We start from the raw sequence: 57,671 nt of genomic DNA, 5'->3' as shown, positions 1-57,671 counted from the left end.
TCACGCAGCAGTGAAGCCAGCCCGTGACGCACTTTCTCGACATCCCCTACCAGCGACATGCTCAGCGCCTGCTGTACGCCATACTGTTCGGACGGTGACCACAGACTGTCCATATTCTGGACTGGGGCAGGCAGCGGGCCCGGCTTACCACGGCGCAGATTAATAAACTGCTGCTGCATGGAGGTAAACAGAAAACGGGCGTCACGTTCCGTGTCCGCTGCAACGATATTGATGCACACCGTGGCGTAGGGTTCTGCAAGGCGAGCTGACGGCGTAAAGTTCTCGCGATAGACATGCAGCGCCTGAAACAGCTGGTCCGGCGCAAAGTGCGAGGCAAACGCAAACGGCAGGCCCATTTTGGCCGAGAGCTGTGCGCTGTAAAGGCTGGAACCCAGCAGCCACACCGGAATTTTCAGGCCTAGACCGGGCACCGGCTGAACAGGTGGCTGTGCGTCGGCTTCTGCATCAAACCAGCTGATCAACTCAGCGACATCGTCCGGAAACGTATCAGCCTGAATGCCCGACAAATTGCGACGTAAGGCCAGCATGGTGCGCTGATCCGATCCTGGTGCACGCCCTAATCCCAGATCAATGCGATCAGGATAAAGCGAGGCCAGGGTGCCGAACTGCTCTGCAATCACCAGCGGCGCGTGATTCGGCAACATGATGCCGCCCGAACCCAGGCGCAGCGTTGTGGTGTTCGCGGCCAGATAGCCAATCAGCACAGACGTGGCGGCACTGGCAATGCCGGTCATATTGTGGTGTTCAGCCAGCCAGTAACGTTCGAATCCCAGGGCTTCAGCCTGACGCGCCAGCGCGAGTGAGTTGTGAAACGCATCTCGCGGCGTGGCGCCCTGAGGAACAGGGGCCAGATCGAGTACGGAGAGTCGAACGCTTTTTTTCTCAGACATGAGTACTCCAGAGTGTATAGCGCAGGTGTCATACCCTGCGCCATCAAGTATCGCGTAACATCCGCTATATTAAAACTTTTTACACTCGCCCTATGTTGCCTGTATGTGCCTTTCAGTCGCCAGCCTGCAAAACCATGCCCGGCAGTTTGCGCCAGTAGCCATTACAGTCACGATTTTTCGCCAGATCCAGGGGAGCCTGCCCCTCTTCATTTGCGCGGAAACGGTCAATCAGGCTTAAGGTTTCCTCATCCTGAGGTGACAACCGCACGATATCGACATAGTTGTGCATACCAACCAGATCGTTCCCCAGGTTATAGCAGTAACCGCTCAGGGTCTGGATACCGTTCAGGACAAAAACCTGTTGCGATTCCTGTGAGAGAACCCGGCGTCCATGAGGATAATGAATACAGCAGGTTTCGCAGGCATCTTTGGCGCGATTCTCCGAACGTGCTGTAAAGCAGCGGGCTGACAGGGCCAGCGGCAAATGACCATAACCCAGCACCTCCACCTCGAACTGCCGGCGGATGCCCCTTGTCTCACACTGCTGGAGCAGTTCCACTAGCCAGTCGCGCGGCATTTCAACGGGCAAGCACCAGCGCGTCATGCCCTCTTTGACTAAAAGCTGCAGCGCATCGGCGTTATAAACATTGAGCGTGGGCCCCGCAACGAAGGGCAGCCTGCGCTCTGCCGCCATATTCACGGTGCCCAGGTCGTTGGCCTCAATAATAAACTCGCCATTCTCTACATAGCGCTGTAGCTCTTTAAGCTCAGAAGGCGATTGCAGTAAAGCCAGCGTGCTTATGACCACCTGCTTCCCACGGGCTGACAGCATGCGTGCTAAATCCATCCAGGCGGCAAAAGGCGTGGCGCGACGCTTGCTGCAGACGGCTTCCCCAAGACAAACAATGTCAGCGCTACTGTCAGCAGTGAGGTGATAAAAATGTTCCAGCGTGGCGGTGGGCCAGTACCAGAGCACGGGGCCGAGAGAGTATTTCATGGTTTTTCCTCACTGCCAGTCACGATGATAGGCGCCTAAGGTGGTCTGCGTGCCTTCTGACAGCGCCCCTAGCGTCTTCATCCACTGCTGTGCCACTTCAAAGTCATCCGGTTGAGCTTGACAGCGATCGATAGCCTGACGCCAGACGCGGGCGACATCGGAAACGTAGGCAGGGCTGCGCTGACGGCCTTCGATTTTTACGGAGGCAATCCTTGCCCGCATCAGCTCTGGCAACAGTTCAAGCGTATTCAGACTGGTGGGCTCTTCCAGCACGTGATAGCGCTGGTCGTCAACCTGATAACGGCCTTTGCACAGCGTCGGGTAGCCGGCGCTTTCCTCTGCGCGATAGCGGTCAATCAACACCTCATTCAGCCGCACCTCCATCCCGATCGGCGTTTGCTGCCAGCGCACAAACTTCGCCGGCGAGCAGGCGCCTTTACTGTTTGGCGATTCACCGGTAAGCCAGGAGGAGAGATAGCAGCGGCCCTCGGCCATGATGCACAGGCTGCCAAAGGCAAAGACCTCCAGCGGAACAGGTGTACTGCGCGCCAGCTGTTTTACCTGATGAATCGACAGGACGCGCGGCAGCACCACGCGGTGCAAATCGAAATGGCGATGATAAAAACGAATGGCTTCAAGGTTGGTGGCGGAAGCCTGCACTGACAGATGACGTTCGATATGAGGATAGCGTGCGGTGGCATATTCCAGCGTCGCAATATCCGCCAGGATCAGCGCATCAGCACCGCTGTCTGCCGCCACATCAATGGCCCGCTGCCAGCGCGGCATGCCGTCGGGATGTGCAAAGGTATTGATCGCCACGTGCAGCTTACGGCGATGCTGATGAAGGTAGTACGCCGCTTCGCGCAGTTTCTTATCTGTAAAATTCAATCCAGCAAAGTGACGCGCGTTGGTGTCATCTTTCAGTCCGACATAAACCGCATCGGCACCATTTTCAACCGCACTTCGTATCGCAGGCAGGTTTCCGGCCGGACACAGCAGCTCCATACTCAATCCTCTCGTGATGCAGATGGAGCACGAGTCTAGTCATGGCGCTTTGGGCAAATGTTGATTTGGGGCAGTGAAACCGTCATTGATGAGAGAGTCTGGCTTTTTTTTAATCCGCTTACGATAGGTTTTATTGATCTCAAAGGAGGCGGGAATGGCACTCTGTGGCAATATAGCTAAAATTTTTTGTGACAGGAGTGCAAAACGTGTTCCAGCGGTTATCTGCCAGTTTAGTCAAAAACGGCCCCAGAATCCTTAGCTTACCTGCAACACTTGCTCCTTTCATATTGAAGAAGCAGGCCTTGCAACAACTCTTAAACTGGCAATTTCGTCATGCTTTAGCCGAAGGTGAGTTAGACTTTCTTCACGGGCGCTTTTTGGGTATTGAGATTAGCGATGTTAATCTCACGTGGATCACCACGCTTAAAAGTGGCCGACTGAGGGTGTTGCAGAATACCGAAGCAGATGTCTGGTTCCGGGGCAACGCCAATGATTTGTTGCTGGTAGCAGCACGCAAAGCGGATCCAGACATGCTTTTCTTTCAGCGCAGACTGCTGATTGAAGGGGATACGGAACTGGGACTGGAGGTTAAGAACGTAATGGATGCAATTGAACTCGACACCATGCCCAAGGGGTTACGTACTGCCATCCAGCAGATGGCTGCAATAGTGGAGACAACAATGCAACAGGACGCGAGAGCCGCACAGGCACGCGCGGGTGTCTCATGTTAATACGAACGGAAATTGGCGTAGACGCCGCCGGTATTGATGCATTGCTGCGACGCTGTTTTCCCACCTCAGCCGAAGCCGAGCTGACTCAGGCCCTACGCGAAGATGGCCTGTTGACCCTGGGCGTCGTCGCCACAGATGATGAAGGGCAGGTGCTGGGCTATGCTGCCTTTAGCCCTGTCACCATGCAGGGCGAAGATCGCAACTGGGTCGGACTGGCACCGCTGGCCGTGGATGAAAGCCTGCGCGGTCAAGGCATCGCTAAACAGCTGGTCTACGAAGGTCTGGATACGCTGAATGAGTTTGGCTACAGCGCAGTTGTGGTGCTGGGCGATCCTGCGCTGTATAACCATCTGGGCTTTGAGCCTGCAGCACGCCACGGTTTGCACTGCCGCTGGCCAGACAGCGAAGCCGCTTTCCAGGTTTACCCCCTGGCAGACAACGCCTTTGACGGCGCTGAAGGACGCATTGAGTATTCAGCCCCGTTTAATAAACTGAGCTAAGCCATGCTTCAAGGCTTACGGGTTGCTCGGCAACCAACTGTAGTTTTCGTTGACGGGTCAGTTGCTTAACCCGGTACTCCAGTGCGGAGGCCTGCGACCGGTCGCCCGCCGCGCAGGCATAGACCAGCGCCAATGGGCCCTTACCGCGCAGGGCCCGGGCCCCGCGCCCACAGGCATGTTGTCCAAGGCGGCGCACAACGTCGGTTGTGATGCCGGTATACAGCATGCCTGCGGCCGTTTGTATCAGGTAAAGTTGCCAGTGCTGACTCATAATGTGTTCCAGAAATGCCCGCCCGGCAGTGTAGCGCGCTTCTTTGCGCCGTGCTATCCGTCGCCCTTACCCGGAGTTGATTGTGTCTGACCTTGCCCATCTTGTTCGCTACCTGAAAAAGCAGCATGTGCTGTCCCTGTGCTGCTGTGCTGACGACGATCTGTGGTGTGCAAACTGCTACTACGTGTTTGATGAATCACGCATGGCCTTCTGGCTCATGACGGAGTCGGATACGCGCCATGGCCTGTTAGCAATGAAAAATAACCGCGTGGCGGGGACAATCAACGGACAGCCGAAGACGGTACTGCTGATTAAAGGCGTGCAGTATCGGGGTCATATCCGGCCGCTCAGCGAAGAAGACGCGTCTGAGGCGCGCACCGCGTACCAACGTCGCTTCCCGGTTTCGCGCAAGGTTTCCGCGCCCCTATGGGAAATTACGCTTGATGAGCTGAAAATGACCGACAATGCGTTGGGTTTCGGCAAAAAAATTCTCTGGCAACGCGAGGCGTAAATAAAGCGCCCCCTTCCTGGCGGAAAAGGGCGCGGACCGTTACAGTGCCTGCAGAATACGCAGGGACTCACGGTTAAAGGCAGGCAGATCCGCCGGCGTACGGCTGGTGACCAGCTTGTCAGCGTCAACCACCACTTCCTCATCACGGAAGTCGGCACCTGCATTGATCAGGTCGATCGCAATGGCCTTCACGCTGGTCATTTTACGACCGCGAACGCCGTTTGCGCTGATCAGCAGTTGTGGCCCGTGGCAGATGGCAAAGATGGGTTTGCCGCTGGCCACAAAGTCTTTGGTAAAGGCAACAAAGCGGTCGTCACCGCGCAGTGCATCCGGCGAGTGTCCACCTGGCAGCAGCAGTGCGTCAAATTCCGCCGGGCTAACGTCGTCGATGCTGCGATCGATGGTGACTTCAGCATCGCCCTGTTTGCCCTTGACGGTTTTACCCGCCTGCTCCTCAATGGTCACCACCTCATAGCCTGCACGCTTGTAGACTTCGGCTGGCGAGGTAAACTCAGAGTCTTCAAATTCATCGGTGATCAGAACCGCAATCTTGGTGCTCATCTATACTCTCCTTTAGGTATGTCAGGCGCATACTGCGCTATCCTGATGACCTGTTAAGCTTGGTCGTCGATTCTGAGAACGCAAGCCAGGCGGCTCACATTGGCCAGATTTTGCACGGCTGGCAGCGAAACAGGGAATATTCTGAGATGAATCGTGTATTACTGACGGGCGCAACCGGCCTGGTAGGATCCTGTCTGCTGCGTTTACTGATCGACGATCCGCGCGTGGATGAAATTATTGCGCCCAGTCGTCATGCGCTTCCTGCAATGAACAAGGTCGTCAACCCTGTTGAAGCCGATCTTACGGATGTTCTGCGCCCGCTGGAGGCACCGCTGACGACGGTATTTTGCTGTCTGGGCACCACGCGTAAGCAGGCGGGCAGTAAAGAGGCCTTTATTCACGTGGATTACACGCTGGTGGTGGATACCGCCCTGAACGCGTTACGTCTGGGTGCCAAAAAGATGCTGGTGGTCAGTGCGCACGGTGCTAACCGTCACTCCCCCTTTTTATACAATCGCGTGAAAGGTGAGATGGAAAACGCGCTGCGCCATCAGGCGTGGCCGAGCCTGACGGTGGTCCGGCCTTCGCTGTTGCTGGGTGAACGAAAAGATAAACGTCGGGGAGAAAGCCTGATGGCGCCGCTGTTCGCCTGGTTGCCAGGCAACTGGCGTGCCGTATCGGCTCAGGACGTGGCTCGCTGCCTGCATCACCAGGCGTTTGCCGAAGAAAATACGGGGTTCACGCTGATCGAGTCCGGCGCGATCCCCCGTGTTTCAGCGTAGATACCAGATTTTCTGATTTCGGCTGCCGCGCCACAGGAGCGTAGCATCGCGTTCTGCCTCTTCAAACCGCCCGTCAATCACCACGTCTATCCAGGGCAGGATCGCGCGCTGTGCCGGGCTGAGTGCCTGCAAATCATAGCCGGTCCACAACCAGATATCTTTGCCTGGGCACGCCTGTTTTACCCGTTTCACTAACCGACGAACATGCGGCACGTTGTGAGGATGCAGCGGATCGCCGCCGCTCAGCGATAAACCCTGACGCGGGATACGTGTATCCTGTAAATCTGCTAACAGCTGCTCCTCCATTTCCAGTGTAAACGGCACGCCGGAATCCAGCCGCCAGGTGCTCTGGTTGTAACAGCCGCGACACTGGTGCTCGCAGCCTGAGACAAACAGCGTACAGCGTGTACCGGGCCCGTTCACGATATCCACATCGTAGTAACGATGGATGCGCATCATCCCAGCTGTCCGCTATCCAGGTGCTTCACCCGACGCTGCACTTCCTGCTGTTTACCGGCGTTAAACGGGCGCGCATCCGGGCTGCCGAGATAGCCACATACGCGTCGCGTAACGGAAACCCGGGCAGGATCGTGATTGCCGCAGTTGGGGCAGGTAAAGCCGCGACTGGTGCAGGTGAATTCGCCGTTGAACCCGCAGTCGTAACACTCGTCAATCGGCGTGTTGGTGCCGTAGTAGGGCACGCGGTCATAGCTGTAATCCCACACGTCTTCCAGCGCCTTGAGGTTGTGCTGCACGTTGGGATATTCGCCGTAACAGATAAACCCGCCGTTAGCCAACGACGGATAGGGCGCTTCAAAATCGATCTTATCGTAGGGGTTCACCTTCTTCTCAACATCCAGATGGAAGCTGTTGGTGTAGTAGCCTTTATCGGTCACCCCCTTTACCACGCCAAACTGCGCGGCATCCAGACGACAGAAGCGGTCGCACAGGTTCTCACTGGGCGTGCTGTAGAGACTAAAGCCGTAGCCGGTTTCGTCTTTCCAGGCATCGGTAGCTGCACGCATATGGGCCACGATGGCAACGCCTTTAGCGCGCAGCGCCGCATCATCGAAAGGATGGTGCTGCGCGCCACTCAGGGCATTCAGGGTTTCATGCAGACCGATATAGCCCAGCGACAGCGAGGCGCGGCCATTGCGGAAAATGGGGCCAATCTCATCATCGGCATTAAGCCGCACGCCGCAGGCACCTTCCATGTACAGGATAGGCGCAACGCGGGCTTTGGTTTTTTCGAGTCTGGCAACGCGCGTCATGAGCGCCCGCTTCGCCAGCATTAGCCTCTCATCCAGCAGGGCCCAGAAACGCGCTTCGTCGCCCCGGGCTTCCAGCGCAATGCGCGGTAAATTAAGGCTGATGACGCCGATATTGTTCCGGCCTTCATGAATCTGCTCACCGTTTTCCTCGTAAACGCCCAGAAAACTGCGGCAGCCCATAGGGGTTTTAAAGGAGCCAGTGACTTGAACCACCTGATCATAATTCAGAATGTCGGGATACATCCGCTTACTGGCACAGGTCAGCGCCAGTTGCTTAATATCGTAGTTAACCTCGCCAGCACGGCGGTTCACGCCTTCCCGAATCGTAAAGACCAGCTTGGGGAACACGGCGGTTTTGTGATTTTTACCCAGCCCCGCCAGGCGGTTACGCAAAATAGAGGTCTGAACCAGCCGTGCCGCCCAGCTCGTGCCCAGGCCAAAACCAAAGGTCACGAACGGGGTTTGCCCGTTTGCCGTGTGTAACGTATTTACCTCGTATTCCAGCGACTGGAAGGCGTCATAGCACTCTTTTTCGGTACGTTCGCGAGCATAGGCGTCCGCCTGCGGAATGTGCCAGTTCTGCGCCACGGCAAGGTGTTTTGCGAAGCTCTTTTCCACATAGGGTGCCAGCACTTCATCAATCCGGTTCAGCGTGGTTCCACCGTAAATATGGCTGGCGACCTGCGCAATGATCTGCGCCGTGACGGCCGTTGCGGTGGCGATGGATTTTGGCGGCTCGATCTCGGCATTACCCATCTTGAAGCCGTTGGTCAGCATCCCTTTCAGGTCGATCAGCATGCAGTTGAACATGGGGAAGAAGGGGGAATAATCGAGATCGTGATAGTGGATCTCGCCACGTTCATGCGCCTGAACGACATCCCGGGGGAGGATCTGCTGCTGCGCATAGTGCTTCGCGACGATCCCGGCCAGCAGATCGCGCTGGGTGGGGATCACTTTGCTGTCTTTATTCGCATTTTCATGCAGCAGGGCGGCGTTGGTCTGATCCACCAGACCACGAATGGCGTGATGCAGATGGCTGCGGCGCTCGCGCTCAACGTCGCGATCGTGACGATACTCAATATAGGTCCGTGCCAGCTGCGGGTAAGGCCCGGCCATGAGCGTTTCTTCCACAGCATACTGGATGTCACCGATGTCCACTTCCTGACGATGGGCCAGTTGAGTGCTGACCCGATCAGCCACCGTGTCGCACCACCGTGCATCTTCCACGTTTGCCGCCCGTGCCGCAGCCTTCACTGCTGCGGCGATACGCTGTGAGTCAAAGCCTACGCGGCATCCGTCGCGCTTCACCACCACCGTTGCCATTTTTTCTCCGTTAACTACATATGGGTGTTTTTTCGGATTTTAGACTCAACATGTAGTAATTGCAGTGAATTAATCGGCTTGTTTTTGACCTGAAGCAAAGAAGCTTTGAACAAGAAGATAAAATCAACACTGAAAAAAACAGACCCGAGATCGCCTTTTCCGGCGGGCGAATTTGCTTAGCGGCGCAAAATGATTTAACTCTGTTTAGCGTTCTTTTTAGCCATTGACCTGCAGGGAGCCGTGCCAGTGCCGTTACGTCGAAATGTGCTGATCTGTTGTTGTGTGCTGACCTTTTCCGCCGCCGCCGATACGCTGCCGCTCATGCCGTGGCCACAGCAGGTTGAGCAACCTGCCCAAGCAGGCTGGCTGATGCTCACCCCACAGCTGACGCTGCAGATTGTCGGGGACCAGCTGCCCGGCGCCGAAACACGCTGGCTGTCGCGCATCGCTCGCCAAACCGGCTGGCCGCTGTTACCCGCCGCTCAGCCGGTTGAGCATCCCACAATTCGTATTGCCATCGCACAGGCGGTCAATCCCGTCCCTCAGCCTGACAGCGACGAAAGTTACCAACTGGACGTCAACCGCGACGGCGTGCTGCTGAAAGCCAACAGCCGCTTTGGCGCGATGCGCGGCATGGAAACCTTACTGCAGCTGACAGAAAACAGTGCCGAAGGCACCCGCATTCCCTGGGTAACGATTCACGATAAACCGCGCTTTGCCTGGCGCGGCATCCTTATCGACAGCGCCCGCCATTTTATGCCGGTCAGAACGCTGAAACGCCAGATCGATGGGATCGCGGCGGCGCGAATGAACGTGCTGCACTGGCATCTCACCGACGATCAGGGCTGGCGCTTTGCCTCCCTCCGCTATCCGCAACTGCAGCAGAAATCCAGCGACGGGCTTTTCTATACTCAGGCGGAGATGCGTGAGGTGGTGCAGTATGCGGCTGAGCGTGGCGTGCGCGTGGTGCCGGAGCTGGATATACCCGGTCATGCCTCCGCGCTGGCGGTGGCGATGCCGGAACTGATCAGTGCGCCGGGCCCGTATCAGATGGAACGCGGGTGGGGCGTTTTCAAACCCTTACTGGATCCCAGCAACGAACAGGTTTATCAGGTTATTGACGCGCTGGTGGGGGAAATGGCGGCGATCTTCCCCGATCCCTACCTGCATATCGGCGGTGATGAGGTGGATCCCAGCCAGTGGCAGGCATCTGCCGCTGTTCAGCAGTTTATGCGCGACCGTGGGTTAGCCGATCCCCATGCGCTGCAGGCCTGGTTCAATCAGCGCGTTGAGAAAATCCTCGAAAAACACCAGCGGCGCATGGTGGGCTGGGACGAAATTGCCCATCCCGAACTGCCGCACAGCATTTTGATTCAGTCCTGGCAGGGACAGGATGCACTGGGCACGGTAGCGAAAAACGGCTATCGCGGCATTCTGTCCACGGGTTTTTATCTCGATCAGCCTCAGCCGGCCAGCTATCACTATCGCAACGAAATCTATCCTCAGGGCCTTAACGGCCAGGATGTCGTGCAGTCGGGCGAACAGGCTCAGAGCTGGTCCTTTACCATGCCGCGGTTAAAGGGCAGCCCGGTAACGGGGAGTTTCACCCTGATTAACGGCCACAACGGCTGGCGCGGTTTTATCGACTTTGCCGGAAAATCGCGTCGTCTGGTGAATGCCATCGACTGGTTTTCGGCGAACCGGGTGACGTTCACGGTGGATACCTGGATGGGACCGTTCAAACCGGTCGTCACCCTGGCGAACAATCAACTGAGCGGATACATGCTGGTGGGTAACATCCGTTACGCGGCCGAAGGGCAGCGGCTCGACGCGGTACCCAGGGGGATTCAGCCTGTGCTGCCGGATGCGCGCCAGATGCAGCAAAACCTGCTGGGCGGTGAGGCCGCGCTGTGGGCCGAAAACGTCAACAGCGCGATTATTGATACCAAACTCTGGCCGCGTGCGTTTGTGGTGGCGGAGCGGTTATGGTCAGCCCAGGATGTCACCGATCCCGACAGCATGTACCAGCGGCTGGCGGCAATGGACCGCTGGACAACCGTATCGGTGGGGCTGCAGCAGCATGATCAGGCAGACCGACAGATGACGCGGCTGGCAAACAGCACGGATATTCAGCCGCTGCGCGTGCTGGCTCAGGCGCTGGAACCAGCCCAGTATTACACCCGCCAGCACCTCAAGTTTCAGGCCGGGCATTACAACTACTTTGAACCGCTGAACCGGCTGGCCGATGTTTTACCGGCAGAAAGCGACACCGTCAGAATGCTGGATAAGCAGGTGGTCGCGCTGGTTGAAGACAGAAGCAACGTGGCGGCTGCCGCAGCGATTCGCTCCCAACTCCAGCGCTGGCACGATAACGCTGCTCAGGTTGCGCCATTACTCAACGGCAGCGCGCCACTCAAGGCGCTGGAAAGCAGCGCGAAACAGGTGGATGCGCTGAGCGTCATGGGCATTGAGATGGTGAATGCCTATGTCCGTAACCAGGCGTTCGGGGCCAGCGAAGTGGCGCAGATGCAGGCGAAGCTGGATGCGGCGGCGCAGGTACAGGATGAGACCGTGATTGCTCTCGTCCGGCCCCTCGAGCGCCTCCTGCATGCTTTCAAATAAGCTGGCGTCCTTCGCGCCGCAGGTGCGTTGGCCGCGGCTCATCACCCCGGTCACTTACTGCAGTAAGCTCCCGGGGATGACTCACCTTGCCACCTTCCCGCAACACGAATGCCACCGGCTTATTCCGCAGAAGATGAGGGATGGAAAAGACATACGGAACAATGGTTTGGGGATGATTTGGCGGATGGGTTTCCAGGGGAGGTTATGCCGCGCTGAGCGTCGCGGCAAGGTAAAGACGAACTCAGGATGAGGTCGCGGGGCCACCGACCGAATGACGGCGGACCAGCGTAGGGCTGAACATATTGGTCACTTCCGGCAGCGGCTGTTGATGTGCCAGCGCCAGCGCCAGTTCAGCGGCCTGCTGCGCCATGGTAACAATCGGGTAACGCACCGTGGTTAAGCGAGGGCGAACGTAGCGGGAAACCAGCACGTCATCGAAGCCGATGAGTGACATCTCTTCCGGCACCTGCACGCCGTTGTCGCTCAGCACCGCCAGGGCACCGGCGGCCATGGAGTCGTTGTAGCAGGCCACGGCGCTAAAGTTTTTACCGCGCCCCAGCAACTCCGTCATCGCCTGCTCGCCGCCGACTTCGTCCGGCTCGCCCCAGGCGACCAGCCGATCGTTGCAGGGCAGGCCGTGCTCCTGCAGCGCGTCGTAATAACCCTGCAGGCGATCCTCCGCATCGGAAATCGTGTGAGTGGAGCAGATAAACGCAATATTCTGATGGCCCAGTTGAATCAGATGGCGCGTCGCCAGCCAGGCGCCGTAGCGGTCGTCCAGCGCGATGCAGCGCTTTTCAAAGCCCTTCAGCAGACGGTTCAGTAAGACCATGCCCGGCATCTGCTTCATCAACACTTCCAGCTCGCTGTCGGGGATTTTCTTGGCGTGCACCACCAGCGCCGCGCAGCGATGGCGCATCAGCTGCTCAATAGCCTGCCGCTCTTTTTGCTCATTATGGTAACCGTTACCAATCAGCAGAAAGTTGCCCGTCTGGCCCGCCACCTCATCAACGGCTTTCACCATTGCGCCAAAAAACGGATCGGAAACATCCCCGACCACCAGCCCCAGGGTTTCAGTGGACTGCTGCGCCAGCGCCCGTGCATTGGCGTTGGGATGATACTGCAGCGACTCCATCGCCTGATTCACAGCCTGACGTGAACTGTCACTGGCCTTGGGCGAATTGTTGATGACGCGGGAAACCGTGGCGACGGAAACTCCCGCCAACCGGGCAACATCCTTAATGGTGGCCATGCGATTACCTGATTTTGGGGAAACGTTTACACATCGCACCAGTGTTACGGAAAAGCGGGCGCACATCAAGACAACAGAATGCCAGCGCTGTCGCAAACAGGGTAAAATCAGACGGTTGGAGATGCCTTCTGTTCAGGTTGCAGCCCATGCTATGCTGCTGATCCCAACACCTGCCATAGCGATGACCATGAAAATTAAAGTGCCACATCTGGCGCACTGGGGCGCCTTTACCGCGGTAAGCGAAAACGACCGTCTTATCGGCTGTGAACCTTTTTTTGCCGACGCCGATCCCTCGCCGATGCTCAACACCATCCCGGAACTGGTTTACTCAGACAAACGTATTCGCCAGCCCATGGTGCGCCGCTCATGGCTGAAATCGCGCGAAAACAGTGACCGCACGCTGCGAGGACGTGAAGATTTTGTTGCCGTTGACTGGGAGACGGCGCTGGATCTGGTGGCAGAGGAAAATCGCCGTATTCGCGAACGCTACGGTGCATCCGGCATTTTTAATGGCTCTTACGGCTGGTCATCGGCAGGGCGCGTCAACCATGCGCGTACGCTGGTGCGCCGCTTCTATTTTCAGGGCGGCGGTGGCGTTGATCAGCAAGGCAACTACAGCTGGGGTGCCGCGCAGTTTTTCCTGCCTTACGTGATGGGCACCTACATGCCGCTGACCGGGCGCGTCACCGACTGGCCGCAGGTGGTGGAACATGCGGAGGTGTTTGTCGCCTTCGGTGGGCTGGCGTTAAAAAATGCCCAGGTAGCATCCGGCGGCGCAGGCCAGCACAGCCTGAAACCGGCGCTGCAGCAGCTGGCGGCAAAAGGCACGCCGGTGATTAACATCAGCCCGATGCGCGATGACTGCCCAGAGTTTGTTAACGCGGACTGGATCCCGATCCGGCCCAATACCGACGTGGCGCTGATGTTGGCACTCGGTTACGAAATTTATCAGCGTGGCGCGGCCGACGAGGCGTTCCTGGCCCGTTACTGCACCGGCTGGCCACAGCTACGTGCCTATCTGCTGGGTGAAAGCGACGGCATCGCCAAAACGCCCGGCTGGGCCAGCAAGATCACCGATATCCCGGCAGATCGCATTGTCCATCTGGCCCGACAGCTGATCGGCAAACGCAGTTTTATCACCTGCTCCTATTCGGTCCAGCGCGCCCACCGCGGCGAACAGCCTTACTGGATGATGATCGCGCTCTCTTCCATGCTCGGGCAGCCGGGCTTGCCGGGCGCGGGCTTCTCGTTTGGGCACGGTTCAATGAACAGCGTGGGCAATCCGCGTCAGGAAGGCCCCGCGCCGATGATGAGCACCGGACCGAACCCTTCAGGCCTGTCCATTCCGGTTGCCCGCATCAGTGACATGCTGCTCAATCCCGGGCAGCCTTATGGTTTTCAGGGCGAAACTCTGCACTATCCGGACATTCATATGGTGCACTGGGCGGGCGGCAATCCGTTTCACCACCACCAGCAGCTTAACCGGCTGGTGGAAGGCTGGCAGAAGCCGGACACCGTGGTAGTGCAGGATATCGTCTGGACGCCGGCTGCGCAGATGGCCGATATCGTGCTGCCCGCCACCACCACGCTGGAGCGCAATGACATCGGCGGTTCATCACGTGACCGTTTCGTACTGGCCATGCACCAGGCAATTAAGCCGCAACATCAGGCACGAAACGACTTTGATATTTTTGCCGATCTCGCCGAGCGCTTAGGCTATCGCGATACCTTCACTGAAGGGCGCAACGAGATGCAGTGGATAGAACATCTCTATCAACAGTGCGCGGTCGCTCACGACCGCCGTGGCATTGCTTTTCCGGAGTTTGGTGAGTTCTGGCAGCGTGGCTTTGTGGAGATCCCCGAAGGCGGTAAGCCTTATATCTTTATGGAAGACTTCCGCGCCGATCCCGAGGCCAACCCGATACAGACGGCCAGCGGTAAGATTGAGCTGTTTTGCCAGACCATCGCCGACTACCACCTGGAGGACATGGCCGGGCATCCGGAATGGCGTGAGCCTCAGGAATGGCTGGGCGCGGCAGCCAGCCGTGATTATCCGCTACACATGATCTCCATTCAGCCATCGGACCGGTTACACAGCCAGTTAGATGCGACGGCTACCGTTCAGGGCAACAAAACCGCCGGACATGAAACCCTGTACATGCATCCGCAGGATGCGGCGGTGCGGGATATCGGAGACGGTGACGAAATTGAGGTCAGCAATGCGCGCGGCAAAATACTGGCTGGCGTGCGGCTCACCGAGGGGCTGAAGCAGGGCGTGGTGATCATTTCCACCGGCGCCTGGTTTGATCCGGGTTTTGGCAAAGCGTGGCAGCCATTTGACCGGGCGGGTAACCCCAATGTGTTAACGCTGGATATCGGCACGTCATCCCTGACGCAGGGACCCAACGCCATGAGTTGCCTGGTTGACATTAAAAAACATGCCGTTTGCACAAAAGCCTAAGGTTCACACGGCTGGTTACATTTTGCAGGCATCTGTTGCGTTTCAGTCGTGGCGAAAAAGCCGTTCCGCTTGCTACATTCAGGATCCCAGAGGTATTGATGGGTGAACATCAACTGATTTTTTCTTGATTACACCGACCTGCGTAGATACGCAGGTTTTTTTTGCCCGAAATAAACTTAACGATAACGAACTGATACACAGTTTTCCTGTGTTTTTGCCCGTGCTTTGATTATAACTGCGGGATTGACCTCATTTTTTTAAGCGCAGCGGATTGCCATGCCCCGGATTAAAAAACTACTGGGTAAAGACCAGATAAAAGCCCCGTTTAACCCGTTCCGTTTTCGCCTGATCTGCCTGGGCGTATTTTTCTGCATGGCTGTTCTGCTGGTGCGCGTCGCCGATTTGCAGTTTCTTAATCAGCCCATGCTGGAACACGAGGCCGATCAGCGCTCGCTGCGTACCGTTACGCTTCCGACCAGCCGTGGCACCTTACTGGATCGCAACGGCGAAGCCCTGGCGCTCAGCGTGCCGTCGCGGGATGTCATCGCCGATCCGCAGCGCGTGCTGGAGAGCAACCCTGATTTTACCAGCGCCAAGTGGGCCTATCTGGCGGCGGCGTTAAGTATGCGACCCGAAGAGGTCGCGGCGCAGATCACCGCTAACCCCAAACGTCGTTTTCTCTATCTCGGGCGTAAAGTTGAACTGGGGATCGCCAAAGATATTAAAGATCTGAAGCTTAAAGGCATCAGTGAAGTCTACGACGACAGCCGCTTTTATCCGATGAGCGAAGCCTCCGCGCCGCTGATTGGTATTGTGGGAGCCGATAACACCGGCCTCAACGGACTGGAAAAGGGCTTTGATAAAGTCCTGCAAGGCCAGCCGGGCAAAGAAGTCTACCGGCAGGATGCGGCGGGGAATATTATCTCGATGATTAGCTACCAGCCGCCCACTCAGCCGCCCACGGTGCAGCTCAGCATTGATAAATTCAGCCAGTACACGCTCTACAGTAAGCTGCGCGATGGCGTGCTGTTAAACAAGGCTGATTCGGGCGCGGCGGTGCTGGTCAAAATTGATACGGGCGAGATTCTGGCGATGGCCTCTTATCCCTCGTTCAACCCCAACAACTATCAGGGGGCAACCCCGGCGCAGATGCGCAATACCGCCATTAATGACAGCTATGAGCCGGGTTCAACGGTAAAACCCCTTGTGGTGATGGAAGGGCTGGAGCGTCACCTCGTCCGGCCGGATTCCGTGCTGGATACCACGCCTTACCGGGTTAACGGCCACCTGATTCGCGACGTCGGTCACTGGCCGCGTCTGACCATGACCGGCATTCTGCAAAAATCGAGCGACATCGGCGTTTCTCATATCGCCCTGGCGATGCCGGCGGAAGCCCTGGTGAACACCTACTACGCGTTCGGCCTGGGTAAACCCACCGGGCTGGGGCTGACCGGCGAAAGCGTGGGGTATTTCCCGCTGCACCGCACGCGCTGGGCCGATATCGAACGCGCGACCTTCTCCTTCGGCTACGGTTTGCGCGTCACGCCGCTGCAAATTGCCCGTGAATACGCCACGCTGGGTTCCTATGGCGTTTATCGTCCGCTGTCGATCACCAAAGTGACGCCGCCGGTGCTGGGCAAGCAGGTCGCTAATCCGGAAACGGTCAAGGAAGTGGTACACATGCTGGAAAGTGACGTCCTGCCGGGCGGCACGGGACTGAAAGCGGCGGTACCGGGTTATCGGCTGGCCACTAAAACCGGTACGGCTGAAAAGATGGGCAGCAGCGGGAAGTATGACGGCGGTTATGTGAACTATACCGCAGGTATTGCCCCGGCCAGCCATCCTGAGGTGGCGCTGGTGGTCATGATTAACCATCCTACCGCGGGCGATCACTTTGGTGGCTCTGTTGCCGCGCCGGTGTTCGGTAACATAATGGGGCCAGTGCTCAAGCACATGAATATTGCCCCGGATGCCATCTACAGCAAGCCTGTGGATAACGGTTCAGATAAATCCTAACCAAATCAAACTGTAAGTGAGGTGTGGATGTTTTTACACCTCGTTTCATTTCGCCGAATTCATTTTCCTTTTTCACCTGTCACTGACGCCTGCAGGGTGAGAGTATGAACATCCCAGAGGTATTGATGGGTGTGAAAACGGGCACTGCTCCGGCAAGGCCAATCGTTATTACACCAACCCACGCAGATGCGTGGGTTTTTTTTTGCCCACTACGCCTGCCGCCAGCCCCTGTTATCCGTGCGGGTCCACGCCCTGGACAGGGGACTGGTAAGGTTTCTTAACGCAACCCTTACGGTTTGGCGATGGAAAGTCGTAACACAAGTAGCCGATAATCTTTGCAGATGCCGTTTCGACGATGCCTCCCACCGGGAGGATTTCCTTTATTCCTGTTTACCTGAAGAGTTCGATGACTACTCACGATCCCCGTACCCGTGGTTCCCGCTGGCTGAAATGGCTGCTTCTGCTCATCGCGCTGTTAATGGTTGCCGCCGTGGCATGGCGATTGATGGGCCATAAAGGCGCAGGCGGCCCCCTGCCCACGCGCGGTCATGCCGGACGCCATGGCGGCCCTGGTATGCTGACAGGCGGCACGACGCTGGTTCACAGCGGCACCGCACGCACCGCCGATGTGCCGGTCTATCTCAATGCACTGGGTACGGTGATCCCCAATGCCAGCGTGACGGTCACCAGCCGGGTAGACGGTCAACTGGAGAAGGTCTACTTCACCGAAGGGCAGAAAGTTGAAGCGGGCCAGCTGCTGGCGCAGATCGATCCCCGCAGCTATGAGGCCACGCTGAATCAGTATCAGGGGGAACTCAGTGAAAATACGGCGTTGCTGAAAAGTGCCGAACTGACGCTGGCACGCTACCGTAAACTGGCGGCCCAGGACTCGCTGTCTCGCCAGGATTTAGATACGCAAATTGCGACCGTGGGACAGTATCGCGGCGCAGTGGCTGCCGATCAGGCCCAGATTGCCAGCGCCAGGCTGAATATTGGCTATGCGCGCATCACCGCACCCGTCAGTGGTCGGGTAGGGCTGCGCCAGGTCGATCCGGGCAATATGATTCAGAGCGCCTCCACGACCGGGCTGGTGACCATTACTCAGATGCAGCCAGCAGCGGTAACCTTCAGCGTGCCACAAAGCAACATTCCGACGCTGGTCAGCGTCCTTCATCATGGTCAGACGCTGCCCGCCACCGCCTTCGATCAGGATAACCAGCATGCCCTGGGTCAGGGGCAGGTGAAATTTATCAGCAACGAGATCGACACGGCGACCGGCACCATTACGCTGAAAGCCCTGTTCGCTAACGACGACGAGGCGCTGTACGCCAACCAGTTTGTGAACCTACGCCTGCAAACCAGCGTGCTGAAAGGCGCCACCATTATTCCGGCACAGGCGTTACAGTTAAGCAGCGACGGCAGCTTTGTTTTTATCATCAATAAAGACAACACCGTGACGCGCCAGCCGGTTACGGCAGGTCCGGCTTACGGTGAGACGTGGCAGGCTATTCTGCAGGGCGTGAAGCCTGGCGACCGTCTGGTCACGGAAGGGATCGATCGCCTGACCAATGGCAGTAAAGTTTCGGTCGCCGACAGCACCCAACCGACCCCACCGGCTGAGGCACAATGAACCCGTCACGCCTTTTTATTCTGCGTCCGGTCGCCACCATCCTGCTGATGGCGGGCGTGCTGATCGCTGGGCTGTTTGCTTACCGGTTTCTCTCAACGTCGGCGCTGCCGCAGGTCGATTACCCAACCATTCAGGTGACAACGCTCTATCCCGGTGCCAGCCCGGACGTAATGGCATCGACGATCACTTCACCGCTGGAGCGTCAGCTGGGACAGATGTCAGGCCTGAGCCAGATGAGCTCGACCAGTTCAGGCGGATCGTCGATCATCACCCTGACGTTCAGCCTGGATCTGTCGCTGGATGTGGCCGAGCAGGAGGTGCAGGCCGCCATCAACGCCGCCAGTAATTTGCTGCCGACCGATCTGCCCACGCCGCCCACCTATAAAAAGGTCAATCCGGCCGACAGTGCAGTCATCACCTTAGCTGCCAGCTCGGATACGCTGCCGCTGACGCAGGTTCAGGACCTGGTAAATACCCGCGTTGCGCTCAAGCTCTCGCAAATTTCCGGCGTGGGCATGGTAACGCTCGCGGGCGGTCACCAACCGGCAATTCGCGTGCAGATGAACCCGCAGGCGCTGGCGGCCCATGGCCTGACGCTGGAAGACGTGAATACGCTTATCGGCAACAGCAACGTCAAAGGCTCCAAGGGCGGATTTGACGGCCGCTATCACTCCGTCACCATTGACGCCAACGACCAGCTACGCACCGCCGCCGAATACGGCAACCTGATTCTGACCTACCAGAACGGCGCCGCCCTGAGGCTGAAGGACATCGCCCATATTGAGCAGGGACCGGAGAACAGCTTTCAGTCTGCCTGGGCCAACCACCACCCGGCCATCGTGATCGGCGTGCAGCGCCAGCCGGGGGCGAATGTCATCCAGGTGGTGGACAGCATCAAGGCGCAGTTGCCCACGCTGCAGGCCGCGCTGCCCGACGGCGTGAAAATGACCATCCTGTCCGATCGTACCCAAACCATTCGCGCCTCCATTAGCGATGTCCAGTTTGAGCTGATGCTGTCCATTGCGCTGGTGGTGATGGTGACCTTTCTGTTCCTGCGTAACGTGGCGGCCACGCTGATCCCCAGCGTGGCGGTACCGCTTTCGCTGGTGGGCACCTTTGGCGTGATGTATCTCGCCGGCTTCAGCCTCAATAACCTGTCGCTGATGGCGCTGACGATTGCCACCGGTTTTGTGATCGACGACGCGATAGTGGTGGTCGAGAATATTTCCCGGCGGCTGGAAGCAGGGGAGCCACCGCTGGAGGCGGCGTTAAAGGGATCGCAGCAGATTGGCTTTACCATCATCTCTCTGACCTTTTCCCTGATTGCGGTGTTGATTCCGCTGTTGTTTATGGGCGACGTGGTGGGACGCCTGTTTCGTGAGTTTGCCATCACGCTGGCGGTATCCATTCTGGTTTCAATGCTGGTCTCGCTGACCTTAACGCCGATGCTGTGTGCTTACCTGCTGCGCTCTGTTCCGCCCGAGAAGCAGTCCCGTTTCGCGCGCAAAGGCGGCGAGGTTTTTGACTGGCTGATTCGCGGGTACGACCGCCTGCTGACCCGGGTGCTGAATCATCAGAAACTGACGCTGCTGGCGGCGCTGGCGACCTTTGCTCTCACCGCGCTGCTGTATATCCTTGTCCCCAAAGGCTTCTTCCCAACTCAGGATACCGGGTTGATTCAGGGCGTAACCGTGGCCACGCAGGACGTCTCTTTTACCGAGATGGCGAGGCGCCAGCAGGCGCTGTCTGCGGTGATCGTGCAGAATCCGGCGGTTGAGAGCGTCTCTTCGACCATCGGTATTGACGGCAACAACACCAGCCTGAACAGCGGTCGGTTGCAGATCAACCTGAAGCCCTTTGGTCAACGCGACGACAAAGCCGGTGCAGTCATCAAGCAACTGCAGGAGGCGGCAACGCAGGTGGTCGGCATTCAGCTCTATCTGCAACCGGCACAGGATCTGACGGTCAACGATCAGGTCACGCCGAGCCAGTATCAGTTCACCCTTGACGATGCCAACAGCGAAGACCTGGTGACCTGGTCGCCGAAACTGGTGGCGGCCTTGCAGAAACGGCCGGAGTTCAACGGCGTGGTAAGTAACCTACAGGATCAGGGCCAGGTGGCTTATGTCGAGCTGAACCGGGACAAAGCCGCGCGGTTGGGCGTGACCGCAGCGGACGTTGATAGCGCGCTCTATAGCGCGTTTGGACAGCGGCTGGTTTCGACGATCTTTACCCAGTCGAATCAGTATCGCGTGGTGCTGGAAGTCGCTCCACAATACCAGCAAAGCCCGGCCGCTTTCGACGATGTGTATCTGAAACCCTCTGCCAGCACGTCCGGCACCGCATCAGACAGCACGTCTGCCAGTAGCAGCCCGGATACCTCATCAACCTCAACCGCCACCAGCACGGCCACAACCGGCACCAGCAGCGGCATGGTCAGGCTGACCGCCATCGCCACGATCCATCAACGGACCGGGTCGCTGATGCACATGCGGCTGAATCAGTTTCCGGCGGTGATGATCTCCTTCAATCTCAATGACGGCTATTCGCTGGAAGATGCGCAGAACGCCATTACCCAAGTGACTGCGCAGCTGCAGCTGCCCTCGGCGATCACGCTGCGCTATCAGGGAGAAACCTCGGCGTTTCAGCGCGCCACAAGTAACACGCTGTGGCTGATACTGGCGGCCCTGCTGACGATGTATGTGGTATTGGGCATTCTGTACGAAAGCTTTATCCATCCGGTGACGATCCTCTCGACGCTGCCCTCTGCGGCGGTCGGGGCGTTGTTAACCCTGTTGCTGGCGAATACGGCGTTCAGCCTGATTGCGCTGATCGGGGTGATTCTGCTCATCGGCATCGTGAAGAAGAACGCCATCATGATGATCGATTTTGCGCTGGAGGCCGAAAAAAAGCAGCATCTCTCCCCCCGGGAAGCCATTCATCAGGCCTGTCTGCTGCGTTTCCGCCCGATACTGATGACCACCATGGCGGCGCTGCTGGGCGCACTGCCGTTGATGCTGGCGTCCGGATCGGGCGCAGAACTGCGCCAACCAATGGGGCTGGTGATTGTCGGCGGATTGATCGTCAGCCAGGTACTGACGCTGTTCTCCACGCCGGTGATCTATCTGTGGTTTGATGGGATTGCCCGGCGCGGCAATGCCTGGGTGAAACGCCGTCAGCAACAGGCGCGGAGCGGGCAATGAACCTGACCCGGCTGTTTATCTTCCGCCCGGTCGCCACGCTGCTGTTGACGATGGCGATTCTGCTGCTCGGCGTGCTGGGTTACCGCCTGTTGCCGGTGGCCCCGCTGCCGCAGGTGGATTTCCCCACCATTATGGTTAACGCCAGCCTGGCCGGTGCCAGCCCGGAAACCATGGCGGCAACGGTTGCCACGCCGCTGGAACGCTCGCTGGGGCAAATTGCCGGCATCACCGAGATGACCTCAAACAGCTCGCAGGGCTCCAGCACGATCATTTTACAATTCGACCTTAACCGGGATATTAACGGCGCGGCCCGCGACGTGCAGGCGGCGATCAACGCGGCACGCAGCCTGCTGCCCAGCGCGATGGCATCGCTACCGACCTACCACAAAGCCAACCCCTCGGATGCGCCAATTGTCATGCTGGCGCTGACCTCCGCCACCCGCTCGCCGGGTGAGCTCTACGATCTGGCCGAAAGTAAAATCGAACAGGCGATGGGGCAGATCAAGGGCGTGGGCGACGTGTCATTAATGGGAAGCGCGCTGCCTGCGGTCCGCATCGATCTGCAGCCGCGTAAACTCATCCACGCAGGCATTTCGCTGGATACGGTGCGCAGCGCGGTGGCCAACAGCACCACCACGCTGCCCAAAGGCTCGCTGCAGGGCAGCAGTCAGTCGTGGATGGTGGACGGCAATGGCCAACTGGACAAAGCCGCCAGCTATCGCAACCTGATTATCAGCAACACAGACGGCAATGTCGTGCGCCTGGGCGACGTCGCCAGCGTGTACGATTCAGTGGAGGACCGCTATCAGGCGGGCTTTCTCAATGCCCAACCGGCGGTCATGGTGGGTATTAAGCGCCAGGCGGGCGCCAACATGCTGGATACCATCGATGCCATCAAAGCCCGCCTGCCTGCCCTGGAAAAAGATCTGCCTGCCGATACGCAGCTTAAGGTGGTGGTGGACCGTTCGCCCGGCGTGCGCGCCTCGCTATACGATACCGAAGAAACGCTGCTGATTGCGGTGCTGCTGGTGATTGCGGTGGTGTTTGTGTTTTTACGCAACCTGCAGGCGGTGATCATTCCGGCCCTGGCGCTACCGGTCTCGCTGATCGGAACCTGTGCGGTGATGTACCTGCTGGGTTACAGCCTGGATAACCTGTCGCTGATGGCGCTGATCATCGCTACGGGATTCGTGGTCGATGACGCCATCGTGGTGCTGGAAAATATCACCCGTCATATTGAAGCCGGCCAGCGCCCGCTGCGTGCGGCCATTCGCGGTGCGCGGGAGGTTAGCTTTACCGTGCTGTCGATGACGGTCTCGCTGATTGCCGTGTTTATTCCCATCCTGCTGATGGGCAGCCTGCTGGGACGGCTGTTTCGCGAGTTTGCGGTCACGCTAACCGTTTCCCTGGTGATTTCGATGTTTGTCTCGCTGAGCCTGACGCCGATGCTCTGCGCGCGGCTGCTGAAACCGAAACCCAACGTGAGCAAGCGCCCGCATCCGCTCTATCAGTGGATTGAAAATCAGCTAAACCACGCGCTTGCGGCCTACTCGCGCGGCCTTGACTGGGTCATGCGCCATCAGAAACTGACTCTGTTCAGCCTGCTGCTCACCGTGCTGCTTAACCTGTTTCTCTATACGGTGGTGCAGAAAGGCTTTTTCCCCGAACAGGATACGGGCCTGCTGATGGGCGCCTTACGGGCGGATCAGAACATTTCGTTTCAGGCGATGAAGCCGAAGATGCTGCAGTTCACCCAGATCATTCGGTCCGATCCTGCCGTTGAAAGCGTGATGTCATCCATGGGCAGCGGGATGTTTGGCTCGCGCAATAACGCCGACTTTTTTGTCCGGCTTAAAGCTTTTGACAAGCGTGATGCCACGGCCAGCCAGGTGGCTAACCGCTTAAGCCAGAAAACCAGTAAGATCCCCGGTGCGCAGCTGTTTCTGATGGCGGCGCAGGATCTGCATATCGGCGGGCGCAGTGCCAATGCCACCTATCAGTACAGCCTGCAGGCGGACGATCTTGCCCTGCTGCGCGAGTGGACGCCTAAAGTCCAGGCGGCACTGGCGGCTATTCCGCAGCTCAACAGCGTTGATTCCGATGCGCAAACCGGCGGTCAGGAAGTGATGCTGACGATCGACCGCGACCAGGCCACCCGGCTGGGGGTGAATGCGAAGATGCTGGACACGATGCTGAATAACGCGTTCAGCCAGCGCCAGATTGCCACGCTGTACCATACGCTCAATCAGTATCACGTGGTGATGTCGCTGCAGGACAGCGACACCCGCGATCCCGCGATGTTGCAGCAGCTTTACGTGATTAACGACAGCGGCAATCGTATTCCACTGTCGGCCTTTGTCAGCTTCACGGGGGGGAATGCGCCGCTAACGGTGACGCATCAGGGGCAGTCAGCGACCAGCACGATAGCCTTTAACCTGAATGACGGCGTCTCGCTGGAGCAGGCGGAGGCGCTGATCAAACAGGCGATGGCCCGGCTTGGCCTGCCCTCAACCATTCAGGCGGGCTATGCCGGAACAGCGGCCGAATTTAATCAACTGACCGCCACGATGCCGTGGCTGATTGTGGCGGCGCTGGTGGCGGTCTACATCGTGCTGGGTGTGCTGTATGAGAGCTATATTCATCCGCTGACCATTCTGTCCACCTTGCCTTCGGCAGGCGTAGGCGCGCTGCTGCTGCTGTTACTGACCAATACGCAGCTCACGGTGATCGCACTGATCGGCATTATCCTGTTGATCGGTATAGTAAAAAAGAACGCGATTATGATGATCGACTTTGCCATTGATGCCGAGCGGCGGCTTGGCCTGTCACCGCAGCAGGCGATTACCCAGGCCTGCCTGATGCGCTTTCGCCCCATTATGATGACCACGCTGGCGGCGTTCTTCGGGGCGCTGCCGCTGGCGTTGGGCAGCGGCGGTGATGCCGACTTACGCAGCCCGCTCGGCATTGCCATTGCCGGGGGATTAGCGCTGAGCCAGCTGCTGACGCTGTTTACCACACCGGTTATTTATCTCTGGCTCGATCGCCTGAGCCGTGCCACCCAACGTCAATGGCGTCGTCTGCGCCATGCGGGATCCTGAAGCTATGAAACCATTTATTCCTGTCGCGCTGACCCTGCTATTGGGCGGCTGTACTGTTGGCCCTGATTATCAGCGTCCCGCGATGACCATGCCGGTTCACTACAAAGAGGCCAGAGGCTGGCAGCAGGCGACGCCGCAGGACGATCGGCATAAGGGCGAGTGGTGGGCGGTGTATCAGGATGCCACGCTAAGCAGCCTGCTCAGTCAGGTCAGCCTCTCGAACCAGAATGTGGCTGAATACGCGGCGCAGTACCGCCAGGCGCAGGCGCTGGTGGCGCAGTCCCGGGCGGCGCTGTTCCCCACCCTGGATTATGACGCCAGTACGACACGGAGCGGCAGCCACACTGAGAGTACGCGCACCACCAGCAGCAGCCATCAGGCGGCGCTGAACGCCAGTTGGGAGCTGGATTTATGGGGCAAACTGCGGCGGACACGGGAAGAGGATCAGGCCAGCGCGCAGGCCAGCGCAGCAGAACTCGCCAATATCACCCTGAGCGCCCAGACCGAGCTGGCGGAAGACTACTTCCAGTTGCGCATCATGGACGAAAAAATTGGTTTGTATCAGCAGAGCATCGCCGCCTGTCAGCGCTATCTGAGGGTGATACAGAACCAGTATCAGGCGGGAACGGAATCCCGCGCTACCGTGGCTCAGGCGCAGCAACAGCTGGAGAGCGCCAGCGCCTCGGCCCAGGATTATCAGTGGCAGCGCGCCCAGATGGAACATGCTATCGCCCTGCTGGTGGGCAAAGCGCCTGCGGATTTCAGCCTGCCTGCGGCCACGCTGACGGCCACCTTACCGGCGATCCCCGGCGGCTTACCGGCCGAACTGCTGCAGCGCCGTCCCGATATCGCGATGGCCGAGCGTAAAATGGCGGCAGCCAACGCGGCGATCGGGGTTGCCACCGCCGGGTACTATCCCGATCTCAGCCTCAGCGCCAGCGGCGGCGTGAGTGCATCTGCGCTGCATAACCTGTTTTCCTTACCCAACCGCGTCTGGTCGCTGGGGCCTGAGCTGAGCGGCTCGCTGCTGGACTTTGGCGCCACCTCGGCCAGTGTGGATCAGGCCCGCGCCGCTTACGATGCCAGCGTCGCGAACTATCGACAGACGGTGCTGACGGCGATGCAGGATGTCGAAGACCGCCTGGTGGAGCTGAACACGCTGCAGGGCGAAATCGCCGCACAGCAGCGGGCCACCGCCGCCGCGCAGACTTCGGCGCAGGTCACTCGCAATCAGTATGAGGCCGGGATGATTGACTATCTGGATGTGGCGACAACCGAAAACAGCAGCCTGAGCGCACAGCAAAGTTTACTGACGCTGAAAAGCACCCAGTGGGTCAGTAGCGTGGCGCTGATCGCGGCGCTGGGCGGCGGCTGGCATACCGCTCCATGAAGGCGGCATAGCGCTGAAATCTGCCAATAATCAGTTGTCGAATACGGCTAAATCCTGCATCGTGAGTGGCTATTTTAAGATGCTAAGGAGCCGGCATGTTATTCACCTTTTTCCGCCTGGTATTCCGCCTGCTGTGGCGGGTTGAACTCCGGGGCGATCTCGCTGAACTGCATAAGCAGAAGGTGCTGATTACGCCGAATCACACCTCGTTTCTGGATGGGGCGCTGCTGGCGCTGTTTCTGCCCATCAAACCGGTTTTTGCGATTTACTCGTCGATCAGCGAGCACTGGTTTTTACGTCTCATCAAGCCGTACGTGGATTTTGTTCCGCTCGATCCCACTAAACCTTTGGGACTGAAGCAGCTGGTGCGGCTGATCGACAGCGGGCGTCCGGTGGTCATTTTCCCGGAAGGCCGGATTACCGTCACCGGATCGCTGATGAAAATTTACAGCGGGGCAGGATTTGTCGCGGCAAAATCTGGTGCAACCGTGGTGCCGATGCGCATTGAAGGCGCGGAGTTTACGCCGTTTGGTCGCCTGGCGGGCGTTTTTAAGCGTCGTTTGTTTCCGCGCATCACACTCAGCGTGTTACCCGGTACCCATATTCCGATGCCTGAAGCGAAACGCGCCCGGGATCGTCGCGTGCTGGCCGGTGAACACCTGCATCACATTATGATGGAAGCACGCATGGCGGTGCGTCCACGGGAAACCCTGTTTGAGGCTTTCCTCAATGCCCGTCAGCGCTACGGCGCGTTTAAACGCTGCATTGAAGACGTGAATTTTAAACCGGACAGCTACACCGGTTTACTGAAAAAAGCGTTGGGTGTCGGACGGATTCTGGAGCGTTACAGCCAGCCTAACGAGTACGTAGGGCTGCTGCTGCCTAACGCGACGGTTACCGCGGCGGCTATCCTGGGCGCGTCCCTGCGTGGGCGCGTGCCTGCGATGCTGAACTATACCGCTGGCGTAAGCGGCATGCGCGCGGCGCTGACCGCATCAAAAGTGAAAACCGTGTTTACGTCCCGCCAGTTTCTGGACAAGGGCAACCTGTGGCACCTGCCGCAGAGCCTGACAGAGGTACAGTGGATCTACCTGGAAGATCTGAAGGATACCGTCACGCTCAAAGACAAGCTCTGGATACTGGCGCATCTGATCTCGCCGCGCCAGGCCCAGGTGGCGCAGCAGCCGGAAGCGGCGGCGATGGTGCTGTTTACCTCGGGATCGGAAGGCCATCCCAAAGGCGTGGTGCACTCGCACAAAAGCCTGCTGGCCAATGTTGAGCAGATCCGCACGGTGGCCGACTTTACGCCGCGTGACCGTTTTATGTCGGCCCTGCCGCTGTTTCATGCTTTTGGCCTGACCGTGGGGCTGTTCACGCCGCTGATGACCGGAGCGCAGGTCTTTCTCTATCCCAGCCCGTTGCACTACCGGATCGTGCCTGAGCTGGTTTACGACCGTAACTGCACCGTCCTGTTTGGGACCTCCACCTTCCTGGGTAACTATGCCCGCTTTGCCCAGCCCTACGACTTTGCCCGCCTGCGCTACGTGGTGGCCGGGGCAGAGAAGTTGCAGGAAACCACGCGCCAGCTGTATATGGACAAGTACGGCATTCGTATTCTGGAAGGCTACGGCGTCACTGAATGCGCGCCGGTGGTGGCGATCAACGTGCCGATGGCCGCCAAAGCGCATACCGTGGGCCGTATCCTGCCGGGAATGGATTCTCGCCTGATGTCGGTGCCGGGCATCGAAAACGGCGGGCAGCTCCAGCTGCGTGGCCCTAACATCATGAAGGGCTATCTGCGGGTGGAGCACCCCGGCGTGCTGGAAACCCCGGTTGCGGATAACGGGGAAGGACAGATGGAAGCGGGCTGGTATGACACTGGCGATATCGTCAGCTTTGATGAGGGCGGCTTCTGCCAGATTCAGGGCAGGGCGAAGCGCTTTGCCAAAATAGCCGGAGAAATGGTGTCACTGGAGATTGTCGAGCAGATTGCCCTGAAGGCCTCTTCAGATAAGCAGCATGCGGCCTCGCTGCGCCCTGACGGTCATCGGGGTGAAGCATTAGTGCTGTTTACTACCGACAGCACTTTAGCGCGTGAGGGCCTGCAAAAAGCCGCGCGTGAACTGGGCGCCGCCGATCTGGCCGTGCCGCGCGACATTCGCGTGGTCAAACAGCTGCCGCTACTGGGCAGTGGTAAACCTGACTATGTCACCCTGAAAAAAATGGCAGAAGAGGACCAGGCATGATCCCAGAACGTGATGCGCCGTTATTGTCGCGCGGCATGATAGCGGTAATGGTGGCGCAGTTTTTCTCCGCGTTCGGCGATAATGCCCTGCTGTTTGCTACCCTGGCATTATTAAAAAACCAGTTCTATCCCGACTGGAGCCAGCCGATCTTGCAGATGCTGTTTGTAGCCACCTATATCCTGCTGGCCCCGTTTGTGGGGCAGATGGCGGACAGCTTTGCCAAAGGGCGGGTCATGATGTTTGCCAACAGCCTGAAGCTACTGGGCGCGATGATCATCTGCTTTGGCTTTAATCCCTTTCTGGGTTACACGCTGGTGGGGATCGGCGCGGCGGCGTATTCGCCCGCCAAATACGGCATCCTTGTGGAAATCGCCCATGACGAGAAGCTGGTTAAAGCCAACGGGCTGATGGAAGCTTCCACCATTGCAGCGATCTTACTGGGCTCGGTGGCGGGCGGCATCCTGGCGGACTGGAACCTGGTTGCCGCGCTGGCGGTCTGTGCCCTGACCTATGCCGTGGCGGTAACGGCGAACCTGTTTATCCCCAAACTGCACGCCGCGCGTCCTGGCCAGAGCTGGAACTTCGCGGCCATGCTGCGCAGCTTTATTGCCGCCACGCGGGTGCTGTGGAACAACGCTGAAACGCGTTTCTCCCTGCTCGGGACCAGCATGTTTTGGGGCGCAGGTGTCACGCTGCGTTTTCTGCTGGTGTTATGGGTGCCGGTGGCGCTGGGGATCCAGGATAACAAAACCCCGACCACGCTGAATGCCATGGTGGCGGTCGGTATCGTCGTGGGCGCGGCGCTGGCGGCCAGGCTCGTCACGCTGGAGACCGTGCGCCGCTGTATGCCTGCCGGTGTGCTGATTGGGATCGTGGTGGTGGTTTTCTCGCTGCAACATACGCTGCTGAATGCTTACCTGCTGCTGTTGGTGATTGGCGTACTCGGCGGTTTCTTCGTGGTTCCGCTTAACGCGCTGCTGCAGGAGCGGGGCAAACAGAGCGTGGGATCCGGTAATGCCATCGCGGTACAGAATCTCGTTGAAAACACCGCCATGCTGGTGATGCTTGGGCTGTACACCTTAGCCATTCGGGCTGGCGCGCCTGCGGTTGCGACCGGCATGGGCTTCGGCGCACTGTTTGCACTGGCGATTGCCGTCTTGTGGCTGTGGCGGCCGTCCTCCCGCCCCTGATGTCACCACGGCGGGGCGCGCTGGCCCCGCCGTTTGGCTTTTCTTTCCTGCCTCGAACGCACCGTCTCGCCCTTTGTCCCCCTCTTTTTTTGCCGAAGCAATATATTTACTATTCAAAATAATATAGTTTATTTGGTGATTGTTTTTAATTGTTATTTAATTTTAATTGCGATAACTTTTTAAGATGCATAATTAATTTAAACTTGAAATCGAATTCAACGTTAAAAAATTTGAAATAAATATTTATTTGATATTGCCGATTAATTTCTGGCTTCCTTCGGGAATTAGCTCGAAGGAAAGAAAGGAGCTCGGTTTAATGAATATGACGCAAAGACTCTCTCTGGCTTTTACGCTTTTAGCAGGTTCGTTAATTATTCTAGGTATCGTAACCCTTTCACTTCTCGCGGGTTTTCAGGCGCGGTTTGAATATGTGCAGGTCAATACGATTGATTCGCTCAAGGTGCTGAACCGGTTGGTGGACGAAAGTAATCGCCTCTCCGTGGCGTTATATCGCCATCAGACCGAAGACGAGATCGCTAAACTGGCCAGCCTGGAAGCGGTGATCCAAAAACGCATTGAGGATATTTCGACATTAACAAAATATTATATCGATAATGATATTACGAATGACGAGGATCGGGCGATGACGGAAAAGTCACTCCGGCTTATCGCGGCGGTAAAACAAAATCTCCCGACGTTTCTCAGTGCATCCCGTGCTCATCAGAATCAACTCAGCCTGGCGCTGTTAAGTGATGATGAGGGCATCGGCGGCGCCATCACCCAACTCAAAAGCAGTTATCGCAATCAGTTTGACTTTAACAGCAAAATTGGCGAAGCGTTGCGCCTGCAAAACCAACATATCTACCTGCAGACCAAATGGGGCATGGCCGCCGGTATTGCCCTGACGATTATCGGGCTGGGCATGCTGACGATCTTCACCATCCTGCGCGTCCGCCGCAGCCTGAAGGCCATTGGTGATGTGATGGAGCGCGCCAGCACCCGTCTTGATCTCTCCCTGAAGGCCGATGACAGCCGCCGCGATGAGGTCGGCATCATGGCACGCTCGTATAATCGCCTGATGGAAAGCATCTCTTCTGCCCTGCATGCGGTCAGCAGCGCCTCACAGTCGGTCAGCAGTGCATCGGCACAGATTGCGGCAGGCAATGAAGATTTGTCGGCTCGCACGGAAGAGCAGGCGGCCTCGCTGGAGCAAACCGCAGCCAGCATGACCCAAATCAGTGAAACCGTCAGGCAGACCGCAGACAACACGCGCCAGGCAAGTCACCTTGCAGAAAACACGCGCAATCTCTCTGACACCAGTTCAGCGGCGCTCAATACCATGCTGACTACCATGGCGTCGATTCGCGACAGCTCGGGCAAGGTAGGCGACATCATCACCCTGATTGAAGGCATTGCGTTTCAAACCAACATCCTGGCGCTGAACGCGGCGGTTGAAGCGGCACGTGCCGGAGAACATGGGCGCGGCTTTGCCGTCGTGGCAGGCGAAGTGCGCAACCTGTCGCAGCGCTCCACCACCGCAGCCCGTGAAATCAAAGGGCTGATTCAGTCATCGAATGCGTTGATCGAATCGGGAACGTCCCAGGCGGATAACGTGAACCACAATATGGAGACGATGCGCGGTGCGGTCAGTCAGGTCACCGATCTGGTTAACGAAATCGCCGCGGCGGCCAACGAGCAGAGTCAGGGAATTTCGCAGGTGCATCAGGCGGTTAATCAGATGGACGATGTGACCCAGCAGAATGCGGCCCTGGTGGAGGAAGCCTCGGCCGCGTCGCTCTCTCTGCAGGAACAGGCCGATACGCTTGCTGCGCTGGTGCGGAAATTTACGCTTGCTGGTCCATCGGCCTAAGGGGAGACGCCACAACGCAACCCTGCAGCCGTCAGGGCACCCAAGCCGGTGCTGGCGCTGGCGACAAGTGGGCAGGATAACTGGCAGCGTTTTTAAGCGGACGGTTTGAAAACATAACGAAAGGTCGGCGGTCAGTTACGCCAGACTGAAAACCGCGTGCGCACCGGGTGCGCACGCTTTTTTATCAGCGACGCAGCGCGATCGCTTCGATTTCAATCTTCACATCTTTGGGCAGACGGGCCACTTCCACGCAGGAGCGCGCCGGGAAGGGCGCATTGTGCTCGGTAAAAAAGGCTTCATAGGTGGCGTTTACGGTCGCAAAGTCATTCAGATCTTTCACGAATACCGTGGTTTTCACGATATCGGCAACCTTCAGGCCCGCCGCTTCCACAATCGCCTTCACGTTTTCCAGCGACTGGCGCGCCTGTGCGGATACATCCTCGGCAACCTCGCCCGTGGCCGGGTTCACCGGAATCTGACCGGACGTGATGATCATGCTACCGAGATCTACGCCCTGCACGTAAGGGCCGATAGCCGCTGGGGCTTTTTCCGTACTGATTTCACGAGACATCATTTCTCCTTAGAGTCAGGCCGGGGCAGCAAAGGCGCTGCCCGCAATAAAACGCGATTCATTATAAGCGCGGCAGAGCCGATTAAAAGTGACCCAATACCACATGACGGGCGAACTCTTTCTCACAGTATTTACACTTGAGGTGTACCTCATCGGCGCGGTGCTTCACGGCGAAGCTGGAGAACACCGGCTCAGTGCGGCTGATACAGTTGCTGTTCGGGCAGGTCAGCACCCGATCGATGCGATCCGGTAGCGCAGGGGCGATCTTGGCCACCACTTCATAGTCATCAATGCGGTTGACGGTGGCGTGCGGGGCATAAAACGCCAGCTGATTGATCTGATCTTCCGTGAGATAAGTGTTCTCGATCTTAATCAAATCTTTGCGGCCCATCTCCCCCGACGGCAGATTCAGGCCAATGGTGATGCGCTGGTCGGTTTCGGTCAGGCGAAACAGCGACAGGAGCTTAAAGCCTACCTGCGCAGGGATGTGATCGATAACCGTGCCGTTTTTGATGGCTTCGACCTGCAGTTTGTTATCCTGGCTCATACTGTCACTCCTTACAGGGCGGTGTCGCTGTTTAAAACCAGTGCCAGTAAAGCCTGGCGTGCGTAGATGCCGTTACCGGCCTGCTGGAAGTACCAGGCGTACGGCGTGCTGTCCACGTCGGTGGTGATTTCATCAATGCGCGGCAGCGGGTGCAGCACCTTCATGTTGTCGCGCGCACCGTTCAGGTCTGCGGCGCGCAAAATAAACTGCGCTTTAACGTTGGCATATTCTGAAGGGTCAAGCCGCTCTTTCTGCACCCGGGTCATGTAGAGAATATCCAGATCCGGCATCACCTCTTCAAAGCTGTCGTGACGTGACCAGGTGATATTCTGCTCGTCCAGCATATCGGTAATATACGCCGGCATCGCCAGCGCATCCGGGGCGATAAAGAAGAAACGGTTGCCGTCAAACTTCGCCAGCGCCTGGGTCAGCGAATGCACGGTGCGGCCATACTTGAGGTCACCCACCATCGCCACGTTCAGGTTGCTGAGGCGGCCCTGGGTTTCACGAATGGTGAACAGGTCCAGCAGCGTTTGCGTTGGGTGCTGATTTGCGCCGTCTCCGGCATTCAGAATCGGGATGCCGTTGGAAAACTCGGTGGCCAGCCGTGCTGCGCCCTCCTGCGGATGACGCATCACGATGGCATCCACATAGGTGCTGATAACCGAAATGGTATCGGCCAGGGTTTCCCCTTTTTTACCCAGTGACGTATTGCTGCCATCGGCGAAGCCCACCGCAGAGGCGCCCAGGCGATGGATGGCGGTTTCAAACGACAGCCGGGTGCGGGTCGAGGCCTCAAAGAAGCAACTGGCGATCACGTTATGTTTCAGCAGTTCCGGCTGGGGATGTGCTTTAAGCTGCGCAGCGGTGTGCAGCACCAGCTCCAGCTCGTCGCGGCTGAGATCGTTAATTGAAATGATGTGCTTGCGATATAGCGGGTTAGCCATAGCTCTCTCCTCTGCGGCGCGGCCGGATTGCGGACAAAAAAAAGCCCCTTAGAAAGGGGCTTTTTTAAGATCGGTTCGATGACGGAAAGAAACAGCGGTGCCGCCTGCGTTGAGGCGAGGTAGCGCGTCACATTGTGCACGATGCTGTTGCATGTTTCCTCCGGCAAATTGTGGCGCATTATACGCCATCAGACATGCGCATCAAGGAAAAATCGCGCCACAGGTAAACGTTTGCGGCAGCCCGATTAGCGCTGTCCCAGCGTTGCCACCATCACCGCTTTAATGGTGTGCATGCGGTTTTCCGCCTGGTCGAAGACGATGCTGTGCGCCGACTCAAAGACGTCATTGCTGACCTCCATGCCATCCTGCAGGCCGTACTGTTCCGCCATCTGACGGCCCAGCGTGGTCTGATCGTCATGGAAGGCCGGTAAGCAGTGCAGGAATTTCACCTGCGGATTGCCGGTCAGCGCGAGCATCGCGTGGTTGACCTGATAGTCGCGCAGCAGGGCAATACGTTCTTCCCACACCGCTTTGGCTTCACCCATGGAAACCCAGACGTCAGTGTAGATGAAATCGGCGCCTTTCACGCCCTCGGCAATATCTGCCGTCAGGGTGATTTTGCCGCCGGTCTGTTCGGCAACCTGACGGCACTGGGTCACCAGATCGGCTTCCGGCCAGCAGCTTTGCGGCGCAACCATGCGCAGATCTAAGCCAACCTGTGCCGCCGCTTCCAGCATGCTGTTGCCCATATTGTTGCGGGCATCGCCCACGTACACCAGGGTCATCTCACTGAGCGGTTTGCCCGGCAAATGCTCCTGCATGGTCAGCAGATCGGCCAGCAGTTGCGTTGGATGGAACTCAGTGGTCAGGCCGTTCCACACCGGCACGCCCGCATGTTGCGCCAGCGTTTCGACCAGTTCCTGACCGTAACCTCGATACTGAATACCGTCGTACATACGACCCAGCACGCGTGCGGTGTCTTTCATCGACTCTTTATGGCCGATCTGGCTGCCGCTTGGGCCGAGGTAAGTGACGTTTGCCCCCTGATCGTAAGCGGCAACTTCGAAAGAGCATCGGGTACGGGTCGAGTCTTTTTCGAAGATGAGCGCGATGTTTTTGCCTTTCAGGTATTGGGTTTCGCTGGCGGTTTTTTTGGCGTGTTTTAATTCGGCAGACAGCGTAAGCAGGTAATCGATCTCGGCCGGGGTAAAATCCAGCAGCCTGAGGAAATGACGGTGATACAACTGACTCATACAGCACTCCGGTACGGGTTTCGTAATGAATTAAAATTCAATTTAACCGTATGAATATGCATTTTCAACCCTGGTGAGAATAATCTTTTCTGTTTTGTGTAGTGGCGCGACAGGCAGTATGGGAAAATAATCACTTATTGCCGAACTCAGAGAGGATATTGCCATGGCATTTGAAGCATTGTTGGAAGAGCAGCGTGAAGAGACGCGGCTGATCATCGAAGAACTGTTAGAGGATGGCAGCGATCCCGATGCGCTCTATACCATTGAGCACCATCTCTCCTGTAACAACTTCGACTCGCTGGAAAAAGCGGCGGTGGACGCCTTTAAACTGGGCTATGAAGTCACCGAACCAGAAGAGCTGGAGCTGGAAGACGGCACTACCGTGATGTGTGTGGACATCCTCAGCGAAGGCGCGCTGAAAGCCGAGCTGATCGACGCGCAGGTAGAACAACTGGTGAACCTGGTGGCCAAATACAACGTCGACTATGACGGCTGGGGCACCTACTTTGAAGATCCGAATGCCCAGGATGACGACGAAGACGATGGCGAAGCCATCGATGAAGATGACAACGGTATTCGTCACTGATCTGTCGAGGGCGGAGCCTGCTCCGCCTGTTCTGTTTTCCTGCCCTGTCTGACAGCCATGAATTACGCACCCTTACTTGAACCAATACAGCAGTTTTTACACTGCCGCACGCCGCAGGCCTGGATTGATGAAGCGCGCAAACCCGAAAACCTGACCCTGCTCCTGACCGACCATCTGGTGTGCGAACTGAAAGCCGCGCAGACCGCCGTGTGGCTGATCCGCAAATACGTTGCCGACAAGCCCAGCGGGGACCGGATTCTGGCGTGGCTGCGGCCCTACGAGAACTTTATCTTCCGCGAAGACGGCGACAGCGATTTTATCAACGCCCATAAAAATCTGACCAAAGCGATTATCGTGCGTAACGAGCTGCCGTGGGCCGACGATCTGGTGGAGAAGATGGTGCTGCTGATCAAAGAGGAGCTGCATCACTTTTATCAGGTGTGGGAAATTATGCAGTCGCGTGGCCTGGTGTACGAGAAAATCACCTCAAGCCGTTATGCCAAAGGCCTGCTGCGTGAAGTGACCACCCACGAACCCGACACGCTGGTGGATAAGCTGATTTGCGGTGCCTATATTGAGGCGCGTTCCTGCGAACGTTTTGCCAGCCTGGCGCCTTTCCTGGACAGTGAACTCGAGAAGTTCTACATCTCGCTGCTGCGTTCCGAAGCCCGTCATTATCAGGACTATCTGACGCTGGCGGCACAGATCTCCCCGAAAGACATTGCGGCACGCGTGCGGGCGATTGGGGAAGCGGAGGCCAGGCTAATCAGTGAACCGGACACGGAGTTGCGCTTTCACAGCGGCGTCCCGGCGTTTTAAACGCATTACAGCGTTTTCAGCATCCTGAACTCGCAGTCACCATGTCCGGTACAGCCCAGCGCATGGTCGATGCGGGCAAAACCCAGCGATTCATAAAGCTTGATGGCGCGGGTCAGGCTGCCGGTGGTTTCCAGATAGCAGCTGCGAAAGCCCTGCTGACGCGCGTGCGCCATGGCTAAGAGCGCCAGTTCACGCGCCACACCGAGGCCGCGAATCTCCGGCAGGAAATACATCTTTTGCAGCTCACAGATATCCGGCGCGCTGCAGGCGAGGGGAGCAATGCCGCCGCCGCCCATCACCTTTCCCTGATGCTCCACCACCCAGTAAGCACTGTGCCCGGCGCGGTAAAGCTCATAAAGCTGATCCAGGTTGGGATCGGCCACGGTATAGCCTTTGTCCGCCGTCAGGCCAAATTCCGCAGAAACGTCGCGGATCACCCGGGCGATATGGGGATTGTCGTCGGCGACGATAGGACGCAGCAAGGGTTGCGGCTGTGTATCAGGGATCATAACGGGGTAGCGTGACGGAATCAGGTTAGACATGCGTCAGAAATAGCATTATCGTCGGGCAAAAGCAATATTGTTCACCGTGCATGGAGGCGTATAACGTGTTTTCCCGCTTCAGTTTTAAAACCATTAAAGACCTTTTCCCTTTCTTTATTATTGTCGGCTTTATCAACATCTGGGCATATTTTCAATGGATTGGCAGGCCGGATGTTTTTCCGCTGATAATAAATAATGTGGCTGGCGTTATTGCTGTCCTTATCACCTCGATACTGTTTTTCAGCGTATTTTCGGTCACGCTACTTATTCCCTCCGGGTTCTGTTCATTATCCGCCGTGCAAAAGGGCAAAAAAGCTCGCCCGACGCGGCGCTATAACGAAGGCTGCTGCGCGATCACCGCCTTTAGCGCCTTCCTGACTATTTTCACATGGCTTTATTTTGGCAGCACAGCACGCGCCTGGCTGATCCTTCCTGTGGCATTTGTTGTGGCTTTGTGCGTACACAGCCTGGTGAATCACCGGATTAATCGCCACCGGCAACAGCATCAGCGCCAGCTGCTTGCCAGGCTCAGGCGTATTCGGTCGGCTGAGAACGGATTAAGTGCAAAATGTAAAAGGCGTTTTTTACTGGCAGAAATAAGCCTGAACGTTATTATAATCAATCTCTCTTACACTTTTTTTTCTGTTGCTATCTCTGTTCTCTCTTTTTTTCCTCTGTTGTTTTTATTGCCAGGTGATATCTATTTCTCAGCGAAAAATACCCTGCCGCAGTATTTTATTATTACCGGTTTATATCTGTTGCTTTTTATGCCGGCGCTGTTCTCACTCTTCACCAATAAAATAAAAGCGCATCATGGCTTCAAACCCATTTTGGCGTTTTCACCTGGTCTGGTCATCGGCGTGTTTACGCTGTTTTCTGTTCAGCTGGTGCAGATTAATCAGCGTGCGATTGAAATCGTCGGCATGGCGTCCTGGCACGAAAAGGTGTTTTCCGTGCCGTCGAAAGACTTCCCGGCCTATTACTTTCCCACGTCGGTCTGGGGGCCCAGTAAAGCGACGGGCGACGCACGTTTGATTACAGGCATCGAGGCATTTACCAACGGCGAAACTCACCTGATCTGCCCGGCACGTTTAAAGGCGCTCAGGCAAAGGGTGCTGAAAAGGAATGCCTTCCTGTGGCAGGCTGATGAGAAAGCCAAAGCGGACCTGGTTAGCATGAGCCAGAACTGTCTCTTGATTAAGGGCGATAAGGTGACGACGGCGGCGGTCTTGAACGCGCTACTCCCCAATGCGCCGCAAATGAAACCATAAAAAAAACCCACGCCGGAGCGTGGGCTTTAGCGAAAACAAACCGGAACGATTACAGCGCGGCAATCACCGCCTGCTGTTCAATCAGTTTTGCTTTGGACTGTTCCATCTCGGCGACGCGCTCGCGCTCTTTAGCAACGACCGCTTCTGGTGCGCGAGAAACAAAGCCTTCGTTAGCCAGCTTGGTCTGGATCTTTTCGATTTCCACATCCAGCTTCAGCAGCTCTTTGGCCAGACGCTCCAGCTCAGCGGTTTTATCCACCAGATCCGCCATCGGGATCAGCAGCTCGGCGCCTTCCACGATTTTGGTCACCGACACCGGGCCTTTCTCGCCCGCAGGCAGAATGGTCAGGCTTTCCAGTCGCGCCAGGCGTGACAGGAAGTTACGGTTGGCCTCAACGCGGCGCTGGGCCGCCGGAGAGCAGTCGCGCAGCAGCACATCCAGCAGCTTGCTCGGCGCGATGTTCATCTCCGCACGGATATTACGCACCGCGATGATCGCCTGCTTCATCCACTCGATATCGGCTTTGGCTTCGGCATCTTCTTTCGCCGCATCAAACTGCGGGAACGGCTGCAGCATGATGGTGTCATCGCTGATGTTTTTCAGGCCTTTCACGCGCTGCCAGATGGTTTCCGTGATAAACGGAATGATCGGGTGCGCCAGACGCAACAGGGCTTCCAGTACGTGAACCAGCGTGTGGCGCGTGCCGCGCAGTTCTGCTTCGCTGCCGCTGTTCATGACCGGCTTCGTCAGCTCCAGGTACCAGTCGCAGAACTGGTTCCAGGTAAAGTCATACAGAATGTTGGCGGCGATATCAAAGCGATAGCTGTCCAGCGCCTCACGGTAGGCTTTTACCGTGTGGTTGAACTCGGTCAGAATCCAGCGATCCGCCAGCGACAGCGTCATCTCGCCGCCGTTCTGACCGCAGTCCTGGTCTTCGGTGTTCATCAGCACAAAGCGGCTGGCGTTCCACAGTTTGTTACAGAAGTTGCGATAACCTTCCAGGCGCTTCATGTCCCAGTTGATATCACGGCCGGTTGATGCCAGCGCCGCCAGCGTAAAGCGCAGGGCATCAGTACCTGATGGCTCAATGCCGTTCGGGAACTGCTTCTCGGTACGCTTGCGGATTTTTTCCGCCAGCTGCGGCTGCATCATGTTGCCGGTGCGTTTTTCCAGCAGATCTTCCAGCGAAATGCCGTCAACCATATCCAGCGGGTCAATCACGTTGCCCTTGGATTTGGACATCTTCTGGCCTTCTTCGTCGCGGATCAAACCGGTCATGTAGACGGTTTTAAACGGCACCTGCGGCTTGCCGTTTTCATCTTTGATGAAGTGCATGGTCAGCATGATCATGCGGGCAATCCAGAAGAAGATGATGTCGAAGCCACTCACCAGCACGCTGGTAGGGTGGAAGGTGCGCAGGGCTTCGGTATTTTCCGGCCAGCCCAGCGTCGAGAAGGTCCACAGGCCTGAGGAGAACCAGGTGTCCAGCACGTCGTCGTCCTGGCGCAGCGCCACATCGGCAGCCAGGTTGTTCTCGGCGCGAACCTCGTCTTCGGTACGACCCACATAAACGTTGCCGTCGTTGTCATACCAGGCCGGGATACGGTGGCCCCACCACAGCTGACGGGAAATACACCAGTCCTGAATATCACGCATCCAGGAGAAGTACATGTTCTCGTACTGCTTCGGTACAAACTGAATATCGCCATTCTCAACCGCTTCAACCGCGACTTTTGCCAGCGGTGCCGTACGCACGTACCACTGATCGGTCAGCATCGGCTCGATGACCACGCCGCCACGGTCGCCGTAAGGCACGGTGAGGTCATGCGGTTTGATCTCTTCCAGCAGGCCCAACTCGTCTACCGCCGCCACGATGGCCTTACGCGCAGCAAAACGCTCCATCTTCTGGAAAGCAGCAGGAATCGCGTCGCTGTAGGCGGTGCTGGCTTCGCCGTTGGTGTCATAAACCTGCGCGCTTTCACGGATATCGCCGTCGAAGGTCAGGATGTTAATCATCGGCAGCTTATGACGACGGCCCACTTCGTAGTCGTTAAAGTCATGCGCCGGGGTGATTTTCACGCAGCCGGTGCCTTTTTCCATGTCCGCGTGCTCGTCACCCACGATCGGGATCAGACGATCCACCAGCGGCAACATCACAAACTTCCCGATCAGATCTTTGTAACGCGGATCTTCCGGGTTCACGGCCACGCCGGTATCGCCCAGCAGGGTTTCCGGACGCGTGGTGGCAACAACCAGGTAATCTTTGCCGTCGGCGGTTTTGGCGCCGTTGGCCAGCGGATAGCGGATGTGCCACATGGAGCCTTTGCTCTCACGGTTTTCCACTTCCAGGTCAGAGATCGCGGTGCGCAGCTTCGGATCCCAGTTCACCAGGCGCTTGCCACGGTAAATCAGGTTCTCTTTGTACAGGCGCACAAACACTTCTTTCACCGCATTGGACAGGCCTTCATCCATGGTGAAGCGTTCACGCTCCCAGTCCACCGAGTTGCCCAGGCGGCGCATCTGGCGGGTAATGGTGCCACCGGATTCGGCTTTCCACTGCCAGATTTTGTCGATAAAGGCTTCACGACCGTAATCCTGACGGGTTTTGCCTTCTTCTGCGGCGATCTTACGCTCAACCACCATCTGCGTGGCGATGCCCGCATGGTCGGTACCAGCCTGCCACAGGGTGTTTTTGCCCTGCATGCGCTGGTAGCGAATCATGGTATCCATGATGGTTTGCTGGAAGGCGTGACCCATGTGCAAGCTACCGGTGACGTTCGGCGGCGGGATCATGATGCAAAAGCTTTCCTGGCGGGTGTCGCCATTCGGTTTGAAGTAGCCCTGCTTTTCCCAGTGTTCGTAAAGCGGCTGCTCGATATCTTGCGGGTTATATGTCTTATCCATCTCTGCTATGTCGTTTCCGGCTGTGGTGGCGTTGCCGTATTCAATTGGAAGCCAACGCTGCGATAGGCTTTATAGCGATCGCGCGCTAACTGTTTGAGCGATTCTTCATAAGGAACGAAGTCTATCACTTCATGGAAAGCAGTAGCAAAATCTGCGAACTGCGGCAGCAGGCTGATCAGCAGGTCGCGTGGCGAATTGCCCCGACGCTGCGGCCATGCCAGCTCAACCGGTGCGCCGTAGCGCGGACCTTCTCCGGCGAGATTGTGCGGCACAAAGGCGTTGGCGGGGCGCTGCCACAGCGCCTCATCAAGCCGAATCGCTTGCTGCTCATCTTCACAGGCGATGAGCACCCGCTTACCCGCCCGCCAGCGTGTTTCCGCCAGATCGCACACCAGCGCTTCAACGGCGCTTAAGCCATCGCGGGATGCATCGGTTTCCAACACGTAGAAGGTTGCGTTTTTCATCGAATTGCCTGTTTAAAGAAAAGAAGGGCGGAGTAAGCTCCGCCCCGATGGGTTCGGTGGTCCGTATGATTAATCGTCGCCGTTCAGGCCAGCACGATTCAACAGGAACTGTGACAGCATTGGCACCGGACGACCGGTGGCGCCTTTGGCCTTGCCTGAACGCCAGGCGGTACCGGCGATGTCCAGATGCGCCCAGTTATATTTGCGCGCAAATCGGGCCAGGAAGCAAGCGGCGGTAATTGCCCCACCCGGACGGCCGCCAATGTTCGCCATATCGGCAAAATTGGATTCCAGCTGTTCCTGATACTCATCGGCCATCGGTAAACGCCAGGCGCGATCGCCCGACTGCTCCGAGGCACCAATCAGTTCATGCGCCAGCGGATTGTGGTTCGACAAGAGTCCACTGACGTGATGACCCAGAGCAATGACGCAGGCGCCGGTCAGCGTGGCAACGTCAATCACCACTTCCGGATCGAAGCGCTCCACGTAGGTCAGCGCATCACACAGCACCAGACGGCCCTCAGCATCGGTATTCAATACTTCAACCGTCTGACCGGACATGGTGGTCAGGACGTCGCCCGGACGCATGGATTTGCCGTCCGGCATGTTCTCGCAGCCGACCAGCACGCCCACCACGTTCAGTGGCAGGTTCAGTTCGGCGACCATGCGCATCACGCCATAAACCGAGGCCGCACCGCACATGTCGTACTTCATCTCATCCATGCTGTCCGCGGGCTTGATGGAGATACCGCCGGAGTCGAACGTCAGACCTTTGCCCACCAGCACAATCGGACGTGCGTCGGTATCTGGATTGCCTTTGTACTCAATAACCGACATCAGGGATTCATTATGCGATCCCGCGCCCACCGCGAGGTAGGCGTTCATGCCCAGCTCTTTCATCTGCTGCTCGCCGATGACGCGAGTCGTGATGTTTTTGCTGTAGGCATCCGCCAGCTGGCGCGCCTGAGATGCCAGGTACGCAGGATTACAAATGTTCGGCGGCATGTTGCCCAGATCTTTTGCCGCTTTCACACCGGCGGCCACCGCCAGCCCGTGCTGAATGGCGCGCTCACCGCTGGTGAGTTCACGGCGCGTCGGCACGTTAAACACCAGCTTACGCAGGGGACGACGCGGTTCGGCTTTGTTGCTCTTCAACTGGTCGAAGTTATACAGCGCCTCTTTCGAGGTTTCGACGGCCTGACGGACTTTCCAGTAAGTATTACGCCCTTTGACGTGCAGTTCGGTCAGGAAGCACACGGCCTCCATCGAACCGGTGTCATTCAACGTGTTGATGGTTTTCTGGATCACCTGTTTGTACTGGCGCTCGTCCAGCTCACGCTCTTTACCGCAGCCAATCAGCAGAATACGCTCTGACAGGATATTCGGCACATGATGCAGCAGCAGCGTCTGGCCCACTTTGCCTTCCAGTTCACCGCGGCGCAGCAGGGCGCTGATATAGCCGTCGCTGATCTTATCCAGTTGCTCGGCAATCGGTGACAGACGACGCGGTTCGAAAACACCAACTACAATGCATGCACTGCGCTGTTTTTCCGGACTACCGCTTTTTACACTGAACTCCATGCACTCTCCTGAATCTTAAAGACAACGGCCGCTGCTGCCGCTAGAATGTAGCGCGTTCGTGACCCATTTATTAATTAGAGCATCATGACAGCATGCTGCTGGAGGTCATAATGAATCAGGGTGACAAGATGTTGTTTTTTCACCACCCCAACGCGATTACCATACATTTTTAGCGTCGACGACGGCCATTTATGAAGAAAAATGGCTAATAAGCGTTGAAATTAGCGATTTTCCTGCAAAAAGACAAGTTTTCACAGGCGTATTAAGCGTGATCATTATTAGATATCTGGTTCGGGAAACGCTCAAAAGCCAGCTGGCTATCCTGTTTATCCTGCTGTTGATCTTCTTCTGTCAGAAGTTGGTGAGGATTTTAGGGGCTGCGGTGGATGGCGAAGTGCCGACAAACCTTGTTCTGACACTGTTAGGACTCGGCGTGCCTGAAATGGCGCAACTTATTTTGCCCCTAAGCCTGTTTCTGGCGATTTTAATGACGCTCGGGCGGCTGTATACGGAAAGTGAAATTACCGTTATGCATGCCTGCGGCCTGAGTAAAGCGGTGCTGGTCAAAGCGGCGATGGTGCTGATGCTGCTCACCTCGGTAGTGGCTGCGGTTAACGTCATCTGGCTTGGCCCCTGGTCGTCGCGCTATCAGGAACAGGTCACGCAAAACGCCAAAGCGAACCCTGGCGCAGCGGCAATGGCTGCCGGGAAGTTCCAGACATCCAGCGATGGCAACACCGTACTGTTTGTTGAAGACGTTAAGGGCAGCAATTTTGGCCATGTCTTCCTGGCGCAGCTGCGGCCAAAAGGGAATGCGCGGCCTTCCGTGGTGCTGGCTGACAGCGGCCATATGGAACAAAAGAAGGACGGATCACAGATTGTGACCCTGGATAAAGGCACGCGCTTCGAGGGAACGGCGTTGCTGCGTGATTTCCGCATCACCGACTTCACTAACTACCAGGCTTACGTAGGTTATAAGCAGGCCACGCTGGATCCTAACGATGTAGACCAGGCCACGTTTGCCACGCTGTTATCGAACAACACGCCTGAGTTTAAGGCTGAACTTCACTGGCGTATTACGCTGGTCTTTTCCGTGCTGATTATGGCATTGATGGTGGTGCCACTCAGCGTGGTTAACCCGCGTCAGGGACGCGTGCTCTCTATGCTGCCCGCGATGCTGCTGTACCTGATTTTCTTCCTGCTGCAGAGTTCGCTGCGCTCAAGCGGGGCGAAAGGCCGTCTCGATCCGGCGATCTGGATGTGGGTGGTGAATATCAGTTATCTGGCGTTAGCGATCGTGCTTAACCTGTGGGATACCGTGCCGATGCGTCGAATTCGTGCGCGCTTTACACGCGGAGGATCGGTCTGATGTTTCGCGTTCTCGATCGTTATATCGGTAAAACGATATTTAATACCATCCTGATGACGCTGTTTATGCTGGTCTCGCTGTCCGGCATTATCAAGTTCGTCGATCAGCTACGTAAAACCGGCCAGGGTGCCTACAGCGCGCTGGATGCCGGTTATTACACCTTGCTGAGTGTGCCAAAAGACATCGAAATCTTCTTCCCAATGGCGGCCCTGTTAGGCGCCTTGCTGGGGTTGGGAACGCTGGCGCAGCGCAGTGAACTGGTGGTGATGCAGGCGGCGGGCTTTACCCGCATGCAGGTGGCACTGTCGGTGATGAAAACGGCGATTCCGCTGGTGCTGCTGACCATGGCTATCGGCGAGTTTGTTGCCCCTCAGGGCGAGCAGATGGCGCGAAACTTCCGTGCGCAGCAGCTTTATGGTGGCGCGCTGGTGTCGACGCAAAGCGGTTTGTGGGCCAAAGACGGCAACAACTTTATCTACATTGAACGTGTTAAAGGTGACGATGAAATTGACGGCGTCAGCATTTACAACTTCACTGACGATCGCCGCTTACAGAGCGTCCGCTATGCCGCAATGGCGAAATGGGATAAAGACAAGAAGTTGTGGGTGCTGTCTCAGGTGGATGAATCGAATCTGACCGATCCGAAACAAATCACCGGCTCACAAAGCCTGACTGGCGAGTGGAAAACCAGCCTGACCCCAGACAAACTGGGCGTGGTGGCGCTGGATCCGGATGCGTTGTCGATTACCGGCCTCTATGATTACAGCAAATACCTGAAGCAGAGTGGTCAGGAATCTGGCCGTTACCTGCTGAACATGTGGAGCAAAATCTTCCAGCCGCTGTCGGTCGCGGTCATGATGCTGATGGCGCTGTCGTTTATCTTTGGTCCGCTGCGTAGCGTATCCATGGGCGTGCGCGTGGTCACCGGCATCAGCTTCGGCTTCCTGTTCTACGTACTGGACCAGATTTTTGGCCCGCTCAGCCTGGTGTATGGTTTGCCGCCGATTTTCGGCGCGATACTGCCGAGCTTCGCCTTCTTTGCCATCAGTCTGTTTATGCTGATAAAACGGCGATAGACGCTGAAAACCAGAAAGGCCGCGCAATGCGGCCTTTTTTTCATTTCATTGAGGCGGTCAGCGTGAGTTTCGTAAAAGTGTGAGCTGTTAAGACCTGAACTTACGTGCCCCAATCCCTGATCAACGCACCATATAGCGTCTCGGCTTCCGCTAACCGGCTCAGCAGACAGTATTCATCGGTCTGGTGCGCCATCGACGGCTCGCCAGGGCCGAGGATAATGCAGGGCGGATTGCCCAGCGCGGGCAGCAGCAAGGACGCATCGGTAAAGTAGGGCACAATGCGCGGCATCAGGGACGCATCGTGCAATGGCTGGCAGCGTTGATAAACCCCCTGAATCCATGCGTGATCGCCTTCACTGAGCACCGCTGGCAGGTCGACCAGCGTAGATATCGTCACACTTTCGCCCAGTAAGGTGTTGAGTTGCTGACGAATGGTGGCGTGCTGAAGATTGGGCGCGCTGCGGATATCCACATCAAACTGCGTGCGGTCAGGCACGGAGTTGATGTTCAGGCCGCCTGTGATGCGCCCGACGTTGATCGTTGGCTGCTTCATCAGCGGATGCGGCGCGCCGGGGGAGAAATGCTGAATTTTACCCAGTGCCTCTGCCGCCAGATAAATGGCATTGATGCCCAGCTCTGGCATCGCGCCGTGGGCGGTTTTACCGCGGGTTTCACAGCGCAGCCACAGTGCGCCTTTGTGGCCGATAACCGGATAGTTGGCGGTGGGCTCGCCAACGATCAGCGCGCCCACCTCGGGCAGGTCAGCAGTATCGATTAGCGCCCGCGCGCCGTCGCAGCCGGTTTCCTCACCGCCGGTGATCAGTAGCACCACGCCCGGGCCCTGGCGAAGGGCCTGCTGGTGCGTAACGCAGGCGACGGCAAAGGCGGCAACGGCCGCTTTCATATCGCTCGATCCCCGGCCATAGAGCCGATCGCCCACGATCTCGCCAAAGGGACTGTGCTGCCAGTCGGCGTTACCGAGCGGCACCGTATCCAGATGCCCGGTGAAGGCCAGTGCAGGGCCGGCCTGCTCGCCGCGCAGGCGGGCTATCAGGTTATGGCGTCCTTCACCGAAGGATGACAGCGTGACCTGGAAGCCGTTTTCCTCCAGCCAGTGGGCAAAAAACCTCATACAGGCGGCTTCGTTACCCGGTGGATTGAGGGTATCAAAGCGGATCAGCTGTAACGCCAGATCCGCCGTGCGGGTAAGGGCCATCAGTGACGAACCGTTAACCAGTCAAGACAGTTGATCCACAGCTGGCGATAACCCGGCCACTGAGCAAATTCCTGCGGCAGCCAGTGGGCAGACATATCGCTGGTCCAGACCAGCGATCGGCCCTGCTGATATTCGCGCACCGCCAGCAGCGGATGGCCAGTGCCGGCAACGGTCGCCAGCAGTTTACCTTCGGGGTGCATTTCCACTTCGTTGTAGCCCAGTAACCACGGCCACTCATCGGGCATGTCGCTAAACAGCGCGTGAGATTCGGTGACGTTCGGATAAGAACCTTCGGGCGTTTCGATGCGGTCATCACAGGCCAGGCAGCGTACCGGCAGCACTTTCTCGACCGCCGTGTTGCGATAGCGCGCGCCGCCGTTGATGCCCTGAAAACTGAAGTAGCCGCCAATCATCATCAAGGCACCGCCCGCGGCTACATAGTCGTGGATCAGCGTCAGACGGTTCGCCGTGCGCTGGCTCTTCAGCCAGGTATCCGGGTGCAGCAGCAAGGTATTGGCGCCGATATCCGACAGAATAATCGCATCCCACTGTTTTAGCCCGTCCAGCGTCAGCGGGAAGTCGGTGGCGGCGGCATGGGCGGGCATGTAGGTAATGGCATAATCACTGTCGGCCAGCGCCGCCATAAAGTCAGTCGCGCCATTGTGCCAGGTGGCGGTGGCAAACTGATCGAAGCCTTTCACGTGAACGGACGTGCTGGTCCAGGATTCCCCGACCAGTAAAATTTTCTTCTGCATTACGCTTCTCCCTTACCCACCAAAAACGCGCTGTGGGTTAGCAATCAGTAAGGTTTCAAGTTGTTCGCCGCTTACGCCGTGGCGTTTCAGGCGCGGAACAAAATGTTTAAGGATGTAGCCATAGCCGTGACCGCCGTAGCGGGTCAGCATGGTTTTCAGGAACACGTCCTGGGACAGCAGAATCTGCTCAATAAAGCCGTCATCGATCAGCTCGCGAATGGCACGGGCATTCTCTTCATCGGACGGTGACTGCGCGGACTCGTCGGCGTAGTAATAGCTCATGCCGATCATGTCGTACTCCAGATACGCACCGCGCTGGGCCAGCTCACGCTGATAGCGCTTGTCGGCAAAGCTGGGATTCATGTGGCACAGCACCACGTGGCGCAGATCGGCCCCTTCTTCTTGCAGGATATCCAGCACCTTGTGCCCCAGCCGCTCCCAACCGGGCAGATGCACCTCAATGGGCACGTGTGTCGCGGCACTGGCCCGGCCCGCCGCCCGCAGGGATTTCTCCTCGCTGGCGGTGAAGCGGCTGGAGACGCCGATCTCTCCGATCAACCCGGCGAGTACCTCGGGTTTTTCTTCCCGGCCGCCCAGGTCGTAAATCAGCTTGTCAGCTAACGCCTCGACGCTAATGGTTTTCACCCATTCCGGATGTGAAGGCTCCAGGTACAGGCCGGTGCTCATAATGATATTGAGCCCGGTCAGGCGGGCGATGCGCTGCAACGCTTTGGGATCGCGACCGATGCCGATATTGGTAGGATCGACTACCGTGTCACCGCCCAGCGCCCGGAACTTCATCAGCTCCTCAATCGCCAGATCCACATCGAACAGCTGGCAGTTATCGCGGCTGATTAACGGGTTAAGCGACAACTCGCCCAGGTTTTCCATGCTTACCGGCATTTCCGCCAGATGACGATCGCCACAGCAGCAGGGCGGCACCCATTTGCCAGAGGCATCCAGCAGGATATGTTCGTGCATCAGCGTCACGCCCATTTCGCTCACCGGCAGCGGGCCCAGCACGGTCATCACATAACCGCTGTTGATGCCCAACGGCAGCGGATCGGGATGACGAAAAATAGAGTGTTTCATCAGCTATCCTTTCGCCGCCGATCGCGTCGGGTTGAGAATGCGGGTATTCAGCCAAATCGCCAGCAAAATAATCGTACCGGTGGCGATCTGCGTGTAAAACGGCGAGATGTGCGACAAAATCAGGCCGTTCTGAATAATGGCAATCGACAGCGCGCCGAGCAGTGTGCCGATGATGGTGCCGAAGCCGCCAAACAGGCTGGTACTGCCCAGCACCACCGCTGCGATGACCTGCAGCTCGAAGCCTTCGCCCTGGTTAGAGGAGCCGCTGCCCAGACGGGCGGTAATAATCATGCCCGCCAGCGCCGCCGCCATGCCGCTGAGGATGTAAACCTTCATGGTCACAGCCTTGGTGTTAATGCCGCTGCGACGTGCGCCTTCGGCATTCGCGCCAATCGCCGTGACATAGCGACCAAAACGCATGTGATTAAGCACGATATGACCGACAATCAGCACCACAATGCCGATCAGCGCCGGCATCGGCACGCCCAGCACTTTCGCGCGCCCCATAAAGGCAAACAGGCTGTCGGCAGGAATGGGAATGGAATAGCCCTGAGTAATCAGCAGCGCGATCCCGCGCACCACGGCTAAGGTGGCAAGCGTGACGATAAAGGCCGGAATGCCCTCATAGGCGATAAAGAAGCCGTTGATAGCGCCCACCAGCGCGCCCAGCAGCAGGCCGCCCAGCAACACCACCGGCCAGGGCAGTCCCCAGTTGTTCAGCGCAATCGCCGACAGCGCACCGACCAGCGCCAGCGTTGATCCCACCGAAAGATCGATCCCACCCGTGGTGATCACCAGGGTCATCGCCGTGGCGACGATCAGCAGCGGCGCGCTCTGGCGAATGATATTGAGCCAGTTAGCACTGCTGAGAAAGTTGCCGGTGATCAGGGAGAACACCACGCAGCAGAACACAAAGAACAGCGCGATGCTGACCACGCCAGAGTGATTGTGCAGCAGGCGACGCGGCAACGAGTGTTGGGCCATACGGGAACCGCTCAGATTCATAATAGTCATCCTGTTACCTCGCTCAGTGCGTCGCCGCAGAGCGGGCGACAAATTTTTCGCCCACGATCAAATTCACAATTTCGCCCAGATCGGTGTCCGCCACCCGGCGGTCTGCCACGTTGGTGCCTTCGTACATCACCATGATGCGATCGCACACCAGGAACAGATCTTGCAGGCGATGGGTGATCAGGATGACGCTCACGCCGCGCGCTGAGACCCGACGAATCAGCTCCAGCACCGCTTCCACCTCGGCCACGGCCAGCGCGGCGGTGGGTTCATCCATAATCAGCACTTTGGGATCGAAGGCGGCGGCGCGCGCGATGGCAATCGCCTGGCGCTGCCCGCCGGAGAGATTACGCACCAGTAAGCGCGTGTCGGGGATTGAAATGCCCAGGCCTTTCAGCATCTCTCGCGCATCCGCATGCATTTTCTCTTCGTCCAGAAACGGAATGCCGAGAATGGACTTCATCGGCTCGCGTCCCATAAACAGGTTGCCCGCCACATCCACGGTGTCGCACAGCGACAGGTCCTGATAAACCATTTCGATATGGCAGCGGCGGGAATCCGCCGGATTGCTGAACTGCTGCTCTTCACCGTCAATGCGGATCGTGCCGCTGGTGGGCACCACCGCGCCAGACAGCACTTTGGTCAGCGTGGACTTGCCCGCGCCGTTATCGCCCACCAGGCCCAGCACTTCGCCAGGCGCCAGCTGTAAGTTCACGCCGCGCAGGGAACGTATCGCGCCGTAGGTTTTGGTTATATTCACCATCTCTACCCGTGCCGGGGCAGTTTGTGATTGCTGCATTCGATAACTCCCATCACCACTAACGGGAAAAGCTGAACAGAGATAAAAAAACTTTATCGTGCACGGTTTACGCCCTTGTAAACCGGTTTACCTGCCAGATAAAGCCTTCATACGTAATCTCTGAACAACCGCTGTAACGATATTTGCTTGCCAGATACGTCATTGCAGCATCCGTGCCAGCCTGCAACACAGGCATTACACATCCGGTTTAACACGTTGTTTTTAAACACGTTTAAATGTTAACTTTTAGTAAACCGGTTTACCTACTATAACGCTCTGAAATTAAAATGCGCGTTATTTGCGCTAAAGTTGTGCGCTTTTGCGCCATTTTGGGACGCTGTTAACACATTTGTATCGAATCGCGCGCCACCCATTCCACCGCAAGACGGGTTTCGGAGGGAATATCGGGTTCGTCATTCAGGATGCGCAGCATAATGTGAACCGCCGTGCGGCCCAGTTCCCGGGCGGGCTGGCGGATGGTGGAAATGCGGGGTTGGGTAAAGTCGGCATAGGTGGCGTCATCAAAGCCCACCAGCGACAGCGCCTCGGGAGCCTGTAACCCGCGTGCGCGCAGGCCATCCAGCAGTCCCAGCACCAGGTAGTCACTGGCGGCAAACACGGCGGTTGGGCGGTGCGGCCGGCTGAACAGGTGTTGAAGCGCCTGTTCGCCAAACTCACGCTGGTATTCGCCGTACATCACCCATTCAGGCGGCACGGTCAGGCCCGCCTGCGCCATGGCGGTGCAGAAGCCCTGATAGCGTTCGCGCACGCTCATCAGCTCGTCCGGCCCGCCAACAAACGCGATGTGACGATGACCGGCGGCAATCAGTTTTTCGGTAGCAATGCGCCCGCCCTGCACGTTATCGGCGAACACCTTTGGCACCTTGCTGCCGGGAATATCTTCATCCAGCAGCACAATACGCTGGTGACGGTTAATTTCCTTACGCAGCAGCCCGTTATCCGGGTGGTTGGTGGTAAACAGCAAACCATCGACCTGGCAGGTATCCAGCCAGCGGATAAACTGGCTTTCCTTGCCGGGATGGTTGCGGGTGATGCAGAGCACAAGGCTATAGCCACAGGCCGAAGCGGCTTCTTCCGCCGCGTCCGCCAGTTCGGCAAAGAAGGGGTTAGTAATATCGGGCAGGACCAGCCCTAAGGTTTCGCTGCCGCCTTTGCTCAGGCGGCGCGCCAGGCTGTTGCCGCGATAATCCAGCTGGCGAATCGCCGCTTCAATCCGGTCGATCGTCTCCTGCGGCAGCAAAATGCTTTGATTCATATAGCGGGATACGGTTGCTTTTGACAGCCCGGCCAGCGTCGCTACGTCGGATAACAGCACCCGTTTTTTAATCATATCCACAGCCATCTTGCCCAGAATCGGCTATCTGTAACACAGTTACGCGCGCCGGATACAGTATTTTTGCGCCGCCCCTGGCGATAAAATAATCGCTTGACAAAATCTGAGCAGAAGAGAATGGTAGAGACAGTTTACCGCATGGCCCGGGAGTCCCTCCCACACTGGCTTAGCCCGTTTCAGGTGTTCACCATAATGGACAGTGAGCAGAAACGCGGTTATTCAGGTTCAGGCTGAATAAGCCATTCACACGATATTTGCCCGCCAACAATAATCCCTCTGCATTTCGATGCGGAGATCGACTGGTTATCGCACATTCCCGACGAGGAATTTTAAGATGATGGCATTTAACACCAGAAAACTGCGTTCTGTTGCGCTGGCAACGGGCTTACTGGCAGCGGGTTCGTTTTTTACTTTGGCTCATGCAGCACCGACTTATGCGCTGGTACAGATCAACCAGCAGGCCCTGTTCTTTAATCAGATGAATCAGGGCGCACAGGAGGCAGCGAAAGCCAGCGGTAAAAATTTAGTGATCTTCAACGCCAACGATAATCCCGTATCGCAAAACGACGCGATCGAAAATTATATTCAGCAGGGCGTGAAGGGCATTATGGTGGACGCGATTGACGTCAACGGCATTATGCCTGCGATTAAAGAAGCGGCCGCCGCCAAAATACCGGTGATTGCGATTGATGCGGTATTACCGGCGGGCCCACAGGCGGCACAGGTGGGCGTGGATAACCTCGAAGGCGGTAAGATTATTGGTAAATATTTTGTCGATTACGTGGCGAAAAATATGGGCGGCAAAGCGCGGCTGGGCATTGTGGGCGCGCTGAACTCAGCCGTGCAGAATCAGCGTCAGAAAGGCTTTGAAGAAACCCTCAAGAGCAATGCTGGCATTACCGTCGCGGATGTGGTGGATGGCCAGAACGTGCAGGACACCGCGATGACGGCAGCAGAGAACCTGATCACCGGCAACCCGGACCTGACGGCCATCTATGCCACGGGTGAACCGGCGTTACTGGGTGCGATTGCGGCCGTAGAGAACCAGGGGCGGCAGAAAGACATCAAAGTCTTTGGCTGGGATCTGACCTCTAAAGCCATCAGCGGCATTGATGGCGGATATGTCACCGCCGTCCTGCAGCAGGACCCGAAAAAAATGGGTGAAGAGGCGGTCAAAGCCCTGAACGCGGTGACGTCCGGCAAAACCGTGTCGAAAACCATTCTGGTACCGGCGACGGTGGTCACCAAAGCCAACGTGGACAGCTACCGCGCGATGTTTAAGTAGCTGCTGACTCGCCGCCTGCCTGGAGCAGCGCGGCGAGTTCCTCTGAGGTGGGGAAGGCCTGGCGGGTGCCATGCCGACTAACGGTCAGTGCGGCAGCCTTGCTGGCGTGAGTAAGTGCTAACTTATCAATCTCGCCTTCACGGAGGAGTGCGGACGCCAGCATCACGGCCAGAAAGGTATCGCCTGCACCCGTGGTATCCACCGCCTCAACGGGCGTGGCAGAGCAAAACTCGCGGCGGTCGTCCTGAATCAGCCAGGCCCCGGCGCTGCCGTGAGTAATCACTAACGTTTTAACCTCGCTGGGCGGTAACTGTTGGGCTTCATGCTGATTCACCACCGCAATATCCACCAGCGGCCAGCACGCGCGAAAACCCGCATGCACCGGCGAGGGATTAAAGACGGTGGTCAGGCCCAGGGATTTCGCCAGGCTGAACAGTGCGTGGGTTTTCTCGGGCGTGAAATTGCCCTGCTGCACCAGCAGATCGCCCGGATGCGCGCCAGCAAGGTGGTGACTGAGCGTCGAGACAGCCAGCGCCTCAGCCGCCGCTGTACTGGTAATAATGGCGTTATCGCCATCGGCGCTGTTTAAAATAAGCGAGGTATCGCTCAGGGTTGCAACAGGCTGCGCGGGCAGTAATGTCACCGGCTCGTTCATCAGCTGCTGACGGATCCAGTTTCCTTTGCTGTCGTGACCGGTCGCGGCAAGTAAAACCGTTTCGATGCCGCAGCGGGATAATACGATGGCCTGATTCGCGCCTTTACCGCCGATATCCTGCGAACGGTGATAACCATGCACAGAAGCGCCCTTAGCCGGAATATCCGTCACAGACCAGGTTTCATCGACAGTAATATTACCAGCCACATAAACACGCATAGTGTTTTCCTGAACAGGATAAAAAAGCGATGGTTGCTATATCAGCAGAAAAAAATGATGCAATACAAGCGATATTTTCCCGCCCAAAAGCCGTTATTGGCGTGATTCACTGTGATCCGTTTCCGGGGACGCCAAAATATCGCGGCAAATCCGTCAGCGCGATAATTGAACGCGCCTTACGGGATGCTGAAAATTATATTCTTGGCGGCGTTCACGGTCTGATTGTGGAAAACCATGGCGATATTCCGTTTTCAAAACCCGAGGATATTGGCCCGGAAACCCCGGCATTAATGGCGGTGATTACAGAAAAAGTACGCGAGCGTTTTGGCGTGCCGCTGGGCATTAACGTGCTGGCAAACGCTGCATTGCCTGCGTTTGCCACCGCGCTGGCGGGCGGGGCGGATTTTATCCGCGTCAACCAGTGGGCCAATGCCTACATCGCCAACGAAGGCTTTATTGAAGGGGCCGCCGCCAAAGCGCTGCGCTATCGCAGCCAGCTACGCGCCGAACATATTCGGGTGTTTGCCGACAGCCACGTTAAACACGGCAGCCATGCGATAGTCGCCGACCGCTCTATCCAGGAACTGACCCGCGACGTTGATTTCTTTGAAGCCGATGCGGTTATCGCCACCGGCCAGCGCACCGGCGACAGCGCCACGCTGGATGAAATCGACGAGATCCGCACCGCCACCGCCTTACCGCTGCTGGTGGGATCGGGCGTTACGCCTGCCAATGTCTGCCAGATTCTGGGACGCACCCAGGGCGTGATTGTGGCCAGCGCGCTAAAGGTGGACGGCGTCTGGTGGAATGATGTGGATCGGGCAAGGGTTAAACACTTTATGGCTGTGGCGCAGGCGGCGCTGGAGCAGCCCTGACCGCCGTTTATCGCCTGGCGCAGACAACAAAAAACCCCGAGGGTGAGACGAGGTTTTTTGTTTACGTCAGCACGGTTGCGTGCGGTGCACATCATGCATTATCAATCTAATCAGCCTGTTACAGGCAGCGGAAAGGGTCGCTGGCTGTAAGTGCTCCTGACCCCAGGAGCCAGCGTATGAGATGGATAGAAATCGCTCGCGTATTTCTGAAGCGCAGGGTCGCACGACTGCAACTGCCTGACATTATGGTGAAGTCCTTCAGGTCAATCACGTTCGGGCCGCACCTGAGGGAGGTGATGTTTACCTCCCTTTAATCATGTAGTTGAATTAAGCAGAACAGGGCAGTGTTAAATCAGGCCAGCCAGCCTTTCACCACCGGCAGCACGGCGGGGATCTGCGACAGCAGGTACAGCACCAGCCCGATGGTGCCACCCACCAGCGTGCCGTTGATGCGGATAAACTGCAGGTCCTTACCGATGTTCAGCTCGATCTGCTGCGACATCTCCCGCGCATCCCAGCTTTTCACCGTGTCGCTGATATGGCGCGTCAGGAAGGCGGCAAATTCCGGCGCCGCGCTGCGGGCGGCCTCTTCCAGATGCTGATTCATGGAGCTGCGCAGCCCTTCATCGGCGGCCAGGGTTTCGCCCAGCCAGAGCGCGGCCAGGCGGACCTTGTCCTGCACTTTTGAATCATCGCTGTTGAGATCCGCTTTCAGCCAGTCGCGCAGATCGCCCCACAGTTCGCCGATATAGCGGTTCAGCGTGGGATCGTCTTTCAGCCAGCCTTTGATCACCTCGGCGCGCTCTGCCATCTCCGGATCGTTTTTCAGTTTCTCGATCAGGCGATCTATCGCGCGGTTAAAGCCCAGCCGCAGCTCATGGCCCTGATCCAGCGCCACATCATCCAGCAGGGAATCCACCGCGTTCGCCACCAGATCGGCACTGTGCTCGCCCAGCCACTCGGTTGGCAGCACTTTGGCCTTGATGGGATGCTCGCGCTTCAGCCAGCGCACCAGCTGGCTGGCGATAAATTCCCGGGTGCTGGGCTTATGAAGCAGCCGCAGCAGCTGATCCACAGCGGCATCCAGCAGTTCCTGATGGCGATTATTTTTGGTCAGGCTTTCCAGCATCAGCGCGCCGGTCTGGCTGAGATCCACCTTGTCGATCGCCTTATGCACCGCACGGCGCATAAAGTGTTGAATGCGGGCATCGTCTGTCAGATCAAGAAAGCCGCGCATCACCTGCAACAGATGGCGACCGACCCGATCGGCGTTGCCGGGCGCGCTCAGCCAGGTGGCCAGCATCTGCGACGGATCGTGACGGCGGATCAGATTCAGTAGCGAATCGGTATCCAGAAACTTTTCCTGCACAAAGCGGCCCAGATTCTCACCGATGCGATCTTTATTGCGCGGGATGATCGCCGTATGACGGGCAATAAACGGCACCGGCACGCGGCGAAACAGCGCCACCACCGCAAACCAGTCGGCCAGCGCCCCGACCATCGCGGCTTCGGCAATGGCTTTGATACCGCTGACATAAAAGTTGGGCGGCAGAAACAGCGTGACGACAAAAGTGACGGCAGCCAGCAGCAGCAGCGAGAGCGCCAGGCGTTTGGTCCGTTTTAGTTCAAGTTGTTTATCCATGTCCTGATCTTAGCAGCTTGCCTGATGATTAAGTATAAAATGCCGGTTTGCGCCCGTGTTACCCTGATCAGAATGGGGCTTGTTTAACGCAGTAAATTTGCGACAAAGTAGATGAGTAGTGGGATGAATCACACCAAAATTTATCCCCAGGATAACGGCTTTCGTGACTCAGGTGCCCGGCATTAGAAACAGGATTCAATGCACGAAACGGATCAGGGTTAAATCACGGGTTAACAGGCGGCGGGCAGCCGAAACGAATCAGGTCTCCAGCAGCGCACTGACGCTGGGAAGTAAGGTACATCACCGAAAAAAAAGGACTATAATCCCATTTATCGCTACCTAATGGGAATAAATTCCCATTATGGTGTCAGACGTTGAATGCCGATTCCTGTAGGGCTTGCTCGGCCCGGCCAATGCCTAAGCCCTTAGCAACATGTCGCCACGACTTCACCGCGCTCAGCACCTCATCGTAGATTTTCGTTGCGTCACTCTGTGACAGCCTGAAGAAATCTTTTACCTCAAAAGCGAGTCGGTAATCGAGCGCGTTGTCTGAATCATTAATATTGAGATGAAGCCCTTGCTTGCCGACAATCGGGTTTACATCATAAGCCGGTGATAACGTCCAGCCCTGCCGTGTGAGCAAGAAACCGTGATTGCGCAGATGGTCGTCAGTATTCGATACGGCAATATTCAGCACGATTCTGCGCCATAGCTGGGCTAAATCGGCTTTTGTTTGCGCGCCCTGGGTGGAGAGAAATTCGGCGATTTCTAAATAACTGGCCCCCTGCGACTGCTCACCATCATAGTAGTGAAGCTGTGTCATTGCCGATGAAAAATGAATCCGCTTTTCACCCTCGCGATCGAAGCGGCGAGTTAAAAAGGTATGGTGTGTTGATGAAAACCGCCTGATTTCGGCAGGAGACATATTAACGCCAGCCGCGATGGCCAACTGATGGCACACCATCTCCCATGCACCGATGTCACAGGTGTCTGTGG

46 protein-coding genes (2 of these 46 cut by a window edge) are annotated in these 57,671 nt (G+C 57.2%); 21 read left to right on the top strand and 25 right to left on the bottom strand.

Features of this window, described 5'->3' with window-relative positions; genetic code table 11:
- From GKC68_RS19585 to GKC68_RS19575, 3 genes are all read right to left on the bottom strand, one after another.
- On the bottom strand, positions 1 to 911 hold the 5' portion of the coding sequence (locus GKC68_RS19585; protein WP_028723071.1) for a luciferase-like monooxygenase. Its footprint begins 100 nt before the window's first position; only the first 911 of its 1,011 coding nucleotides appear in the window; it begins with the start codon at positions 909 to 911; the stop codon falls past the left edge of the window.
- Positions 912 to 1,023: 112 nt separating this feature from the next.
- Positions 1,024 to 1,908 carry a U32 family peptidase gene (locus GKC68_RS19580; RefSeq protein ID WP_058706544.1) on the bottom strand — a complete coding sequence of 295 codons (885 nt, stop codon included), beginning with the start codon at positions 1,906 to 1,908 and terminating at the stop codon, positions 1,024 to 1,026.
- 9 nt (positions 1,909 to 1,917) lie between these two features.
- Positions 1,918 to 2,913 (bottom strand): peptidase U32 family protein, encoded by a 996-nt coding sequence (locus GKC68_RS19575; RefSeq protein WP_342656443.1) that lies wholly within the window; start codon positions 2,911 to 2,913, stop codon positions 1,918 to 1,920.
- A 206-nt stretch (positions 2,914 to 3,119) separates the two neighbouring features.
- On the opposite strand from GKC68_RS19575, the gene GKC68_RS19570 reads away from it, so the two are divergent.
- Both GKC68_RS19570 and GKC68_RS19565 read left to right on the top strand, forming a co-directional pair.
- Positions 3,120 to 3,644, top strand: coding sequence for an SCP2 domain-containing protein (locus GKC68_RS19570; protein ID WP_342656442.1), 525 nt, complete (start codon positions 3,120 to 3,122; stop codon positions 3,642 to 3,644).
- Complete coding sequence (locus GKC68_RS19565) at positions 3,638 to 4,144, top strand: N-acetyltransferase (protein ID WP_028723067.1); 507 nt, start codon at positions 3,638 to 3,640, stop codon at positions 4,142 to 4,144. The genes GKC68_RS19570 and GKC68_RS19565 overlap by 7 nt, the downstream gene beginning before the upstream one ends.
- Here GKC68_RS19565 and GKC68_RS19560 read toward each other — a convergent pair.
- Complete coding sequence (locus GKC68_RS19560; RefSeq protein ID WP_028723066.1) at positions 4,128 to 4,415, bottom strand: GIY-YIG nuclease family protein; 288 nt, start codon at positions 4,413 to 4,415, stop codon at positions 4,128 to 4,130. The genes GKC68_RS19565 and GKC68_RS19560 overlap by 17 nt on opposite strands.
- A gap of 82 nt (positions 4,416 to 4,497) precedes the next feature.
- Here GKC68_RS19560 and GKC68_RS19555 point away from each other — a divergent pair, with 82 nt between their 5' ends.
- The gene (locus GKC68_RS19555) at positions 4,498 to 4,926 is read left to right on the top strand and encodes a YhbP family protein (protein WP_047714821.1); all 429 of its coding nucleotides are present in this window, start codon (positions 4,498 to 4,500) and stop codon (positions 4,924 to 4,926) included.
- Positions 4,927 to 4,965: 39 nt separating this feature from the next.
- Here the strand turns inward: GKC68_RS19555 and GKC68_RS19550 are convergent, their stop codons facing one another.
- Positions 4,966 to 5,487 (bottom strand): type 1 glutamine amidotransferase domain-containing protein, encoded by a 522-nt coding sequence (locus GKC68_RS19550; protein ID WP_028723064.1) that lies wholly within the window; start codon positions 5,485 to 5,487, stop codon positions 4,966 to 4,968.
- Between the two features lie 146 nt (positions 5,488 to 5,633).
- Between GKC68_RS19550 and GKC68_RS19545 the strand changes: the two genes are divergently transcribed.
- Complete coding sequence (locus GKC68_RS19545) at positions 5,634 to 6,269, top strand: NAD(P)H-binding protein (RefSeq protein WP_058706545.1); 636 nt, start codon at positions 5,634 to 5,636, stop codon at positions 6,267 to 6,269.
- On the opposite strand, the gene nrdG is transcribed toward GKC68_RS19545, so the two are convergent.
- Both nrdG and nrdD read right to left on the bottom strand, forming a co-directional pair.
- Positions 6,261 to 6,728 carry an anaerobic ribonucleoside-triphosphate reductase-activating protein gene (nrdG, locus tag GKC68_RS19540; RefSeq protein WP_047714819.1) on the bottom strand — a complete coding sequence of 156 codons (468 nt, stop codon included), beginning with the start codon at positions 6,726 to 6,728 and terminating at the stop codon, positions 6,261 to 6,263. The two genes, GKC68_RS19545 and nrdG, sit on opposite strands and share 9 nt — an antisense overlap.
- Positions 6,725 to 8,863, bottom strand: a complete 2,139-nt coding sequence (gene nrdD, locus GKC68_RS19535) for an anaerobic ribonucleoside-triphosphate reductase (RefSeq protein ID WP_047714818.1) — start codon at positions 8,861 to 8,863, stop codon at positions 6,725 to 6,727. Before nrdD ends, nrdG begins: the two co-directional genes overlap by 4 nt.
- Before the next feature lie 246 nt (positions 8,864 to 9,109).
- Between nrdD and GKC68_RS19530 the strand changes: the two genes are divergently transcribed.
- Positions 9,110 to 11,485, top strand: a complete 2,376-nt coding sequence (locus tag GKC68_RS19530) for a family 20 glycosylhydrolase (protein ID WP_342656441.1) — start codon at positions 9,110 to 9,112, stop codon at positions 11,483 to 11,485.
- Positions 11,486 to 11,726: 241 nt separating this feature from the next.
- Here GKC68_RS19530 and galR read toward each other — a convergent pair whose 3' ends face one another.
- Positions 11,727 to 12,737 carry an HTH-type transcriptional regulator GalR gene (gene galR, locus GKC68_RS19525; RefSeq protein ID WP_028723059.1) on the bottom strand — a complete coding sequence of 337 codons (1,011 nt, stop codon included), beginning with the start codon at positions 12,735 to 12,737 and terminating at the stop codon, positions 11,727 to 11,729.
- A 187-nt stretch (positions 12,738 to 12,924) separates the two neighbouring features.
- Between galR and GKC68_RS19520 the strand changes: the two genes are divergently transcribed.
- The 9 genes from GKC68_RS19520 (at position 12,925) to GKC68_RS19480 (ending at position 31,841) form a co-directional block, all read left to right on the top strand.
- Positions 12,925 to 15,198 (top strand): molybdopterin guanine dinucleotide-containing S/N-oxide reductase, encoded by a 2,274-nt coding sequence (locus tag GKC68_RS19520; protein ID WP_110956623.1) that lies wholly within the window; start codon positions 12,925 to 12,927, stop codon positions 15,196 to 15,198.
- A gap of 276 nt (positions 15,199 to 15,474) precedes the next feature.
- Entirely contained in the window at positions 15,475 to 17,214 is a 1,740-nt protein-coding gene (locus tag GKC68_RS19515) for a penicillin-binding transpeptidase domain-containing protein (protein ID WP_028723057.1), read from the top strand.
- A gap of 406 nt (positions 17,215 to 17,620) precedes the next feature.
- Positions 17,621 to 18,844, top strand: coding sequence for an MdtA/MuxA family multidrug efflux RND transporter periplasmic adaptor subunit (locus GKC68_RS19510; RefSeq protein ID WP_342656440.1), 1,224 nt, complete (start codon positions 17,621 to 17,623; stop codon positions 18,842 to 18,844).
- Positions 18,841 to 22,047 carry an efflux RND transporter permease subunit gene (locus tag GKC68_RS19505; RefSeq protein ID WP_342656439.1) on the top strand — a complete coding sequence of 1,069 codons (3,207 nt, stop codon included), beginning with the start codon at positions 18,841 to 18,843 and terminating at the stop codon, positions 22,045 to 22,047. Before GKC68_RS19510 ends, GKC68_RS19505 begins: the two co-directional genes overlap by 4 nt.
- Complete coding sequence (locus GKC68_RS19500; RefSeq protein WP_342656438.1) at positions 22,044 to 25,145, top strand: efflux RND transporter permease subunit; 3,102 nt, start codon at positions 22,044 to 22,046, stop codon at positions 25,143 to 25,145. The genes GKC68_RS19505 and GKC68_RS19500 overlap by 4 nt, the downstream gene beginning before the upstream one ends.
- A 4-nt stretch (positions 25,146 to 25,149) precedes the next feature.
- Positions 25,150 to 26,535 carry an efflux transporter outer membrane subunit gene (locus GKC68_RS19495; protein WP_342656437.1) on the top strand — a complete coding sequence of 462 codons (1,386 nt, stop codon included), beginning with the start codon at positions 25,150 to 25,152 and terminating at the stop codon, positions 26,533 to 26,535.
- Positions 26,536 to 26,630: 95 nt separating this feature from the next.
- Complete coding sequence (gene aas / locus GKC68_RS19490) at positions 26,631 to 28,781, top strand: bifunctional acyl-ACP--phospholipid O-acyltransferase/long-chain-fatty-acid--ACP ligase (protein ID WP_342656436.1); 2,151 nt, start codon at positions 26,631 to 26,633, stop codon at positions 28,779 to 28,781.
- Complete coding sequence (gene lplT / locus GKC68_RS19485; RefSeq protein WP_028723051.1) at positions 28,778 to 29,971, top strand: lysophospholipid transporter LplT; 1,194 nt, start codon at positions 28,778 to 28,780, stop codon at positions 29,969 to 29,971. Before aas ends, lplT begins: the two co-directional genes overlap by 4 nt.
- Before the next feature lie 316 nt (positions 29,972 to 30,287).
- A complete protein-coding gene (locus tag GKC68_RS19480) occupies positions 30,288 to 31,841 on the top strand; it encodes a methyl-accepting chemotaxis protein (protein WP_342656435.1) in 1,554 nt (517 codons plus the stop codon).
- 184 nt (positions 31,842 to 32,025) lie between these two features.
- Here the strand turns inward: GKC68_RS19480 and ridA are convergent, their stop codons facing one another.
- The 4 genes from ridA to argF form a co-directional block, all read right to left on the bottom strand.
- Positions 32,026 to 32,412 carry a 2-iminobutanoate/2-iminopropanoate deaminase gene (ridA, locus tag GKC68_RS19475; RefSeq protein ID WP_028723049.1) on the bottom strand — a complete coding sequence of 129 codons (387 nt, stop codon included), beginning with the start codon at positions 32,410 to 32,412 and terminating at the stop codon, positions 32,026 to 32,028.
- Positions 32,413 to 32,494: 82 nt separating this feature from the next.
- On the bottom strand, positions 32,495 to 32,959 hold the full coding sequence (gene pyrI / locus GKC68_RS19470) for an aspartate carbamoyltransferase regulatory subunit (RefSeq protein ID WP_028723048.1): 465 nt from the start codon (positions 32,957 to 32,959) through the stop codon (positions 32,495 to 32,497).
- Positions 32,960 to 32,970: 11 nt separating this feature from the next.
- Positions 32,971 to 33,906, bottom strand: a complete 936-nt coding sequence (gene pyrB / locus GKC68_RS19465; RefSeq protein WP_013024383.1) for an aspartate carbamoyltransferase — start codon at positions 33,904 to 33,906, stop codon at positions 32,971 to 32,973.
- A gap of 245 nt (positions 33,907 to 34,151) precedes the next feature.
- Positions 34,152 to 35,159, bottom strand: a complete 1,008-nt coding sequence (gene argF / locus GKC68_RS19460) for an ornithine carbamoyltransferase (RefSeq protein ID WP_028723047.1) — start codon at positions 35,157 to 35,159, stop codon at positions 34,152 to 34,154.
- A 163-nt stretch (positions 35,160 to 35,322) separates the two neighbouring features.
- Between argF and rraB the strand changes: the two genes are divergently transcribed.
- Entirely contained in the window at positions 35,323 to 35,745 is a 423-nt protein-coding gene (rraB, locus tag GKC68_RS19455) for a ribonuclease E inhibitor RraB (RefSeq protein WP_013024385.1), read from the top strand.
- Between the two features lie 57 nt (positions 35,746 to 35,802).
- The gene (miaE, locus tag GKC68_RS19450) at positions 35,803 to 36,564 is read left to right on the top strand and encodes a tRNA isopentenyl-2-thiomethyl-A-37 hydroxylase MiaE (RefSeq protein ID WP_028723046.1); all 762 of its coding nucleotides are present in this window, start codon (positions 35,803 to 35,805) and stop codon (positions 36,562 to 36,564) included.
- A gap of 5 nt (positions 36,565 to 36,569) precedes the next feature.
- Here the strand turns inward: miaE and GKC68_RS19445 are convergent, their stop codons facing one another.
- Entirely contained in the window at positions 36,570 to 37,106 is a 537-nt protein-coding gene (locus tag GKC68_RS19445) for a GNAT family N-acetyltransferase (RefSeq protein ID WP_342656434.1), read from the bottom strand.
- A gap of 767 nt (positions 37,107 to 37,873) precedes the next feature.
- Between GKC68_RS19445 and GKC68_RS19440 the strand changes: the two genes are divergently transcribed.
- Entirely contained in the window at positions 37,874 to 38,377 is a 504-nt protein-coding gene (locus tag GKC68_RS19440; protein WP_342656433.1) for a hypothetical protein, read from the top strand.
- Positions 38,378 to 38,426: 49 nt separating this feature from the next.
- Here the strand turns inward: GKC68_RS19440 and GKC68_RS19435 are convergent, their stop codons facing one another.
- The 3 genes from GKC68_RS19435 to pepA all read right to left on the bottom strand — a co-directional run bounded on the left by GKC68_RS19435 (position 38,427) and on the right by pepA (position 43,327).
- Positions 38,427 to 41,282, bottom strand: coding sequence for a valine--tRNA ligase (locus GKC68_RS19435; RefSeq protein WP_028723043.1), 2,856 nt, complete (start codon positions 41,280 to 41,282; stop codon positions 38,427 to 38,429).
- Positions 41,283 to 41,287: 5 nt separating this feature from the next.
- Positions 41,288 to 41,746, bottom strand: a complete 459-nt coding sequence (locus GKC68_RS19430; RefSeq protein ID WP_028723042.1) for a DNA polymerase III subunit chi — start codon at positions 41,744 to 41,746, stop codon at positions 41,288 to 41,290.
- A 69-nt stretch (positions 41,747 to 41,815) separates the two neighbouring features.
- Positions 41,816 to 43,327 (bottom strand): leucyl aminopeptidase, encoded by a 1,512-nt coding sequence (gene pepA / locus GKC68_RS19425; protein WP_013024392.1) that lies wholly within the window; start codon positions 43,325 to 43,327, stop codon positions 41,816 to 41,818.
- A 268-nt stretch (positions 43,328 to 43,595) separates the two neighbouring features.
- Between pepA and lptF the strand changes: the two genes are divergently transcribed.
- Positions 43,596 to 44,696, top strand: coding sequence for an LPS export ABC transporter permease LptF (lptF, locus tag GKC68_RS19420; RefSeq protein WP_028723041.1), 1,101 nt, complete (start codon positions 43,596 to 43,598; stop codon positions 44,694 to 44,696).
- Positions 44,696 to 45,772: an LPS export ABC transporter permease LptG gene (gene lptG, locus GKC68_RS19415; RefSeq protein WP_028723040.1), complete on the top strand. Its 1,077-nt coding sequence runs from the start codon at positions 44,696 to 44,698 to the stop codon at positions 45,770 to 45,772. Before lptF ends, lptG begins: the two co-directional genes overlap by 1 nt.
- 100 nt (positions 45,773 to 45,872) lie before the next feature.
- On the opposite strand, the gene GKC68_RS19410 is transcribed toward lptG, so the two are convergent.
- The 6 genes from GKC68_RS19410 to GKC68_RS19385 form a co-directional block, all read right to left on the bottom strand.
- The gene (locus GKC68_RS19410) at positions 45,873 to 46,988 is read right to left on the bottom strand and encodes a M20 family metallopeptidase (RefSeq protein WP_110956609.1); all 1,116 of its coding nucleotides are present in this window, start codon (positions 46,986 to 46,988) and stop codon (positions 45,873 to 45,875) included.
- Complete coding sequence (locus tag GKC68_RS19405) at positions 46,988 to 47,743, bottom strand: glutamine amidotransferase (protein WP_110956610.1); 756 nt, start codon at positions 47,741 to 47,743, stop codon at positions 46,988 to 46,990. Before GKC68_RS19405 ends, GKC68_RS19410 begins: the two co-directional genes overlap by 1 nt.
- A 12-nt stretch (positions 47,744 to 47,755) precedes the next feature.
- Positions 47,756 to 48,835, bottom strand: a complete 1,080-nt coding sequence (locus GKC68_RS19400) for a phosphotriesterase-related protein (RefSeq protein ID WP_342656432.1) — start codon at positions 48,833 to 48,835, stop codon at positions 47,756 to 47,758.
- 3 nt (positions 48,836 to 48,838) lie between these two features.
- Complete coding sequence (locus GKC68_RS19395; RefSeq protein WP_028723036.1) at positions 48,839 to 49,840, bottom strand: ABC transporter permease; 1,002 nt, start codon at positions 49,838 to 49,840, stop codon at positions 48,839 to 48,841.
- A 22-nt stretch (positions 49,841 to 49,862) separates the two neighbouring features.
- On the bottom strand, positions 49,863 to 50,609 hold the full coding sequence (locus GKC68_RS19390) for an ATP-binding cassette domain-containing protein (RefSeq protein WP_020693768.1): 747 nt from the start codon (positions 50,607 to 50,609) through the stop codon (positions 49,863 to 49,865).
- 376 nt (positions 50,610 to 50,985) lie between these two features.
- A complete protein-coding gene (locus GKC68_RS19385) occupies positions 50,986 to 52,008 on the bottom strand; it encodes a LacI family DNA-binding transcriptional regulator (RefSeq protein ID WP_342656431.1) in 1,023 nt (340 codons plus the stop codon).
- A gap of 325 nt (positions 52,009 to 52,333) precedes the next feature.
- Between GKC68_RS19385 and GKC68_RS19380 the strand changes: the two genes are divergently transcribed.
- Positions 52,334 to 53,284, top strand: a complete 951-nt coding sequence (locus GKC68_RS19380) for a substrate-binding domain-containing protein (protein ID WP_028723034.1) — start codon at positions 52,334 to 52,336, stop codon at positions 53,282 to 53,284.
- Here GKC68_RS19380 and GKC68_RS19375 read toward each other — a convergent pair.
- Positions 53,277 to 54,158 carry a PfkB family carbohydrate kinase gene (locus tag GKC68_RS19375; RefSeq protein ID WP_342656430.1) on the bottom strand — a complete coding sequence of 294 codons (882 nt, stop codon included), beginning with the start codon at positions 54,156 to 54,158 and terminating at the stop codon, positions 53,277 to 53,279. The two genes, GKC68_RS19380 and GKC68_RS19375, sit on opposite strands and share 8 nt — an antisense overlap.
- Before the next feature lie 29 nt (positions 54,159 to 54,187).
- On the opposite strand from GKC68_RS19375, the gene GKC68_RS19370 reads away from it, so the two are divergent.
- A complete protein-coding gene (locus GKC68_RS19370; RefSeq protein ID WP_064366320.1) occupies positions 54,188 to 55,033 on the top strand; it encodes a BtpA/SgcQ family protein in 846 nt (281 codons plus the stop codon).
- 352 nt (positions 55,034 to 55,385) lie between these two features.
- On the opposite strand, the gene GKC68_RS19365 is transcribed toward GKC68_RS19370, so the two are convergent.
- Together GKC68_RS19365 and GKC68_RS19360 are read right to left on the bottom strand one after the other, a co-directional pair.
- Positions 55,386 to 56,675, bottom strand: a complete 1,290-nt coding sequence (locus tag GKC68_RS19365) for a DUF445 domain-containing protein (RefSeq protein ID WP_064366321.1) — start codon at positions 56,673 to 56,675, stop codon at positions 55,386 to 55,388.
- A 367-nt stretch (positions 56,676 to 57,042) separates the two neighbouring features.
- On the bottom strand, positions 57,043 to 57,671 hold the 3' portion of the coding sequence (locus tag GKC68_RS19360; protein WP_058706446.1) for a type II toxin-antitoxin system HipA family toxin. 622 nt of this gene lie beyond the right edge of the window; the window shows 629 of its 1,251 coding nt (coding positions 623–1,251); the start codon falls outside the window, past its right edge — the gene reads right to left on this strand; it ends in the stop codon at positions 57,043 to 57,045.

Source organism: Pantoea sp. RSPAM1, from assembly GCF_038816185.1.
Classification (GTDB): Bacteria; Pseudomonadota; Gammaproteobacteria; order Enterobacterales; family Enterobacteriaceae; genus Pantoea; species Pantoea ananatis.
Note: the sequence above shows the minus strand (reverse complement) of the source record. Positions and strands in the feature narration are given on the sequence as shown.

Coding starts and splice junctions, on each gene's coding strand:
- GKC68_RS19580 (WP_058706544.1), bottom strand. CDS start 1,908: ATGAAATACTCTCTCGGCCCCGTGCTCTGGTACTGGCCCACCGCCACG.
- GKC68_RS19575 (WP_342656443.1), bottom strand. CDS start 2,913: ATGGAGCTGCTGTGTCCGGCCGGAAACCTGCCTGCGATACGAAGTGCG.
- GKC68_RS19565 (WP_028723067.1), top strand. CDS start 3,638: ATGTTAATACGAACGGAAATTGGCGTAGACGCCGCCGGTATTGATGCA.
- GKC68_RS19560 (WP_028723066.1), bottom strand. CDS start 4,415: ATGAGTCAGCACTGGCAACTTTACCTGATACAAACGGCCGCAGGCATG.
- GKC68_RS19550 (WP_028723064.1), bottom strand. CDS start 5,487: ATGAGCACCAAGATTGCGGTTCTGATCACCGATGAATTTGAAGACTCT.
- GKC68_RS19545 (WP_058706545.1), top strand. CDS start 5,634: ATGAATCGTGTATTACTGACGGGCGCAACCGGCCTGGTAGGATCCTGT.
- nrdG (WP_047714819.1), bottom strand. CDS start 6,728: ATGATGCGCATCCATCGTTACTACGATGTGGATATCGTGAACGGGCCC.
- nrdD (WP_047714818.1), bottom strand. CDS start 8,863: ATGGCAACGGTGGTGGTGAAGCGCGACGGATGCCGCGTAGGCTTTGAC.
- galR (WP_028723059.1), bottom strand. CDS start 12,737: ATGGCCACCATTAAGGATGTTGCCCGGTTGGCGGGAGTTTCCGTCGCC.
- GKC68_RS19520 (WP_110956623.1), top strand. CDS start 12,925: ATGAAAATTAAAGTGCCACATCTGGCGCACTGGGGCGCCTTTACCGCG.
- GKC68_RS19515 (WP_028723057.1), top strand. CDS start 15,475: ATGCCCCGGATTAAAAAACTACTGGGTAAAGACCAGATAAAAGCCCCG.
- GKC68_RS19510 (WP_342656440.1), top strand. CDS start 17,621: ATGACTACTCACGATCCCCGTACCCGTGGTTCCCGCTGGCTGAAATGG.
- GKC68_RS19505 (WP_342656439.1), top strand. CDS start 18,841: ATGAACCCGTCACGCCTTTTTATTCTGCGTCCGGTCGCCACCATCCTG.
- GKC68_RS19500 (WP_342656438.1), top strand. CDS start 22,044: ATGAACCTGACCCGGCTGTTTATCTTCCGCCCGGTCGCCACGCTGCTG.
- GKC68_RS19495 (WP_342656437.1), top strand. CDS start 25,150: ATGAAACCATTTATTCCTGTCGCGCTGACCCTGCTATTGGGCGGCTGT.
- aas (WP_342656436.1), top strand. CDS start 26,631: ATGTTATTCACCTTTTTCCGCCTGGTATTCCGCCTGCTGTGGCGGGTT.
- lplT (WP_028723051.1), top strand. CDS start 28,778: ATGATCCCAGAACGTGATGCGCCGTTATTGTCGCGCGGCATGATAGCG.
- GKC68_RS19480 (WP_342656435.1), top strand. CDS start 30,288: ATGAATATGACGCAAAGACTCTCTCTGGCTTTTACGCTTTTAGCAGGT.
- ridA (WP_028723049.1), bottom strand. CDS start 32,412: ATGTCTCGTGAAATCAGTACGGAAAAAGCCCCAGCGGCTATCGGCCCT.
- pyrI (WP_028723048.1), bottom strand. CDS start 32,959: ATGAGCCAGGATAACAAACTGCAGGTCGAAGCCATCAAAAACGGCACG.
- pyrB (WP_013024383.1), bottom strand. CDS start 33,906: ATGGCTAACCCGCTATATCGCAAGCACATCATTTCAATTAACGATCTC.
- argF (WP_028723047.1), bottom strand. CDS start 35,159: ATGAGTCAGTTGTATCACCGTCATTTCCTCAGGCTGCTGGATTTTACC.
- rraB (WP_013024385.1), top strand. CDS start 35,323: ATGGCATTTGAAGCATTGTTGGAAGAGCAGCGTGAAGAGACGCGGCTG.
- miaE (WP_028723046.1), top strand. CDS start 35,803: ATGAATTACGCACCCTTACTTGAACCAATACAGCAGTTTTTACACTGC.
- GKC68_RS19445 (WP_342656434.1), bottom strand. CDS start 37,106: ATGTCTAACCTGATTCCGTCACGCTACCCCGTTATGATCCCTGATACA.
- GKC68_RS19440 (WP_342656433.1), top strand. CDS start 37,874: ATGCCGGCGCTGTTCTCACTCTTCACCAATAAAATAAAAGCGCATCAT.
- GKC68_RS19435 (WP_028723043.1), bottom strand. CDS start 41,282: ATGGATAAGACATATAACCCGCAAGATATCGAGCAGCCGCTTTACGAA.
- GKC68_RS19430 (WP_028723042.1), bottom strand. CDS start 41,746: ATGAAAAACGCAACCTTCTACGTGTTGGAAACCGATGCATCCCGCGAT.
- pepA (WP_013024392.1), bottom strand. CDS start 43,327: ATGGAGTTCAGTGTAAAAAGCGGTAGTCCGGAAAAACAGCGCAGTGCA.
- lptG (WP_028723040.1), top strand. CDS start 44,696: ATGTTTCGCGTTCTCGATCGTTATATCGGTAAAACGATATTTAATACC.
- GKC68_RS19410 (WP_110956609.1), bottom strand. CDS start 46,988: ATGGCCCTTACCCGCACGGCGGATCTGGCGTTACAGCTGATCCGCTTT.
- GKC68_RS19405 (WP_110956610.1), bottom strand. CDS start 47,743: ATGCAGAAGAAAATTTTACTGGTCGGGGAATCCTGGACCAGCACGTCC.
- GKC68_RS19400 (WP_342656432.1), bottom strand. CDS start 48,835: ATGAAACACTCTATTTTTCGTCATCCCGATCCGCTGCCGTTGGGCATC.
- GKC68_RS19395 (WP_028723036.1), bottom strand. CDS start 49,840: ATGAATCTGAGCGGTTCCCGTATGGCCCAACACTCGTTGCCGCGTCGC.
- GKC68_RS19390 (WP_020693768.1), bottom strand. CDS start 50,609: ATGGTGAATATAACCAAAACCTACGGCGCGATACGTTCCCTGCGCGGC.
- GKC68_RS19385 (WP_342656431.1), bottom strand. CDS start 52,008: ATGGCTGTGGATATGATTAAAAAACGGGTGCTGTTATCCGACGTAGCG.
- GKC68_RS19380 (WP_028723034.1), top strand. CDS start 52,334: ATGATGGCATTTAACACCAGAAAACTGCGTTCTGTTGCGCTGGCAACG.
- GKC68_RS19375 (WP_342656430.1), bottom strand. CDS start 54,158: ATGCGTGTTTATGTGGCTGGTAATATTACTGTCGATGAAACCTGGTCT.
- GKC68_RS19370 (WP_064366320.1), top strand. CDS start 54,188: ATGGTTGCTATATCAGCAGAAAAAAATGATGCAATACAAGCGATATTT.
- GKC68_RS19365 (WP_064366321.1), bottom strand. CDS start 56,675: ATGGATAAACAACTTGAACTAAAACGGACCAAACGCCTGGCGCTCTCG.